47 protein-coding genes and 2 other annotated features are annotated in these 53,869 nt (G+C 34.5%); of the genes, 41 read left to right on the forward strand and 6 right to left on the reverse strand.

Going from position 1 to position 53,869, the window contains the following annotated elements; translation table 11 throughout:
* Positions 1–247: 247 nt before the first annotated feature.
* The gene (locus CWS01_RS21065) at positions 248–694 is read right to left on the reverse strand and encodes a hypothetical protein (protein WP_101179324.1); all 447 of its coding nucleotides are present in this window, start codon (positions 692–694) and stop codon (positions 248–250) included.
* Between the two features lies 1 nt (position 695).
* Complete coding sequence (locus CWS01_RS21070; protein WP_101179326.1) at positions 696–1,553, reverse strand: DUF3100 domain-containing protein; 858 nt, start codon at positions 1,551–1,553, stop codon at positions 696–698.
* Between the two features lie 539 nt (positions 1,554–2,092).
* On the opposite strand from CWS01_RS21070, the gene CWS01_RS21075 reads away from it, so the two are divergent.
* The 6 genes from CWS01_RS21075 (at position 2,093) to yihA (ending at position 11,486) form a co-directional block, all read left to right on the forward strand.
* On the forward strand, positions 2,093–3,127 hold the full coding sequence (locus tag CWS01_RS21075; protein ID WP_101179328.1) for a tetratricopeptide repeat protein: 1,035 nt from the start codon (positions 2,093–2,095) through the stop codon (positions 3,125–3,127).
* A 213-nt stretch (positions 3,128–3,340) separates the two neighbouring features.
* A complete protein-coding gene (tig, locus tag CWS01_RS21080; RefSeq protein WP_101179330.1) occupies positions 3,341–4,627 on the forward strand; it encodes a trigger factor in 1,287 nt (428 codons plus the stop codon).
* Positions 4,628–4,981: 354 nt separating this feature from the next.
* On the forward strand, positions 4,982–6,247 hold the full coding sequence (clpX, locus tag CWS01_RS21085; RefSeq protein WP_101179332.1) for an ATP-dependent protease ATP-binding subunit ClpX: 1,266 nt from the start codon (positions 4,982–4,984) through the stop codon (positions 6,245–6,247).
* A gap of 239 nt (positions 6,248–6,486) precedes the next feature.
* Positions 6,487–8,154: an ATP-dependent protease LonB gene (lonB, locus tag CWS01_RS21090; protein WP_101179334.1), complete on the forward strand. Its 1,668-nt coding sequence runs from the start codon at positions 6,487–6,489 to the stop codon at positions 8,152–8,154.
* 420 nt (positions 8,155–8,574) lie between these two features.
* Positions 8,575–10,902, forward strand: coding sequence for an endopeptidase La (gene lon / locus CWS01_RS21095; RefSeq protein ID WP_101179336.1), 2,328 nt, complete (start codon positions 8,575–8,577; stop codon positions 10,900–10,902).
* On the forward strand, positions 10,899–11,486 hold the full coding sequence (gene yihA / locus CWS01_RS21100; protein ID WP_101179338.1) for a ribosome biogenesis GTP-binding protein YihA/YsxC: 588 nt from the start codon (positions 10,899–10,901) through the stop codon (positions 11,484–11,486). Before lon ends, yihA begins: the two co-directional genes overlap by 4 nt.
* A gap of 29 nt (positions 11,487–11,515) precedes the next feature.
* Here yihA and CWS01_RS21105 read toward each other — a convergent pair whose 3' ends face one another.
* On the reverse strand, positions 11,516–12,001 hold the full coding sequence (locus tag CWS01_RS21105) for a LiaI-LiaF-like domain-containing protein (protein WP_101179340.1): 486 nt from the start codon (positions 11,999–12,001) through the stop codon (positions 11,516–11,518).
* A gap of 714 nt (positions 12,002–12,715) precedes the next feature.
* Between CWS01_RS21105 and hemA the strand changes: the two genes are divergently transcribed.
* The 11 genes from hemA to CWS01_RS21160 all read left to right on the forward strand — a co-directional run bounded on the left by hemA (position 12,716) and on the right by CWS01_RS21160 (position 28,394).
* Complete coding sequence (gene hemA, locus CWS01_RS21110) at positions 12,716–14,086, forward strand: glutamyl-tRNA reductase (protein ID WP_101179342.1); 1,371 nt, start codon at positions 12,716–12,718, stop codon at positions 14,084–14,086.
* 99 nt (positions 14,087–14,185) lie between these two features.
* Positions 14,186–15,010: a cytochrome c biogenesis protein gene (locus tag CWS01_RS21115; RefSeq protein ID WP_101179344.1), complete on the forward strand. Its 825-nt coding sequence runs from the start codon at positions 14,186–14,188 to the stop codon at positions 15,008–15,010.
* A gap of 66 nt (positions 15,011–15,076) precedes the next feature.
* The gene (gene hemC, locus CWS01_RS21120; RefSeq protein ID WP_101179346.1) at positions 15,077–16,015 is read left to right on the forward strand and encodes a hydroxymethylbilane synthase; all 939 of its coding nucleotides are present in this window, start codon (positions 15,077–15,079) and stop codon (positions 16,013–16,015) included.
* Complete coding sequence (locus CWS01_RS21125; protein WP_101179348.1) at positions 16,008–16,775, forward strand: uroporphyrinogen-III synthase; 768 nt, start codon at positions 16,008–16,010, stop codon at positions 16,773–16,775. Before hemC ends, CWS01_RS21125 begins: the two co-directional genes overlap by 8 nt.
* 19 nt (positions 16,776–16,794) lie before the next feature.
* Complete coding sequence (hemB, locus tag CWS01_RS21130; RefSeq protein WP_101179350.1) at positions 16,795–17,772, forward strand: porphobilinogen synthase; 978 nt, start codon at positions 16,795–16,797, stop codon at positions 17,770–17,772.
* A gap of 16 nt (positions 17,773–17,788) precedes the next feature.
* On the forward strand, positions 17,789–19,078 hold the full coding sequence (hemL, locus tag CWS01_RS21135) for a glutamate-1-semialdehyde 2,1-aminomutase (protein WP_101179352.1): 1,290 nt from the start codon (positions 17,789–17,791) through the stop codon (positions 19,076–19,078).
* Between the two features lie 319 nt (positions 19,079–19,397).
* Positions 19,398–20,591, forward strand: coding sequence for a stage VI sporulation protein D (spoVID, locus tag CWS01_RS21140; RefSeq protein ID WP_101179354.1), 1,194 nt, complete (start codon positions 19,398–19,400; stop codon positions 20,589–20,591).
* Positions 20,592–20,692: 101 nt separating this feature from the next.
* Positions 20,693–21,736 carry a spore coat protein YsxE gene (gene ysxE, locus CWS01_RS21145; RefSeq protein WP_101179356.1) on the forward strand — a complete coding sequence of 348 codons (1,044 nt, stop codon included), beginning with the start codon at positions 20,693–20,695 and terminating at the stop codon, positions 21,734–21,736.
* A gap of 262 nt (positions 21,737–21,998) precedes the next feature.
* Positions 21,999–22,230 (forward strand) — a binding site (T-box leader).
* Positions 22,231–22,303: 73 nt separating this feature from the next.
* Positions 22,304–24,952 carry a valine--tRNA ligase gene (locus CWS01_RS21150; RefSeq protein WP_101179358.1) on the forward strand — a complete coding sequence of 883 codons (2,649 nt, stop codon included), beginning with the start codon at positions 22,304–22,306 and terminating at the stop codon, positions 24,950–24,952.
* A gap of 93 nt (positions 24,953–25,045) precedes the next feature.
* Positions 25,046–26,359: a bifunctional folylpolyglutamate synthase/dihydrofolate synthase gene (locus tag CWS01_RS21155; RefSeq protein WP_101179361.1), complete on the forward strand. Its 1,314-nt coding sequence runs from the start codon at positions 25,046–25,048 to the stop codon at positions 26,357–26,359.
* 325 nt (positions 26,360–26,684) lie between these two features.
* Entirely contained in the window at positions 26,685–28,394 is a 1,710-nt protein-coding gene (locus tag CWS01_RS21160) for a sensor domain-containing diguanylate cyclase (protein ID WP_235852140.1), read from the forward strand.
* Positions 28,395–28,567: 173 nt separating this feature from the next.
* Here CWS01_RS21160 and CWS01_RS21165 read toward each other — a convergent pair whose 3' ends face one another.
* The 3 genes from CWS01_RS21165 to CWS01_RS21175 are packed head-to-tail and all read right to left on the reverse strand — an operon-like array spanning position 28,568 to position 31,351.
* A complete protein-coding gene (locus CWS01_RS21165; protein ID WP_101179363.1) occupies positions 28,568–30,373 on the reverse strand; it encodes a hypothetical protein in 1,806 nt (601 codons plus the stop codon).
* Positions 30,374–30,387: 14 nt separating this feature from the next.
* On the reverse strand, positions 30,388–30,843 hold the full coding sequence (locus tag CWS01_RS21170; protein ID WP_101179365.1) for a PilW family protein: 456 nt from the start codon (positions 30,841–30,843) through the stop codon (positions 30,388–30,390).
* 16 nt (positions 30,844–30,859) lie between these two features.
* Positions 30,860–31,351 carry a type IV pilus modification PilV family protein gene (locus CWS01_RS21175; protein WP_101179367.1) on the reverse strand — a complete coding sequence of 164 codons (492 nt, stop codon included), beginning with the start codon at positions 31,349–31,351 and terminating at the stop codon, positions 30,860–30,862.
* A gap of 248 nt (positions 31,352–31,599) precedes the next feature.
* On the opposite strand from CWS01_RS21175, the gene CWS01_RS21180 reads away from it, so the two are divergent.
* The 24 genes from CWS01_RS21180 (at position 31,600) to rpmA (ending at position 53,719) form a co-directional block, all read left to right on the forward strand.
* The gene (locus CWS01_RS21180) at positions 31,600–32,496 is read left to right on the forward strand and encodes a hypothetical protein (protein ID WP_168714439.1); all 897 of its coding nucleotides are present in this window, start codon (positions 31,600–31,602) and stop codon (positions 32,494–32,496) included.
* Positions 32,497–32,583: 87 nt separating this feature from the next.
* Complete coding sequence (locus CWS01_RS21185; protein ID WP_101179371.1) at positions 32,584–33,918, forward strand: G5 domain-containing protein; 1,335 nt, start codon at positions 32,584–32,586, stop codon at positions 33,916–33,918.
* Positions 33,919–34,016: 98 nt separating this feature from the next.
* On the forward strand, positions 34,017–35,675 hold the full coding sequence (locus CWS01_RS21190; protein WP_101179373.1) for a GspE/PulE family protein: 1,659 nt from the start codon (positions 34,017–34,019) through the stop codon (positions 35,673–35,675).
* Positions 35,676–35,686: 11 nt separating this feature from the next.
* Complete coding sequence (locus CWS01_RS21195) at positions 35,687–36,742, forward strand: type IV pilus twitching motility protein PilT (protein WP_101179376.1); 1,056 nt, start codon at positions 35,687–35,689, stop codon at positions 36,740–36,742.
* The gene (locus CWS01_RS21200; protein WP_101179377.1) at positions 36,729–37,940 is read left to right on the forward strand and encodes a type II secretion system F family protein; all 1,212 of its coding nucleotides are present in this window, start codon (positions 36,729–36,731) and stop codon (positions 37,938–37,940) included. Before CWS01_RS21195 ends, CWS01_RS21200 begins: the two co-directional genes overlap by 14 nt.
* Before the next feature lie 104 nt (positions 37,941–38,044).
* Positions 38,045–38,470, forward strand: a complete 426-nt coding sequence (locus CWS01_RS21205) for a type IV pilin protein (RefSeq protein WP_193603801.1) — start codon at positions 38,045–38,047, stop codon at positions 38,468–38,470.
* 1 nt (position 38,471) lies between these two features.
* The gene (locus CWS01_RS21210) at positions 38,472–39,224 is read left to right on the forward strand and encodes a prepilin peptidase (protein WP_101179381.1); all 753 of its coding nucleotides are present in this window, start codon (positions 38,472–38,474) and stop codon (positions 39,222–39,224) included.
* A gap of 25 nt (positions 39,225–39,249) precedes the next feature.
* Positions 39,250–40,236, forward strand: coding sequence for a type IV pilus biogenesis protein PilM (gene pilM, locus CWS01_RS21215; protein ID WP_101179383.1), 987 nt, complete (start codon positions 39,250–39,252; stop codon positions 40,234–40,236).
* The gene (locus CWS01_RS21220; protein ID WP_101179385.1) at positions 40,237–40,872 is read left to right on the forward strand and encodes a hypothetical protein; all 636 of its coding nucleotides are present in this window, start codon (positions 40,237–40,239) and stop codon (positions 40,870–40,872) included.
* Complete coding sequence (locus tag CWS01_RS21225; RefSeq protein ID WP_101179387.1) at positions 40,869–41,618, forward strand: hypothetical protein; 750 nt, start codon at positions 40,869–40,871, stop codon at positions 41,616–41,618. Before CWS01_RS21220 ends, CWS01_RS21225 begins: the two co-directional genes overlap by 4 nt.
* A 121-nt stretch (positions 41,619–41,739) precedes the next feature.
* A complete protein-coding gene (locus CWS01_RS21230) occupies positions 41,740–42,852 on the forward strand; it encodes an SPOR domain-containing protein (protein ID WP_101179389.1) in 1,113 nt (370 codons plus the stop codon).
* 236 nt (positions 42,853–43,088) lie between these two features.
* Positions 43,089–43,670, forward strand: a complete 582-nt coding sequence (locus CWS01_RS21235; RefSeq protein ID WP_101179391.1) for a Maf family protein — start codon at positions 43,089–43,091, stop codon at positions 43,668–43,670.
* A gap of 63 nt (positions 43,671–43,733) precedes the next feature.
* Entirely contained in the window at positions 43,734–44,417 is a 684-nt protein-coding gene (gene radC / locus CWS01_RS21240) for a RadC family protein (protein ID WP_101179393.1), read from the forward strand.
* A 162-nt stretch (positions 44,418–44,579) separates the two neighbouring features.
* Entirely contained in the window at positions 44,580–45,602 is a 1,023-nt protein-coding gene (locus CWS01_RS21245) for a rod shape-determining protein (protein WP_101179395.1), read from the forward strand.
* A gap of 25 nt (positions 45,603–45,627) precedes the next feature.
* Positions 45,628–46,518 (forward strand): rod shape-determining protein MreC, encoded by an 891-nt coding sequence (gene mreC, locus CWS01_RS21250; protein WP_101179397.1) that lies wholly within the window; start codon positions 45,628–45,630, stop codon positions 46,516–46,518.
* Positions 46,515–47,036 (forward strand): rod shape-determining protein MreD, encoded by a 522-nt coding sequence (gene mreD, locus CWS01_RS21255; protein ID WP_101179401.1) that lies wholly within the window; start codon positions 46,515–46,517, stop codon positions 47,034–47,036. Before mreC ends, mreD begins: the two co-directional genes overlap by 4 nt.
* Before the next feature lie 446 nt (positions 47,037–47,482).
* Positions 47,483–48,160 (forward strand): septum site-determining protein MinC, encoded by a 678-nt coding sequence (gene minC / locus CWS01_RS21260; RefSeq protein WP_101179406.1) that lies wholly within the window; start codon positions 47,483–47,485, stop codon positions 48,158–48,160.
* Between the two features lies 1 nt (position 48,161).
* Positions 48,162–48,965 (forward strand): septum site-determining protein MinD, encoded by an 804-nt coding sequence (minD, locus tag CWS01_RS21265; RefSeq protein ID WP_101179411.1) that lies wholly within the window; start codon positions 48,162–48,164, stop codon positions 48,963–48,965.
* A 162-nt stretch (positions 48,966–49,127) separates the two neighbouring features.
* Positions 49,128–49,907 (forward strand): M23 family metallopeptidase, encoded by a 780-nt coding sequence (locus tag CWS01_RS21270; protein WP_101179415.1) that lies wholly within the window; start codon positions 49,128–49,130, stop codon positions 49,905–49,907.
* Positions 49,900–50,766 (forward strand): M50 family metallopeptidase, encoded by an 867-nt coding sequence (locus CWS01_RS21275; protein ID WP_235852141.1) that lies wholly within the window; start codon positions 49,900–49,902, stop codon positions 50,764–50,766. The genes CWS01_RS21270 and CWS01_RS21275 overlap by 8 nt, the downstream gene beginning before the upstream one ends.
* 187 nt (positions 50,767–50,953) lie before the next feature.
* A complete protein-coding gene (locus CWS01_RS21280; protein WP_101179419.1) occupies positions 50,954–52,399 on the forward strand; it encodes an Rne/Rng family ribonuclease in 1,446 nt (481 codons plus the stop codon).
* Between the two features lie 264 nt (positions 52,400–52,663).
* Positions 52,664–52,746 (forward strand) — a sequence feature (ribosomal protein L21 leader region).
* 13 nt (positions 52,747–52,759) lie between these two features.
* Positions 52,760–53,068: a 50S ribosomal protein L21 gene (gene rplU, locus CWS01_RS21285; protein WP_101179424.1), complete on the forward strand. Its 309-nt coding sequence runs from the start codon at positions 52,760–52,762 to the stop codon at positions 53,066–53,068.
* Between the two features lie 12 nt (positions 53,069–53,080).
* Positions 53,081–53,413, forward strand: a complete 333-nt coding sequence (locus tag CWS01_RS21290) for a ribosomal-processing cysteine protease Prp (protein ID WP_101179428.1) — start codon at positions 53,081–53,083, stop codon at positions 53,411–53,413.
* A gap of 15 nt (positions 53,414–53,428) precedes the next feature.
* Positions 53,429–53,719: a 50S ribosomal protein L27 gene (rpmA, locus tag CWS01_RS21295; RefSeq protein WP_016201696.1), complete on the forward strand. Its 291-nt coding sequence runs from the start codon at positions 53,429–53,431 to the stop codon at positions 53,717–53,719.
* Positions 53,720–53,869: the final 150 nt, after the last annotated feature.

The following is a 53,869-nucleotide window of genomic DNA, read 5'->3' on the forward strand; positions in this document are numbered from 1 at the left end:
TCGTAAACTTTGTTGCTTTTAAAGGAGTAGGTTGATTTCCGTTCCAGGATGCTCGCTTTCCGTGGGGCCGGCAGTGAGCATCCTTGGCGGGGGTCTCAGCTATCCGGCTCATCCCACAGGATTCTCGCACCTTTTACTCCAATCAGCCTGTTTTAACCATGGATTAACTATCCGAAAAACAACAATCTTTTAGAAAACAGCCTAAAAATAAAAGGAGGGGAGGCAGCACTTGGATAGATATGTTTTTTTATCCGTTTGTTAATCTTAAAAATGTTTCTGCAAAAATTGCCTGAATTAAAAAGGCGCCTGTAAAAACTAGAATAGCAATGATAAACATCTTCCAGCTTTGTTTTCGGAAGCTTTTAAAATCTAAGCCGATTCCAGCTAATGTTCCTACAAGGGTAATAATTGCCATAGAGGAAATTTTCCCTGTTTGTTCCACTACAGTAGAGGAGATAGGAGAAATTGGGCAAGAAATCACTAAGCCGAATAACACGACATAAACAATTACAGGTATGTTTAAGGGAATTAATTTACCCAGACAAATGCCAATAAAAGCTATTCCGACTAGAATTAACACCCCAGGGATAGATTCAGTTATTGCTATATGGTAGCCAATCCAATTGGAAACAAGCATTGTAATAAAGGATGTAGCCAGTAAGGAAAGAAGAAGATTTCGATAACTTAAGCTCATTTTATTCAACCACCTTTGAAGAATGTATATTGGCACTTCGTGTATGTTTTGGGCTGATTTTTGGCTCTAGCCAGGCATATAGTTTTTTCGTAATTGGCAAAGAGAGAAAAAGTGTAAAATAAATGCCGATAATGGCAGATAATAGATCACTTGCACCAGCTAAAACCAAAATTTGGTCTGCGTAATGAGGATAAATGGTAGCAAGTGTATTGGAAGCTGCGGCCATCATCGCACCACTGCCGATGCCACAAGCCATTGCTAGAGCTAATGGATGAAAAATTCCTGTAGCAGCAACCATGCTTGCCAATAAACCAAGATACACTGTGCCAATTAGAAAGCCAATAACGTAAATGGAAAGTGTTCCTCTAGCTTCTGGTGAGTTAGCTCCATACAGGCTGACGATTAAACCATAGTCTTTGTCCCGGCAAGTAGAGCTAGTGGCGCCAATTGCTTCTTTTTTTATTCCCAACATAATAGCAACTGGCAGTGCTAAGAGAATGGTGCCGATATGTCCGATTTCTTGAAATGCTAAAGCGGGTCCCGCTTCTATTAAATGAGAAATGTTTGCACCTGCTAGTATGCCTATTTTCGCCATAAAAGGAGAGATGACAATAAGTACAAGGGAGGATGCTTTTTTTGCTTCTTTTTTCTTAAAAAATCCTAGAAGGTCAGGTCCCAGTAAGATGCCAAAAATAAGTCCAAAAAGCATGGGATAAATAACAACAATTCCAGATCCTATGTGAAATTGATGTGTGCCAATTAGCTCTGCAAGAATAACAATAAGTAGTGTCCCAAGGTAAATTCGATAGTTTTCCTTGAAATGGTTTTTAAGAGAGTGATGCTGCATAGTTTTATCCATAATTGCCTCCTAATAGAAAATATTTAACATGTAAACTTGTAATACAAGTTTACATGTTAAAAGATAGCTTAATAGTAAACATAGTTTTTTAATATGTCACTAGTTTTGTTAGAATTTTTAACAAAATATTTTTGAGGTGAAGTAGAAAGTAAAGACAAAGGGAGCGCGATACTAGTTAGCAAATAGCAAAATGCTAATTTATTCCGATAAAAAGCTCTTAGTTTTAGGCTGTTTTCTAAAAGATTGTTGTTTTTCGAATAGTTTCCATGAGTAAATTCATTATTAAAACAGGTCGATTGGAGTGAAAGGCGCGAGACTCCTGTGGGATTAGCGAGGCAGGTGAGACCCCGCAAGGCCACAGCCTGAGGAGACTCACCGCCCGCCCCACGGAAAGCGAGCATCCTGGAACGAAAATCACCCTACTCCTTTAAAAGCAACAAAGTTTACGAAAATAGCCTAGTTTTATGACTATCCCTTTGTTGCAACAGTGTATAAAAAAAGCTAAACTGTCTAAAAAGACATATTAGGGCGGGAAAAAAATGAGTGAGCGGGATAAAAAAAAGAAAGATAATATTGTACTTTTCCCCGATTTAGATCAACGATTTTTAGAAAAGGGTCTTCAATCTATACAAAAAAAAAGCTATTATGAAGCAATTTCTTTTTTTAAAGAGGCGCTTAGCTTAAATACAACAAATAGTGAGGTCCAAATTGGGTTAATTTTAGCTTATTACGAACTTGGGTCTTTGCATCAAGCGAAAGATATAGCAAAAAATATGCTTCAAAGCGGTTTAGGGGATTATATTCATGTGCTTGATCTATATTTGATGATTCTTGTTCAGCTCCATGAATATGAAGAAATTGTCGCCACGATAGAAGTGCTTTTAGAAGAACATCGAATTCCAGCTGAAAAGTTGGAGCACTTTTCTAAAATGCTGGATTTCAGCAGAAGGATGGCATTGTCTACAATAAAAAAAGAAGAAGTGGATGAAAATTATTACACAGAGGAGGAAAATAATTATCCAAAACTAAATCTTTATTCTTTGCAAAATTCAAACGAACAGATGAAATTTATTGCAAAGTTGCATCATCAAAATGTTCGTCCTTATGTAGAAGAAATAAAAGGATATCTAATAGATGAAAATGGAAGTCTGTTTTTAAAAACATTATTATTAAATATATTAAAAGAACAGGAATATGATAAGGAAATTGCAGTACATAAATTTAATCGTTCTCTAACGGTTCTACCCAATGAATTAGAAGAAATGGGAGCTCAATCCCAAAGGGAAGAAATATGGGCCGTTTTAATTGGCCAATTAGAACATGAGGATCCTGTTTTACTTGAACATATCATGGTGCTATTAGAACAGCAATTTTTTCTCCTTTACCCCTTTAAACTAGAACGTTATTCAAATACTACATGGGCAGCTGGCTATCATTATGTCATTAAATCATATTTTGATCCAGAAACAAAAATAGCCGATTATATCGAAGTGTATGAGGTGGATAAGGAGGATTTAATGGAGACAATACGCTTTATAAAAAGTTTAGAGGAAATTTCTTATTCTAATATTTAGGCTTCTATGTTGAAACAACTAGAACCTATGATATAATGGAATGGTTGCATTTAGAAAATGCTATAATTTTTTTGACGAATAGATCGACTGCTTAAAAGGTTCAATTTGTTTAAAATATTGTTGAAACATACTATTTTAAACAAGGAAGCAGTAAGATCTGAAAAAAATTAGAAGTAATGAAAAGTAGAATAGATTGTTGGAGGGAAATATAGTATGTCTGCTAAATGGGAAGTTTTAGAAGGAAACCGTGGTGTCCTTACAATTGAAGTAGATGCTGAAAAAGTAAACGAAGGTTTAGATTTAGCATTTAAAAAGGTAGTAAAACAAGTAAATATTCCTGGGTTCCGTAAAGGAAGAATCCCACGCGGAATGTTTGAACAACGTTTCGGTGTAGAATCTCTTTATCAAGATGCAATTGATATTTTATTGCCAGACGCTTATGCTAATGCAATTGAAGAAACAGGAATTGAGCCAGTTGATCGTCCTGAAATCGATGTAGAGCAAATTGAAAAAGGCAAATCATTAATCTTTAAAGCAACTGTTGTTGTAAAACCTGAAGTAACTTTAGGCGAGTACAAAGGTCTTGAAGTAGAAGCAGTAAACACAGAAGTAACAGCAGAAGATGTAGATGCTGAAATTAAAGCATTACAAGAAAAACAAGCTGAACTTGTTGTAAAAGAAGAAGGAGCTGCTGAATTAGGTAATACAGTAGTAATGGATTTTGAAGGATTCCAAGATGGAGTTGCTTTCGAAGGTGGAACTGCTGAAAACTTCTCTCTTGAATTAGGTTCTGGTCAATTTATTCCAGGATTTGAAGAGCAATTAGTTGGACTTGCTGTTGGAGAATCTAAAGAAGTAGAAGTTACTTTCCCAGAAGAGTACCATGCAGCTGAATTAGCTGGAAAACTTGCTACATTCAAAGTAGTAATCCATGAAATTAAAGCAAAAGAACTTCCTGAATTAGATGATGAATTTGCTAAAGATGTGGACGAAGAAGCAGAAACTTTAGAAGCTTTAAAAGAAAAAATTAAAACACGTTTAGAAAACGATAAAAAACATCAAGCGGAGCATGCAGTTCGTGATACAGTAGTAGAAAAAGCTGCTGAAAATGCAACAATTGATATTCCTTCTGCTATGGTGGATACTGAAATTGATCGTATGATGAATGAATTTGAACAACGTCTTCAAACGCAAGGCATGAACCTTGAATTATACTTCCAATTCTCAGGTCAAGATGAAGAAGCACTTAAAGCGCAAATGAAAGAAGATGCTGAGAAGCGTGTACGCGTTAACTTAACAATTGAAGCAATTGCTAATGCTGAAAACATTGAAGTGTCTGAAGAAGAAGTAACAGCTGAATTAGAAAAAATGTCTGCAATGTACAATATGCCTACAGATGCTATTACACAAGCACTTGGCGGTACAGAAAACTTGAAAATGGATATAAAAATGAGAAAAGCAATCGATTTTCTTGTGGAAAACAGCAAAACTGTTGCATAATAGAAGTAATTAAAAAACTAAGGCGCGAATCAATCGTGCCTTAGTTTTATATTCACACCATGTAACATATAATATATGTAACAGATTTAATGTTATGTACAGGAATATATACATACTTTGATTGCTGTTAATATTTCCAGATTTAAGTTTGTGAAAAATGGATATGCTTAAAAGAAGTACATAAGTTTTATTCCGCCGGATTAGTGTAGTTTAAACGAAGAGCGTATCGTTTCCTGTACATACGACCATATGTTACAATGCAATACATAACTGTTGTAAGATTTTTTTGAAAAAGAAGGTTCAAACAATAATCCGTGGGATAAACATATACAAAGAGTTTTAAGGGGTGAAGACATGTTTAAATTTAATGATGAAAAGGGACAACTAAAATGTTCTTTCTGTGGTAAAACACAAGATCAAGTGCGTAAGCTAGTTGCTGGGCCAGGTGTGTATATTTGTGATGAGTGCATTGAATTATGTACAGAAATCGTAGAAGAAGAGCTTGGAACAGAAGAAGAAGTAGAATTTAAAGACGTGCCAAAACCTTCTGAAATTCGCGATATTTTGGATGAATATGTGATAGGACAAGATCAAGCAAAGAAAGCACTTTCAGTTGCTGTTTATAATCATTACAAGCGGATTAATTCTAACAGTAAAATTGATGATGTAGAGCTTTCAAAAAGTAATATTGCAATGATTGGACCTACAGGAAGCGGGAAAACGCTTTTAGCTCAAACACTTGCAAGAATTTTAAATGTCCCATTTGCGATTGCTGATGCTACATCATTAACAGAAGCTGGATATGTTGGGGAAGATGTAGAAAATATCCTTCTAAAGCTTATTCAGTCTGCTGATTATGATGTAGAAAAAGCAGAAAAAGGGATTATCTATATTGATGAAATCGATAAAGTTGCCCGCAAATCAGAAAACCCTTCTATTACTAGAGATGTCTCTGGTGAAGGAGTGCAGCAAGCACTTCTAAAAATATTAGAAGGTACTGTGGCAAGTGTTCCTCCACAAGGTGGAAGAAAGCATCCACATCAAGAATTTATCCAAATTGATACGACTAATATTTTATTCATTTGCGGTGGTGCATTTGATGGAATTGAGCCGATTATTAAAAGACGTTTAGGGCAAAAAGTAATTGGATTTGGTTCAGAAACGAAACAAGCTGAAGTGGAAGATAAGGATTTACTGTCAAAAGTATTGCCTGAAGATCTTCTGCGTTTTGGATTAATTCCAGAATTTATTGGACGTCTTCCAGTAATTGCTAGTCTTGGTCAATTGGACGAAGAGGCCCTTGTTGAAATTTTGACGAAACCCAAAAATGCATTAGTAAAACAATACAAAAAAATGTTGGAATTAGATAATGTAGAATTGGATTTTGAAGACGGAGCATTAGTAGAAATCGCTAAGAAAGCAATTGAAAGAAAAACGGGTGCCCGCGGTCTGCGTTCTATCATTGAAGGCATTATGCTTGATGTAATGTTTGACTTACCTTCACGCGAAGATATTGTGAAATGCATCATTACAGAAGAAACAGTAACAGATAATGCATCGCCAAAGCTTGTTTTGGAAGATGGGACGATTATTGAAGAAGAAACAAAAACGTCTGCATAAATCAACAGTTAATAAAGTTTTAAGGCTTCCTATTTTATAAATAGGAAGTTTTTTTTGTTAAAACATATGTATTTAATATCTATAAACTAGTAAAAAAGATTTTGTCGGCATTAGGTGAAGGATTAAAAAAACTAATGATTGGAAAGTTCTATCATTTTTGTAAGAAAAATTGTTTATTCCTATCACTCAAAGGAGATACTACTGTTTATCAGCACGATTTATATTCAGGAGGTATTTATATGAGCTGGACGGAGATTGCTTTATTTGTACAATTGTTCTTTGGAATAATAATTGGTTTATACTTTTGGAATTTATTAAAAAGCCAAAGAACACAAAAAGTATCTATTGATCGGGAATCCAAAAAGGAAATGGATCAATTGCGTAAAATGCGGTCTATTTCTTTAACAGAACCTTTATCCGAGAAAGTGCGCCCGACAAGCTTTGAAGATATTGTAGGACAAGAGGATGGAATTAAAGCTTTAAAGGCAGCGCTCTGTGGGCCCAATCCTCAACATGTCATTATTTACGGACCGCCTGGAGTAGGTAAAACGGCTGCAGCAAGACTTGTTTTAGAAGAGGCAAAAAGAAATAAAAGATCACCTTTTAATCCAACTTCTGTGTTTGTGGAACTAGATGCTACTACAGCAAGGTTTGATGAACGGGGAATTGCAGATCCACTAATAGGCTCTGTTCATGATCCGATTTATCAAGGTGCAGGAGCCATGGGACAAGCAGGGATCCCTCAACCAAAGCAGGGGGCTGTTACAAACGCACATGGTGGTGTCTTATTTATTGATGAGATAGGAGAACTTCATCCGACACAAATGAATAAATTGTTAAAGGTGCTTGAAGATCGGAAAGTATTTTTAGAAAGTGCTTACTATAACGAAGAAAATACACAAATACCTACACATATACATGATATTTTTCAAAATGGGCTGCCAGCTGATTTTCGTTTAGTCGGTGCCACTACAAGAACACCAAATGAGATACCACCTGCTATCCGCTCGCGGTGCATGGAAGTATTTTTTAGAGAGTTGACAGCAGATGAAGTGGTGAAAATTGGGAAAAAGGCAGCTGATAAAGTAAATCTAGAAATCAGCAAAAAAAGTTTGGAAATATTATCTGAATATGCACGTAATGGAAGAGAAGCAGTGAATATTATTCAAATTTCTGCAGGCCTTGCTATAGGAGAAGATAGAAATCATATCAAAGAAGAAGAGTTGGAATGGGTAATCAATTCTAGTCAGTTATCTCCAAGAATGGAAAGAAAAATAAACAAAACATCTTCCATAGGTTCAGTAAACGGCCTTGCTGTATATGGCACAAATATTGGATCACTTTTGGAAATAGAGGTAACGGTGATTCCAGCAAAAGAAAAGGGCTCTATTAATATAACTGGTATTGTAGAAGAAGAGAGTATTGGTGGTCAAGGAAAGTCTATTCGCAGAAAAAGTATGGCAAGAGGTTCCATTGAAAATGTAATAACAGTGCTCAGGTCCATGAATGTTCCTGCAGATCAGTATGATATTCATGTGAATTTCCCAGGAGGTATTCCAATAGATGGACCATCTGCGGGCATTTCTATGGCTACAGGCATCTATTCCGCTATTTATAAATTTCCGGTAGAGCGTAAAGTGGCAATGACAGGTGAGATTAGCATACACGGAAAAGTAAAACCAGTCGGTGGTGTGTTAGCAAAGATAAAAGCAGCACAAAAGGCAGGAGTGCAAAAAGTTATTATTCCAAAAGAGAATATGCAAACAGTCTTACAAGAAGTGAAAGGTATTGAAATAGTGCCTGTCACAACTTTAAAAGAAGTATTAGAACATGCTTTAATAAAAGAACATGTCACGGAAGAACCAATATCTCCTGCAATCGATGTAACAAAGAAAAAAAGCATGTAAGAAAAAAGCTTTAATTTTCTGTGGGAAAATTAAAGCTTTTTTTTCTTCTATAGTCATCAACTGTTATAATAGCAAGATGGTACAGCTATTTTAATGAATATTGTTGGGAGAACAATTTTTTTCCTTCATTTTTGAAAAATGAATAAGTGTTTTAAGTCTAAATGAGCCCAAAAACAATAGGGTTTTTTAACAGAATATCTGAAATAAGCAGGATATTTTTTATTAAAAGGACATATTACGAGCGGTTTGTTAAAATACTAGGAGTATAAAGTTTTTCTTTTTATGACCTATACAAAACAGTTCTATTGTGTTCGAATCCGCAATAAATCTAGTTAATAGACACTTTTTCATAAATAAGATAGAATTGTACAAAGCATTAGATTTTGAAATGGAATTTTTTATAGCTGGAGGTGCAACATAATGGAAGAAATAAACAATAAAATTGTCCCCCTCCTGCCGCTTCGAGGTTTGCTTGTTTATCCGACAATGGTTTTACATTTAGATGTTGGTCGTGAAAAATCGGTACAGGCACTTGAAAAAGCAATGGTAGATGACCATTTAATCTTTTTAACGATGCAAAAGGATATGGATATAGATGATCCGACTGAGGAAGATTTATACAAAATAGGAACTTTAACAAAAGTGAAACAAATGTTAAAATTGCCTAATGGAACCATTCGGGTATTAGTAGAAGGTTTACAAAGAGCAGAAATTCTTGAAATAATCGAGGAAGAAGAGTATTTTTCTGCTAATTTGCATGTATTTGACGAGGATACTTCCAAAGATATAGAAGATGAAGCTTTGATGCGGACAATGTTGGAATATTTTGAACAATACATAAAAATTTCGAAGAAGATTTCAAATGAAACGTTATCCACTGTTTCTGATATGGAAGAGCCGGGTAGAATGGCAGATATTATCGCATCCCATTTACCAATTAAACTGAAAGAAAAGCAGCATATTTTAGAGACAATTGATAATAAAAAAAGAATGAATTATGTGATTGACATCATTCATAATGAAAAAGAAGTTCTTAACTTGGAAAAGAAAATTGGGCAGCGTGTCAAAAAATCCATGGAAAGAACGCAAAAAGAATATTATTTGCGTGAACAAATGAAAGCCATTCAAAAAGAACTTGGAGATAAAGATGGAAAAAGCGGTGAAGTCAGTTCTCTAATGGAGAAGATTGAAGCATGTGGAATGCCAGAACATGTAAAAGAAACTGCATTAAAAGAGTTGGACCGCTATGAAAAAATTCCATCTACATCTGCAGAAAGTTCAGTGATTCGCAACTATATTGAATGGCTAATTGCGCTGCCTTGGTCAAAAGCAACAGAGGATGATCTAGATGTTCTAAAAGCAGAAAAAATTCTAGATGAAGATCATTATGGTCTAGAAAAAGTGAAAGAAAGAGTATTAGAATATTTGGCTGTTCAAAAATTGACCAATTCTTTAAAAGGTCCTATCCTTTGTCTAGCAGGACCTCCAGGGGTAGGGAAAACTAGTTTAGCCCGTTCTATTTCAAGGTCATTAAACCGTCATTTTGTGCGTGTTTCTCTTGGCGGAGTGCGTGATGAATCGGAAATTAGGGGACATCGACGCACATATGTGGGAGCAATGCCTGGCAGAATTATTCAAGGAATGAAAAAAGCTGGAACGATAAATCCGGTATTTTTGCTTGATGAAATAGATAAAATGTCCAATGACTTCCGCGGGGATCCTTCTGCGGCAATGTTGGAAGTATTGGATCCGGAGCAAAACCATAACTTTAGCGATCATTATATTGAAGAAACATATGATCTTTCAAAGGTTATGTTTGTGGCAACAGCTAATAATTTAGCAACGATTCCAGCACCGTTAAGAGATAGAATGGAGATAATCTCGATTGCTGGATATACAGAACTAGAAAAAAATCATATTGTAAAAGATCATTTATTGGAAAAGCAAATAAAAGATCACGGATTAACAAAAGGGCAATTGCAAATCAGAGATGATGCTATTCAAAAAATTGTTCGTCTGTATACAAGAGAAGCAGGAGTTCGCAGCTTAGAAAGACAAATTGCTTCCATTTGCCGTAAAAGTGCAAAAATAATCGTGACAAGCGATAAGAAAAAAATTGTTGTAACAAGCAAAAATTTGGAAGAATTTCTTGGTAAACCGAAGTTTCGTTTTGGTCAAGCGGAAGAAATCGACCAAGTTGGAGTAGCAACAGGTCTTGCTTATACGACTGTCGGCGGGGATACATTGCAAATAGAAGTATCTTTAGCACCTGGAAAAGGCAAACTTGTATTAACAGGTAAACTCGGTGATGTTATGAGAGAATCTGCTCAAGCAGCATTCAGTTATATCCGCTCAAAATCTGAAGAGCTTGGCATTGATCCTAAATTTCATGAAAAACATGATATCCATATTCATGTTCCAGAAGGTGCTGTTCCAAAGGATGGGCCATCTGCCGGCATCACCATGGTAACAGCATTAGTTTCTGCTCTTTCTGGCAGAACGATCAAAAAGGAAGTAGGCATGACGGGGGAAGTGACATTACGAGGCAGAGTGCTTCCTATTGGCGGCTTAAAAGAAAAATCATTAGGTGCTCATCGAGCGGGACTAACCACTATTATCGCACCAAAAGATAATGAAAAAGATTTAGAAGATATCCCTGAAAGTGTACGGGAAGAGCTTGAATTTATTCTTGTTTCCCACGTAGACGAAGTATTAAAACATGCATTGAACGGAAGTGTAAATTCTTGAAAGTAACTAGTGCTGAAATAGTAATAAGTGCAGTAAAACCTAATCAATATCCAGAAAGTGATATTCCTGAATTTGCGTTGGCAGGAAGATCGAATGTAGGAAAATCGTCTTTTATTAATAAAATGCTTGGAAGAAAAGCGCTTGCCCGCATTTCTTCCAAACCAGGAAAAACGCAGACATTAAACTTTTATTTAATAAATGAAATCCTTCATTTTGTGGATGTCCCAGGATATGGATATGCGAAAGTTTCCAAAAAGGAAAGAGAAGCATGGGGCAAAATGCTTGAAACATATTTTACAACAAGAGATCAGTTAAGAGCAGTTATTTTAATTACTGATTTAAGGCATCCACCTACCAAGGATGATGTGCTAATGTATGAATTTTTAAAGCATTATAATATTCCATGTGTCATCATTGCAACAAAGGCAGATAAAATTTCCAAGTCGCAATGGCAAAAGCATTTAAAAGTAACAAAAGAAACATTTGATTTAAGCGATAAAGACTATCTTCTTCTTTTCTCTTCAGAAACAGGTGAAGGAAAGGATAAGGTTTGGTCATTATTGCAGCATTTGGCTAAAAAGTAAAACGCAAGCGGATATATTCCGCTTGCGTTTTATTTTTTTTGGATAAATAAATAATAGCTGCCAATAAGGATAAAGAGGATGGGAATGATCATGCTTATAGTACTTTCCTTTAATCTTAAAAATCCAAGTGATTGGATAATATCTTGAAAAAATAACAAGAGAATAGCTAATAAAAGAAATAGCATGCCATTTAACATTCCTTGACCCGATTTTTGGTTTTGCAGAATAAAACCTAATGCGATAATAAGAATAAAAGATCCTGTATGATCAGGCCAAATGGCTAATTTATTTATTAAATGAAAATGTAAGCCGAATCCAGCCAAAATAACCCCAGGCAAAATACTGCTATAATCATTTCCTCGATAACCTTGAATTAAAAAGGCGATGCCAACTATTAGTAAAAGAGTAGGCCATGTATAAAAATCTGCAAAAAGTGGAATGTTAAACTCTTTCAATAAAAAATATAATCCAAATCCTATTAAAATAATGCCTGAAAATAACTTTTGACTTTTCATTGTTTCCTCCGCTTCTACTTCCAATAACCTAAGCTTGAATTATAGGGAGATATTTGTTACTGTACATGAAGTAAGCAGTATCTTCCGAGCCATTCATTTTATTGTGGCTAAGTTTTTTACATGATGATTTTTTTGTTCCAGTGATTTTGGGAATAAAAAGAAAAATCCAAATATCAATTTTTCGTTAGCACTAATAAAGTAATTCGCATGAATAATAAAAATCCCCTGCTTTCATTATAAAACATTTAGAAATAATCAGCTTAAAGTTTTTTATATAGTATAATAATGGTTATAAATAAAAAACGGTTTTTATCTTTGATTTAATAAGCAGGGATTTTCTGCCTCAAAAGTGAAGAAGAAAAGAAACATTGAAATAGGGAATCACTTCTAAAAGCCTGATTGTTAGTTGCCCTTTATAAAAGGGTAAAATTTTTCTTCTAATTTAATCGATAAAAAAAGGAAAATAGGAATAAACTAAGATTAGTAATATTCGGAAACTAGTAAAGGGCCTTATTACTTTTCTTTTTAAGTAATGGTGGTAGGCATCAATTACCAATCTTAATTATTGTTAATTGAAGAATTCACAATATGTTCACAAATATAAAGCTATTTTTTATACATTTATGAAGAAAATTTGCTATAATTAATCCATGTTTAGAATTATTATAAATAAGTGAGCATTTAATTGAAATGGTTAGGGGTGTCATTTAACTGATGCATATCATAGTTGTTGGACTAAATTATAAAACGGCACCAGTCGAAATACGTGAACGTTTGACATTTGATTCATCGCAAATGGGAGAGGCAATGAATCAACTGCAATATAAAAAGAGCATATTAGAGAATGTGATTATATCCACATGTAATAGAACGGAAATATATGCTGTTGTCGATCAATTGCATACTGGCCGCTACTATATAAAAGAATTTTTGTCAGAATGGTTTGAGATGGAGCAGAATGAATTTGTTCCATATTTATTTGTTTATGAGCAAGAGGGTGCGATGAACCATTTATTTCAAGTGGCATGCGGGTTAAACTCTATGGTTGTAGGGGAAACGCAAATACTTGGGCAAGTTCGCACAAGCTTTTTAGAAGCGCAAAATAAAAATGTAGTTGGAACAGTATTTAATCAACTGTTTAAACAAGCTATTACTCTTGCCAAAAGAGCTCATACAGAAACGACTATTGGCGAAAATGCTGTTTCTGTTAGTTATGCTGCGGTTGAACTGGCAAGAAAAATTTTTGGAACACTAGAAAATAAAAATGTCTTGATATTAGGTGCGGGGAAAATGGGAGAGTTGGCCATTCAAAATTTATATAGTAATGGCGCAAAGAATGTAACAGTGATAAACCGCACATTTGAAAAAGCACAAGGCCTGGCAGAGCGTTTTGAAGGACAGGCAAAACACTTTAATGATTTACAATGTGCTTTAATTGATACAGATATTGTAATAAGCTCTACTGGAGCAACCTCTTATGTTATTACAAAAAACATGATGCAATCCGTAGAAAAAATTCGCAAAGGTAAACCGCTATTTATGGTGGATATTGCAGTGCCAAGAGATTTAGATCCAGAGATTACGGAGCTTGAAAGTGTTTTTCTTTATGATATAGATGATTTAGAGGGAGTTGTAGAAGCAAACATGCAAGAGCGCCAAAAAGAGGCGGCAAAAATTATGTTAATGATTGAAGAGGGAATAGTGGAATTTAACCAATGGATTCATTTGCTTGGTATCGTGCCAGTTATTTCTGAACTTCGAAACAAGGCTCTTACCATTCAATCAGAAACGATGAAGAGCATTGAAAGAAAGTTGCCTCATTTAAGCACAAGAGATAAAAAGGTCTTGAATAAACATACAAAAAGCATTATTAATCAATTGTTAAAAGATCCAATTCTTCAAGTAAAGGAGCTAGCTTCTACTGAAGATGCAGAAAAGTCATTGCATTTATTTAAACAAATTTTCCAATTAGAAGATGCTCTTGCGTTACATGATACAGAGGAAACAAAAAAAGAAGAGAGAAAACAACAAACAGATATAGCAACTCCTTCTTATTCTTATCAAGCTACTTTACAATCCTATTAAAAGAAAACTCTATGTAATCATTTGATTTCCATAAAATTTACGAGATAATATAAAAGGATCTAATTACTATTCTGTACCGGATTGTAGAGGAGTAACATTATGCAGGATGTTTACATGTCAAGACTTCATGAATTAACGATCATTCTTTATGCATTATCTGTTTTGTTTTATTTTTTTGATTTTATGCATAATAACCAGAGGGCCAATAAGACTGCTTTCTGGTTACTTTCATTTGTATGGGCGCTGCAAACATCCTTTCTTATCGTATATATGAAGGATACGGGGCGATTTCCAGTTTTAACGATAATGGAAGGTTTATATTTTTATACATGGGTATTAATATCTTTGTCTCTTGCGATAAATCGCTTATTAAAAGTAGATTTTATTGTTTTTTTTGCAAATATGCTAGGCTTTATTATTATGGCGATACATACATTTGCCCCCGTTCATGAGTCTAGCGGCAAAATAGCGGAAAAAGTGGTATCTGAACTATTATTTATTCATATTACTGCGGCGATTCTTTCCTATGGAGCTTTTTCTTTATCTTTTATTTTTTCCGTATTGTATTGTGTACAGTATAATCTTCTTAAGAAAAAACAATGGGGAAAAAGGTTAATAAGAATTCCTGACTTGGCTAAGCTAGAGTATGTATCCTATTTGCTTAATGTCATTAGTGTGCCGATTCTGTTAATCGCATTAATACTTGGAATCCAATGGGCAATTATCCAAAAGCCAGATTTTTTTTGGTATGATCCGAAAATAGTTGGTTCCTTTATTGTTTTATTGATCTATAGCATTTACTTATATTTGCGGGCTACCAATAAACTAAGGGGAAAAAATATTGCATTGCTTAATATTATGAATTTTTTGATGGTAATGATTAATTTTATTTTTATTGGAAAATTTTCTTCTTTTCATTTTTAACAATATACATGATATATTGTTAAAAATTTTATACAGCAAAAAGACAAAAGAACTTTGGAGGGTTTTATGAGAAAGATTATTGTTGGTTCACGAAAAAGCAAGTTAGCTATTACACAAACAAACTGGGTTATTGATCAGTTGAAGAAACTTGATTCCTCCTTTGAGTTTGAAGTAAAGGAAGTGGTCACAAAAGGGGATGTTATTTTAGACGTCACGCTTTCAAAAGTTGGAGGAAAAGGGCTTTTTGTAAAAGAGATAGAACAAGCTATGCTGGATAAAGAAATTGATATTGCTGTACATAGTATGAAAGATATGCCGGCTGTGCTGCCAAAAGGGCTGATTATTGGCTGTATTCCGCAAAGAGAAGATCATAGGGACGCATTAATCAGTAAAAACCATATTCCATTACAGGAGTTAAAGGAAGGGGCAATTGTTGGGACAAGCAGCTTAAGAAGAGGTTCACAGATTCTTAGCGTTAGACCAGATTTGCAAATTAAATGGATAAGAGGAAATATTGATACGCGATTAAAAAAATTAGAAACAAATGACTATGATGCCATTATTTTGGCGGCAGCTGGACTATCTAGAATGGGATGGACAAAGGATGTTGTAACAGAGTTTTTAGAACCAGAAGTTTGTTTGCCGGCTGTTGGTCAAGGAGCTTTGGCAATCGAGTGCAGAGAAGATGATAAAGAAATATTAGAGCTTCTTAGCAAATTTTCTAATGAAAAGACAACTCGAACAGTTTTTGCGGAAAGAGCGTTTTTAAATAAAATGGATGGCGGTTGTCAAGTGCCGATAGCGGGCTATGCAACAATACAAGAAAATAATGAAGTAAGCTTGACAGCACTTGTTGCATCACCAGACGGCAAAAAAATTTTTAAACAAGAAGTACGTGGAGGCAATCCTGTCGAAGTTGGAGAACAGGCTGCAGCTATCTTAACAGAAAAAGGCGCAAAAAAATTAATTGATGAGTTAAAAGAGGAGAATATTATTGATGGATGAGCCGCTTAAGGGAAAACGCATTCTCATTCCACGCTCTAAAAAGCAAGCAGCTTCTCTCGTGAAAAAAGTGGAGGCTTATGGGGGAATAGCAATAGAAATTCCACTATTGGCTTTTAAGGATGTAGCGATTCCGTTAGATGTGCAACGAAAATGCACAGAGGCATCCTATTATGAGTGGTTTGTTTTTACAAGCAGTAATGGAGTGAGAGCTTTTTTTCAACAGCTGCCGAATTTTCAGCAAAAAACGATTAAAATTGCTGCAATTGGAGAAAAAACAACAAAAGCATTAAGGGAGTATGGGATTTCTGTTCATTTTATACCAAGTGAATATGTAGCAGAAACATTTGTGGAAGAGTTTTTGCCTGTTTTAAAGAGCAACGATAAGGTGTTGATTGTAAAAGGAAATTTAGCTCGTGACTATTTATATACGACGCTGAAAACAACTCAATCACAAATAGAAGAAATTATTGTCTATAAAACATATTTCCCACAAGAGAGCGAGGAATTGCTTTCTAAAAAACTTGTAGCTCACAAGCTGGATGTTCTGATTTTTACAAGTGCATCGACAGTGGATCATTTTATGTTTGTTATAGATAAATATAAATTGCATCACCAGTTAAAAGATTGCACGATTGTTTCCATTGGTCCTGTTACAAAAGACAGGTTAAGCTATTACCAGCTAGAAGCAGATGTGATGCCTAACAACTATACTGTTGACAGCATGATAGAATCATTGGGCAGCTATTTTACGATGAAATAATAAAGGGAGAGATTAACAAATGTCAATTGAATTTAAACGTCATCGCAGATTAAGACAATCTGCAAATATGAGAGCATTAGTAAGAGAAAATTATTTACATATTGAAGACTTAATTTATCCAATCTTTGTTGCAGAAGGAGAAAATATAAAAAAAGAAATCTCTTCTATGCCTGGCATTTACAATTTTTCATTGGATCGATTAGGAGAAGAAATGGATGAAGTGCAAAGCTTAGGCATTAAATCTGTGTTATTATTTGGCTTGCCGTTAGAAAAAGATGAATGCGGCACGCAAGCATTTCATGATCATGGTATCGTGCAAGAGGGAATTCGTTTTATTAAAAAGAACTATCCTGACATGGTGGTTATTGCAGATACATGTTTATGCGAATATACAAGCCATGGACATTGCGGGGTAGTGGAAGAAGGAAAAGTATTAAATGATGAATCATTAGAATTATTGGTGAAAACAGCGGTAAGCCAAGCAGAAGCTGGTGCAGATATTATTGCACCATCCAATATGATGGATGGATTTGTGGCTGCCATTCGCAAGGGACTAGATGAAGCTGGCTTTTTGGAGACACCGATTATGTCATATGGCGTTAAATATTCTTCTGCTTTTTATGGACCATTCCGTGAAGCGGCAGACAGTACGCCGCAATTCGGGGATCGCAAAGCTTATCAAATGGATCCTGCCAATCGCCTAGAAGCATTAAGGGAAGCAGAATCAGATGTAGCGGAGGGAGCTGATTTTCTTATTGTCAAACCAGGCTTACCATATTTGGATATTGTTCGTGATATGAAAAATACAATTAAATTGCCAATTGTTATTTATAATGTAAGTGGAGAATACAGTATGGTCAAAGCAGCTGCACAAAATGGCTGGATTGATGAAGAAAAAATCGTCATGGAAATGCTTGTTGGCATGAAGAGAGCTGGTGCAGATTTAATCATGACCTATTTTGCAAAAGATGCAGCAAAAATGCTGAGAGAACAATAGAAACGGGGGAAAAAATATGCGCTCATATCAAAAATCAGAAGAGGCTTATAAAGAAGCTGTCGAGTTAATGCCTGGTGGCGTAAACAGTCCTGTACGTGCATTTAAATCAGTGAAACGCAATCCTGTATTTATGGAATCTGGAAAAGGATCGAAAATATATGATATTGACGGCAATGAATATATAGACTATGTGTTAAGCTGGGGACCATTAATTTTAGGACATGCTAATGAGCAAGTAGTCGAAGGCATAAAAAAAGTGGCAGAACGTGGTACAAGTTTTGGTGCGCCAACATTGATTGAAAATAAGCTGGCAGCTCTTGTAAAAGAAAGAGTTCCTTCTATTGAAATTATTCGCATGGTTTCTTCAGGTACAGAAGCAACGATGAGTGCAATTCGTTTAGCTCGAGGCTATACTGGCAGAAATAAAATCATTAAATTTGAAGGCTGCTACCATGGACATGGAGATTCTTTATTAATTAAAGCAGGATCAGGTGTAGCGACACTAGGCTTGCCAGACAGTCCTGGAGTACCTGAAGGAATAGCGGCTAATACGATAACAGTTGCATACAATGATTTACAAAGCATACAATATGCTTTTGAAAAGTTCGGAGAAGATATTGCTGGAATCATTGTTGAACCAGTAGCTGGAAATATGGGAGTTGTTCCACCTAAGGAAGGCTTCCTTCAAGGGCTTCGTGATATAACAACACAATATGGGGCACTTTTAATTTTTGATGAAGTAATGACTGGATTCCGAGTGGACTACGGTTGTGCACAATCATATTTTGGCATTACCCCAGATTTAACTTGTTTAGGCAAAGTAATTGGGGGAGGCTTGCCTGTAGGAGCGTATGGCGGCAAAGCAGAAATTATGAGCCAAATAGCTCCGAGTGGGCCTATTTACCAAGCAGGAACTCTTTCAGGGAATCCGTTGGCAATGACAGCAGGATATGAAACACTATCTCAACTTACAAAGGAAACATATGCTGACTTTATTCAAAAAGCAGATAAATTAGAAGCAGGTTTATATAAGCATGCGAAAAAGTATGATATCCCTCTTACAGTGAATCGTGCAGGTTCGATGATTGGCTTCTTCTTTACAAATGAAGATGTTAAAGATTATGAAAGTGCAAAAACATCTAATTTGGATTACTTTGCAGCATTTTATAATAGTATGTTAGAGCAAGGGATGTTTTTGCCTCCTTCCCAATTTGAAGGGCTTTTTCTTTCTACAACATTAACGGATGAAGATATTGAGAAGACGCTTCAGGCTACTGAAGTAGCATTTTCTCAGTTAAAAGGATAAGCTCCGTCTTTTAGATTTAGTAATAATTTGAAAAAATAAAGATTTCCTATTAAAACAATGTGATTTTCTTCGGAAGATTGCATTGTTTTTTTTTGCTTATGAATAAAGGTATAAATGAATCTAGTTGCTAAATTTGCTGTTTAATATGTAATTCTTTAAGAGAATAGCTTATTATTTTTGCCTAATGATATAGAGGCAAAAGTTTTACAAACGAAAAATATACTTGGTTTCTCCAGAATCTAATCATAAAAAAGAATTTTACTTCATAAGTTGTAATTGACATAGTGATTAACGTAAAGGAATGAAAGGAGGAGTCGCTTTGTCTTTAGAAAATGCGTCTAATTTACGGTTTTCATTGGAAGAGTCTGTTTGGTTTCAAAAAGGACAGGAAGTAGCAGACCTACTTTCGATATCACTTGATCCCAATATAACTATCCAAGAAAACGATCAGTATATTACTATTCAGGGATCTTTAGAATTAACTGGTGAATACATTAGGATTCAGGAAGAACAAGAAGAAGAAGAGGTATTTCAGACTCCTAAATTGGTTCATTCCGTTATGGAAAGAGAGGAAGGGATTTGCGAATTTCTTCATCATTTTCCTGTTGATATTACCATTCCCCGAACAAGAATTAGCAGTCTAGAGGAAATTGAAGTAGATATTGAAACATTTGATTATGTTTTTCCTGAAAGAAGCTGTTTAAATTTGACAGCAGATTTATCTATTTCCGGTTTAGCCAATTATGAAGAGCAAGAAGAAGAAGAAAAATTACAAGAAGTAGAGGAAGAAGAGGAGTTTGAGCTTGCTTTCAGAGGAACAGAAGAAGTAGAGCTGCCAGTTTGGGAAGTGGAAGAAGAACCTGTAGAGATAAAAGTAAGTCCATTACAAGGGATTAGTCCCCTTATAGAAGAAGAGGATCGGATTTCTGCTGAAGAGATAGATGATTTATATGCACCTTTTGAAACAGAAGTTAGAAAGTCGCCTGAAGAAGAACAAGAAGTTCAGGAGGAAGAGGACGTTATTATCCCATTTTTTGCACAACCTGAAGAGGAAGAAAACCCTGCTTCTAAAGCAAATGATGATGTTCCAGAAATGAAAGTTAGTATGTTTAGAAATGAAAAGGAAATCTATTCAGCAGAAGCAGTATTTCAAAAGCCACCACAAGAATCATCAGAATTAAAATTAGAAGAATCCTCTTATGAACAAGAAGAGAAAGAACCAATAATGGAAGAGGAATCATCTTCTTCAGATGAAAAAGAAGCTAAAAAGAAAAAAGGCATTTTTAATAAAACAAAATCATTAACATTCACAGAGTTTTTTGCAAGAAAAGAGGAAGAGACACATACAAAAATAAAAATTTGCATCGTTCAACATGGAGAAACACTAGAAAGCTTAAGCGACCGCTATAATGTGAATGCACTAAGCATTTTAAAGGAAAATCGCATGGAGGCAAATCAAGATATTTCTGAAGGACAGGTGTTATATATCCCTGTTAAATTTACACAAAAGTAAGGAGTAAGGAACAGATCAAGTATGGCGGTACCCCTGCTTGACTGTTTTCTTTTTTCCTTTTATTAAGAAGAATGTGTTTTTAATAAGAAAGAGTGGCGCGTATGAGTGAAAAAAATTTGCTGAAAAAATATACACCGATTTTAAAGCCTTACGCAGTGGAGCCGCATTTCATTGAGGAATTTAATCGCATTACGAAAATCTATTGCAGTAAGGGAACATTCGCATTAAAGTCTATTGATCCACACAAAGGATCTGATTTTACCAAGCATGTTAGAACGCTTTATCAAAAGGGCTATAATCGTATTGTGCCTATTTTTCCAACTGTTGATGGAAGATATGCAGTATTATATGAGCAAAGATTGTATTATTTAATGCCTTGGCTTCCAAATGATGAACGAGAAAACTACTATAAAAAGCATCAGCAAATGTTTCGGGAATTAGCAAGGCTTCATATCTTATCTTCTAAAGAAGTGACGGTTGAAAAAGAAGATCGAGAAGAGCATTATGAAAATACATTGCTTGAATTAGAAAAAGAGCAGGAACTATTAGAAGGTTTTATCGAACAATGTGAAAATAAAGAGTATATGTCTCCATTTGAGCTGATGTTTTGTATGTACTATCATGACACAAAACAAGCATTAACTTATTCAGAAAATAAATTAAAAGATTGGTTTGAAAAAACAAAAGAGGATGAGAAGGCAAGGGTATCCATTATTCATGGAAAAATCTCTCCAGAACATTTTCTTTATGATGAAAAAGGCTATGGATATTTTACAAACTTTGAGAATGCAAAATATGGTCCACCTAGCCATGATTTGCTGCCATTTTTAGCAAGATCATTAAAAACTGCACCAAAACAAAATGAAGATTGCATGGATTGGCTATACACTTATTTCAATTATTATCCTCTTAGAGAGGATGAAATGTTATTATTTTTAAGCTATTTAGCCCACCCTGGTCCTATTCTTCGAATCTGTGAAAAGTATTTAAAAGGGGAACAGGCAGCAAATGAAAGAAAATATGTGCAAAAATTGCTTAAGCACTACTGGCTGTTAAAAAACACCGAATATATTGTCATGAGAATAGAAGAAGTGGAAAAGCAAAAAAAAGCGCAGCAGGAAGCACAGCAAGAAACCCAAGATTAATCAAGTTTTGGGCTTCTTGCTGTGTTTTTAAGGCTGTTTTCGTTATTTACCCCTGCTCAGTAATTCTACAAGTGTTTTCACCTTATTCGACAAGCAACAAACTTTTAGAAAAACAGCCTTTTTTATATTAAGTTGGATAGTCAACGAAAAAATCTAACATACTATTATAGAAAAATAATAAGAAATGGTATAAATTAAAAAAATAACGGTTATCCTTATTGACGAAAATCCCTTTTTTTCGGTAGTATAGCTATATACATAAATAAAGGCAATGACAGGGAGTAGTACAATGTATAAGTTGAATTATAGAGAGGAAATCATTTGCTGAAAGATTTCTATTCAATCCATTGGAAGGTAGCCCTTGAGCTTCTTTTGCGAACGGTAGTTTCTTATTAGTGAAAGACGGATAGATTCCGATATCATCTATAAAGAGCCAATATACTTTATATTGGAAAAAAGGTGGTACCGCGAACAAAACTCCATTCGTCCTTTTATGACGATAGGGTTTTTTTTATTTGCCAAAATATTTTGAGTTGAATGGAATAAATAATTAGGAGGAAAAAATAAATGGAACCAAATGAAATTTCAATGCCTACAAAATATGATCCAAAAGAAATTGAAAAAGGCCGTTATGACTGGTGGATAAATAATAAGTTTTTTGAAGCGAAACCGAATGAAGGAAAAGAACCTTATACGATTGTAATTCCACCGCCAAATGTTACAGGTAAACTGCATTTAGGTCATGCTTGGGATACAACGCTGCAAGATATTTTGACAAGAATGAAAAGAATGCAAGGCTATGATGTATTATGGCTTCCTGGAATGGACCATGCAGGAATTGCAACACAAGCAAAAGTGGAAGAAAAGCTGCGCAGTCAAAATATAAGCAGGTATGATTTGGGAAGAGAGAAATTTGTGGAAGAAACATGGAAATGGAAGGAAGAATATGCAAGCCATATTCGGGAACAATGGGCTAAATTAGGACTTGGCTTAGATTATTCAAGAGAACGTTTTACGTTAGATGAAGGTTTATCTAAAGCGGTTCGTGACGTGTTTGTTTCCCTTTATAATAAAGGCTTGATATACCGAGGAGAATATATTATCAACTGGGATCCTTCTACAAAAACAGCGCTATCTGATATTGAAGTCATTTATAAAGATGTACAAGGTGCGTTTTATCATATGAAGTATCCATTGGCAGATGGATCTGGATATATTGAAGTGGCTACAACTCGTCCAGAAACAATGCTTGGTGATTCAGGTGTTGCTGTACACCCGAAAGACGAGCGCTACCAGCATTTAATTGGCAAAACAGTTATTCTGCCGATCGTTGGAAGAGAAATCCCGATTATAGCAGATGACTATGTAGAAATGGATTTTGGTTCTGGCGCAGTTAAAATGACACCTGCACATGATCCAAATGACTTTGAAGTAGGAAACCGTCATAACTTAGAAAGAATTCTTGTAATGAATGAAGACGGAACAATGAATGATCGTGCAGGCAAATATAAAGGCATGGATCGTTTCGAATGCCGTAAACAAATTGTAAAAGATTTACAAAAAGCAGGCGTTTTATTTAAAATCGAAGAGCATATGCATTCTGTTGGACACTCAGAACGAAGTGGAGCAGTTGTAGAACCATATCTTTCTACACAATGGTTTGTTAAAATGCAGCCACTTGCAGATGCAGCTGTAGCTTTGCAAAAAGAAGAAGAAAAAGTAAACTTTGTACCAGAACGTTTTGAAAACACGTACTTGCGTTGGATGGAAAATATTCGTGATTGGTGTATTTCCCGTCAGCTTTGGTGGGGACACAGAATTCCAGCATGGTATCATAAAGAAACTGGCGCAATTTATGTAAATCAAGAGGCCCCAGAAGATTTGGAAAACTGGGAGCAAGATACAGATGTTCTCGATACATGGTTCAGTTCCGCATTATGGCCATTTTCAACAATGGGCTGGCCTGAAAAGGAAGCAGAAGACTTTAAACGCTACTATCCGACAGCAGCGCTTGTAACTGGATATGATATTATTTTCTTCTGGGTATCTCGCATGATTTTCCAAGGGTTGGAATTCACAGGAGAACGTCCATTTAAAGATGTGTTAATACATGGTTTAGTGCGCGATGAACAAGGCCGAAAAATGAGTAAATCATTAGGAAATGGCGTAGATCCAATGGATGTTATTGCAAATTATGGGGCAGATTCTCTCCGTTATTTCTTATCTACTGGCAGTTCACCAGGTCAAGATTTGCGTTTTAGCATGGAAAAAGTAGAATCCACATGGAATTTTGCGAATAAAATTTGGAATGCTTCCCGTTTTGCATTAATGAATATGAATGGTTTAAAATACGAAGAAATTGATTTATCTGGAGAAAAATCTGTAGCAGATAAATGGATTTTAACAAGATTAAATGAAACAATTGAAAAGGTAACACGTCTTTCTGACCGCTATGAATTTGGAGAAGTTGGCCGTGTGCTTTATAACTTCATTTGGGACGATTTCTGTGATTGGTATATTGAAATGGCAAAACTTCCATTATACGGAGAAGATGAACAAGCAAAGTTAACGACTCGTTCCATTCTGGCATATGTTTTAGATAACACAATGCGTTTATTGCATCCGTTTATGCCATTTATTACAGAGGAAATCTGGCAGAACCTTCCTCATGCAGGTGAGACCATTACAACAGCAAAATGGCCAGAAGTGAATCCAGAATGGACAGATGAAAAAGCTGCAAATGATATGAAATTATTAGTAGAAATTATTCGATCTGTCCGCAACAGCCGTGCTGAAGTAAATACACCAATGAGCAAAAAAATCAGCATTTTATTAAAAGCAAAAGATGCAGACGTACAAAGTACATTAGAAGAAAATAAAGCGTATATAGAACGTTTCTGCAATCCTGAGAGCCTAGTGATCGCAACAGAAATTGCTACTCCTGACAAGGCGATGACTTCTGTTATTACAGGAGCAGAAATTATTCTTCCATTAGAAGGGTTAATTAATATGGAAGAAGAAATTGCCCGTTTAACAAAAGAGTTAGACAAATGGAACAAGGAAGTCGAACGTGTTCAGAAAAAATTAGGCAATGAAGGATTTGTGAAAAAAGCTCCTGAAAAAGTAATTAATGAAGAAAAAGAAAAAGAAAAAGATTACTTAGAAAAAAGAGCAACAGTTGAAGCGCGCATTAAAGAATTAAAAGGCGAAGCTTAAAAGCCAAAACAATAAGAAAAGAAACAAGACGAATCCTAACTTGGGTTCGTCTTGCTGTATAAGCCAATTTATGATAATAAAGCAGGTGTAGAAATGTTTCAAACATATGAAGATGCATTAGACTGGATCCATTCACGTCTAAGATTAGGAATAAAACCAGGATTAACAAGAATGAACATGATGATGGAAAAATTAAATTTTCCTGAAAGCCAATTAAAAACTGTACATATCGGGGGAACAAATGGAAAGGGATCTACTGTCACTTATCTTCGATGCATATTAGAAAGTGGAGGATTAACAGTTGGCACCTATACATCTCCTTATATTGAGCAGTTTAATGAGAGAATAAGTATTAATGGGGAACCGATAAGCGATGAAGAGATTATAAAACTATGCAATATTTTATATCCAATTGTTGCGGAAATGGATCAAATGGATATTGGCGGTCCAACTGAATTTGAAATCATCACAGCTATGTCCTTTTATTATTTTGCGTTTATTAAGCCCGTTGATATAGTTATTTATGAAGTTGGTCTTGGAGGACGTTTTGATTCAACGAATATTATCCACCCTATTTTATCCATTATCACAAGTATTGGCTTAGATCATACAGCTATATTAGGGGATACATATGAGGAAATTGCCAGGGAAAAAGCAGGGATTATTAAAAAGAATACGCCAATTATTGCCGCAATAAAACAAGAAGAAGCATTAGCAGAAATTATTAAAAAAGCAGAGAAAGAGAATGCTCCTATTTATTTTCTTAATAAACACTTTGTAATAGCTGATCCTATATCATGGAAACAAGGAGAAAGCTTTACGTTTCAAACGGCTGCAGAAAAACTTGAAAATTTGCAACTATCCATGATGGGGAAACATCAGATTGAAAATGCATCATTAGCGGTAATGGCAGCAATCCTATTAAAAAAAGAAATATTCCCTCAAATTTCACAAGAGCATATACGTATGGGGTTAAAAGAAGCAAAATGGCCAGGGCGTTTTGAAATGGTTTCAGAAAATCCTCTTGTCATTTTGGATGGAGCCCATAATGAAGAAGGGGTACAAGCTTTAACAACAGAGTTAACCAAACGATTTAAGGATAAAAACAAGACAATTATTTTTGCAGCACTTTCTGATAAAAAAACAGATAAAATGATCCATCAACTTGATGGGATTGCTGATAAAATTATTTTTGTATCTTTTGACTATCCACGTGCAGCAACATGCCAGGAATTATATAAAGAAAGCCATCATCAGCAAAAGGCTTATTCAACAGATTGGAAAAAATCAATTAATGAACAATTAGAGGAAATAGAAGATGATTCTATGCTTATCATCACAGGTTCGCTTTATTTTTTATCTGCTGTAAAAGCTTATTGGAAAGGGAAAAATGATAAGCATAAATAACAATAAACCATATTAAATATTTAAAAATTGGATGATTTTCCAAAAGGAAACTGAAAATATTTAAAAATAAATATACCTCTATAGAGAAGAGGCAACTAGTGTTAATTTGTTTGAAGATTGCTGTAATTGGCAATCTTTTTATTTTCAAAAATATAAAAGAAAATAATATTCTATAAAACCTATGGATAAATAATAGGAAAAGGTTTAGTATAATGGTATTGGGTGAATAGTATGAATATTATGGGAGTTTATTTGTTTTAGATAAATAAACTATTGCAATAAACACTATTTAGGCATATTAATGCTGAAACAAGAGGTGGAGTATTTGGTTAAGTCACCAATGAAAATATCAATCTGGGCAGTTTGGCTTATACTGCTGCCACTCGGATTATGGTTTCTTTATCAAACCTATCCTCCAAAGATTGATGGCAATACATCAGATATATTAGCATTTCTGCTTTTTATGTCGGTTGTTGCAAGTATGCCGATGATGATAAATGGCAGACCCGTATTTTTTCTGCAATGGGCCAGCCTTTCTGTATTTTTAATCTTTGGGCTATTTATCGAAACAGTGCTTGTGCAGCTGGCATTAATTCCAATTTTGCTGCAATTAAGATTATCGCAAGAAACAAGATTTCGTTTGCCATTGAATTCGAGCATGTTTTTTCTGGTTTCTATATCTAGCGGGCTTATTTATTATGGGCTGGGGGGAAAACATGCTGCAGATATTTTATGGTATCCAAATTCTCTTTTTTTGGTTATTTTATATCCTCTTATTTATTTTTTGTTAAATGCAATTCTAATCTTCTTCATTAGCCAAGTCGTATATCAGCGCAAAGAAAAATTTTTCACATTAGATTTAGGATGGGAATTTGTAACAACCCTTATTACTTACCCAGTAGGTATTGCTTTATATATTATGTATAAGCAAATTGGCTTAATCGCTCTTGTTTTAATTGGTATTCCCTTTATTTCTCTTTCTGTTATTTTGCGTTTATATCATTCCAGTAGAACAGTTAATGATTATTTGAAAGAGATTGCTGAATTAGGACATCAATTAACCCAAAATTTACAGGTGAAAGAGACGATTGCTTTTTTTACTAATAGTTTATACAAGTTATTTAAATTAGATTTTGTATTTATACATGAAGTTGATGAGTCAAATGCATTAACAATGATCGCAAGGGTAGAGAATAAAAGAGTTTTTCCTTCTTTTCCTGGTGTACTGCTTATAAATGAAGGGATCTGTGGAAATGTTTTCTCGACAAAGGAACCAGCTATCTATCATCAAAAAAGAGAATGGCTTCCTATAAATAAAGGCTATATGCCAATGGAGACAGAAAGCGTATTAGCTATTCCTCTATTAAAAAATGAGCAAGTAATTGGTATTTTAATAGTGGGGAGCAAAAAAAAGAGAGCATTTGTGCATGTGCCATTAATGGTTCTGCAGCTCCTTTGTTCCCAGTTTGCTGTCGCTTTTGAGAATGCTAAGTATTTTGAAAAAACAAAGGAATTCAGTGAAAGATGCGCTTTAACCAAATTATATAATTATTGTTTTTTTGAACAACTATTAACAAGTAAATTTCAAGAACTGAAAAGCAGCCAAATTAATCAGTTAGTTTTAATCATGCTAGATATTGACTATTTTAAAAGTATAAACGATACATATGGCCATCAGGCCGGGAACGAAGTGTTAGTGGAATTTGCAAAAAGAATTAAATATTTGGTTGGAAATAAAGGAATTGTTGCTCGTTATGGAGGGGAAGAATTTTCTATTTTATTAACCAATATAAATATACAGGAAGCTTCCGAACTGGCAGAATTTATTCGGAGAATGATTGAAATACATTCCTTTACAATCAAACAAAGCATGAAAAGTCAGCCAGCAAAAATAAAAATTACAGCATCAATTGGTTTGGCCAGTGCGCCACATGATGCGGATGAACCGCTAGCCTTAATAAAGCATGCAGATAGAGCACTTTATACAGGAGCAAAACAGGCAGGCAGAAATCGGGTAGCGAGATATGTAAAGTGATAGGCCATCTAAAATACTTAGTTGTGTATTGCTGTTGCTTAATAAGAAATAAAAAGCCTTTTATAATCGAGCTGATTTGAAAAGGAAAATCAAACATATATGCATTTAAACATAGATAATCATATAAAGAGAAAAAATAAATTGGTTTATAGCTAACCAATTTATTTTTTCATTTAATAGTCATATTCTGCGTCTAGTTCGCTTTTTTCCGACTCAATAGTAGAGTTAATAATTGGAAGATAAATCTGGTTATTTTCATTGCCGCTGTTTGAACCGTTATCTTCTGTATACCCATCTGTGCAATTTGTTTGGAAACTAGTTGAACTTGTGTCGATATACTGGCCATATTTGTTTTTTGTATTGGTTGTGACTTTTTTAGCAAATACTTTTCCATCACCATTTTTATTGAAATTGCCTGTAATATCAAGCGTTTCCCTCACACATATTTTGGCATTGCTGCCTAAGTTTAAATTGCCTATTGCTGCGTTTGATCCAATATAAATGGCCGAATTTGTTATATTATTAATTTTATTAATAGTCGCATTTCCCAAAATAAGCAATTTGCTATTATTGTTAGGATTATTTAGCCCCTGAATAGAGGCATCTCCATTAACAATTATTTTGGAGCTATTGAGTTGATTTATTTCAGAAAAAGTTGATGCACCGCCTATACGTATAGTTGAATTTGTTAGACTATTAAGATTTTGAAAAGTGCCGCTTCCTTTTATCATCATATTTGTATTAGTAAAAGTACTATTTAAATTTTTAAATGTAGCTGTTCCTGCTATTGATATAATGCTATCGGAAGTTTCACTCCAATTCTCTGTTTCAAGGTTTCCTTTTACTTCTAACTTTGAATTTTTAAAGCTGTTCAAATTGTTAATTTTGACTGTGCCGCCTATATAAATGGAACTATTAGCTGTCTTTAGATTTTGGAAAGTTCCATTTCCAGCACTTTCAATAATAGAATTGCTGACGGTATCGTTTAGTGAACTGAAACTTATGCTGCCGCCAGAATGGATTTTTATTGTTGAGTTGCCATTTAAATTACCATTAACAGTAAGGTCGCCTGTGCTATAAAGGGTTGACCGATTAAAACTATTGATATTGGATGAAAGAATGAGCGCGCCATTAACCTTTAGAATATAGTCATTTATATTGGTATTGGTTGTAATGGAAGTAGTGCCAGAATACTGGCACTTGGAATTACTAAAGGAATAATTATTTGGTATAGGATTTACACATGAATTTAGATTTCCTGGATTAGATATTTCATTTCCGGTCAAACCTGTTTGATAAATATCAGAATAATTGCCTGAATTACCAGTTCCTCCAGAATTTCCGCTGTCATTTTCCTCTTCTTCATTTGCAACTTCTAATATAATTGGATCCAGTGTAATCGGAATAGTTAAGCTGGAATTCAAAGTGACAGTTTTGTCCGCAGTTTTGCCAATACTGTCAAAACTGTAAATAATGCTATCTTTTGTATTTGATTGTTTAATATTAGCTATAGAAAATAATTGCTTAGAGCTATTATCAACAGATACGATTAGTGTTTTAAAAAAATTATTATTCCATTCTTCTAAATTACTTTGCAGTTTTTTTCTATATGCTGCAGCGGTGGCTTCTTTTAAATCGCTAAAATAATTGGTGCTATTCATTTCTTTTTCAATTGTTTCTTTATTAGCAGCAGTAATAGTTCCATATTTTGTATAAATAGTGGAGTCAATGAGTTGATTTATTGATTTTTTAAACGTTTCATCTTTTTCTAATGCAGCACTTTCATTAATAATAGCCGTTTTATAATAAGTGACACCCATTTCAGCAATGGACACAGCTTGCACTTTGTCTTCTGTTACCATTATTTGTTTTGAATTATTAAAGGTCATTCCCATAATGGAAATATAAAGAATAAAGAAAACAGTTACCATTATTAAAACAATAATCAGGGCATTCCCCTTTTCACTCTTGTACAGCACTAAAATCCTCCTTTCTATTTAATTCTAGATAAGATAGTTTTCGATGAATAAGAAAGCTTTGGATTTTTTTTATTGTAAATAGTAAGTTCAATTGAAACATCTGTTAGTTTTGGATAGAAGGTTTCCTTATTTTTTGTATATATTTTTGAATTATTGCTAGTGCTTGTTTTTAGTTCATAAAAAAAATGATCATTTTTAAAGGTTATGGTCTTTTTTCCTTCTACTTTAATGTAATTTGCATTTGGATTTTGATCAAAGGCTATTGTATAGGAATCGGAACTTTGATGAATTTTGGTTAAATTTACCATTATATAGTTAGCTTCTTGCTGAAGCAATGTTTTATCAGTTACTGTTTTTGAAAACTGAAATCCTTGAAACAAAAATTGATAGGCAAGCAAGAGTATGATAGCTGATAATGAGACTGCTGCAAGTAATTCAATCAATGTTAAGCCTTTTGAATTTTGAATCATTTTTTTAAATCCCCTATTAATTTAATGTTAAATATCCATATATATTGCTTTTTAAGTTATTTTTTTCATCATATATATGGACATGGATCTTATATAATCTTGTCTTTCCGATATTTTTTAAGTTTTCAGGTATAGAAGAAATTGTTAAATGGACGAAATAATTTTCTTCTTTAAGAACTAATTCTCCATATTGTGCATCATGATTAATGGAAACTAGTGGCAAACCTTGATAATCCGTATTAGTGATAGAATATACAATAGACGAATTAGGTTGATTGACCATATTGTTTAGAAACGATTTTACTTGGGTGCTATTTTGTGCTTGTACAAGCCACTCTTTTGCAATGTTGACACTTGTAAGCTTTTTATCGGTTTCATTCATTGATTGTGAAGCTTGGGGAAAAAAAGTAATTAAAGAAGCAATTAATATTCCCAGGATAACAATAGATAATAAAATTTCTATTAAAGAAATTCCTTTATTATTTTTTATATATTGAAGTAACAGCATTTGGCATCCTCCACAGCGATCTGAATAAAAAATAAAAGCAAATATTTTACTGGATATAAAACATTTTTCCTATTCTTTAAAAATGAATGTTTCTATTATACAATACAATTAAAAATAAAGAAGAATTTACTGGGTCTTATGATGTGCGTTTTATGGTGCAATGTAGATTTTGTTTAAAATAAGTTCTTTTTTCCTAGAGTTTGTCAACTAACAAGGTTTTTACTAAAAAGGATAAGTGGTGAATGATTGTGCAGACATTTATTATATCGTTTGTATGTTCTGTTTTGTTAACTATTGTTGCTTGTGTTGTGCCAACAAGGCTAAAAAATAGCGGCAAATTATTAATTATTGCAATAGCTTTTCTGTTAACAAATATTTTGTTTTTGCTCGAGTCATTAGAATTAGGAATGATAAAAAGCAGTGCTATTATAGTATTGCTCTTTTTACTGATAACTTTTCTGCTAAATAGAAAGTTTGCTAGCAGCTTTTATCATTCAAGGACTGAAGATAATGAATATATCTCTCAATTTAGTGCAAAAGATATGCAAAAAGAGCAAAATGAAATATTTGAAAATAAAAAGTATCGCAGTAATTATTTTAGAAATTTACAAAAAGACAATTTGATTGCATTAAACAAAGAAGGTCATACCAAAAAAGATGTCTTAAAAGAAGAAAGTATAGATTTGCAAACTAGCAGCATTAGTCCAGTAAATGAGCTTTTACTGGAAAAAAATGAAATTGTAACGGAATCAGTAAAGCAGGAGAAATGGAATGGGATAAATATCCAAGAAGAGAATGTGGAGGAAGATTTTCTGAACCTGGATATTCATAGTAAACATAAGGGAGAGAAAGAGTGGGCCAGCGAGATAGAATTTGCTTTTAATGATAAAAAAATCATTCAGAGAGAAAACTCGATAGAAACTTTATTAGAAGAGTCTTTTGATTACGATAGGAAAGAGGAAGATTCTGAAAAAGGGAGAATGAGTGATGCTGGCAATTCTCTTATCTCAACAATGGAGGAGAAGGAGATAGAGAAAAAAATAAATGATGCAAAAATTTGGCTTGGGGAAGAACCTGCTCATAACTTAGAGCTTTTTCTAGCGGATATGGAAGACCTGAATAGAAAAATAGAAAAAGAAAAGTAGAAGCTAAAACATACTAAAACAATATATTCCGTCCCTTTGTTTGCAATCACTACTTAAATAAAGCTTATTGGGAGGAGGGAGAAAAACGTGAAACTATTATCTGGAACAAAAATATTTATTGGGTTATTTTTGGCAACATTTATTATTTTTAGTTTTACCCATCTAGGAGCGTTGGCATACCAAAAGATAACAAAGGAAAAAACGTACAAAGCAAATACGATGGTTGCTGCTATCAATATAAGCGGATTAACGAAAAGGGCAGCAAAAGAACTAGTGGAAATGCGTTTTAAAGAATGGCAAACAAACAAAGAATTTTCACTTCAATATAAAGAAAAGACGGTGCAGTTTTCTCCAAGTTTACTGACCCTAAATGTTTCTAATACGCTAGATAATATTAAAGAAGGGCAAACAAATGACTTGCTCTTATCTATAAACAAAGTAGTTCTACAAACGGAGTTAGCAAAGTTTAAATCCCTTCCTATTACGAGTTTACAAGAAAATCAGCTGTTTGCTGATGTAGTGGAAGAAGGACAAACGCTTGATAAGAAAACAAGCTCCTACTCCCTTGTAGATTATTTGTCAGAAGGGGAACTTGGCAAGGAAGTATTAGCTAAAACAGAAATCCCTATTGCTTCAAACGAGCTAGAAGTAGAAAAAACATTAGCGGAAATGGGGAAAATAGACATTCTTCCTTCCTCCTCTTTTTCATTATTAAAGATGCTAGAAGATTTAGAGCAACAAAGCATTTCAGAAGATACTGCTAGTTTAATTGCAGCGGGAATTTATGGAGTGGTATTGCCGACAAACTTCGCTGTAACGGAACGTAATATTGGCAATGCACTGCCAACTAATGTAAAGCCTGGTTATGAAGCCAAAGCAAGTGTAGCAGAGAAAATGGATTTAAGTTTTACAAATTCTAATCAAAAAAGCTATCAAATTCAATTTAAAGTGAAAGACAACACCTTATATGTGGAGCTAAAAGGGGAAACATTTGCTTCCTTGTATAAGGTATATACCGAAAATAAAAAAGAACTCGAGCCAAAAACAGTAATACAATTTGATTCTTCCTTAAAAAAGGGGGAAGTGAAAGTGATCAATAAAGGAAAAAATGGCCTAACAATTGATGTGATAAAAGAAACATTAAGTTCAAAAGGTGAGGTTTTAAAAAGGGAAGTTGTCGCAAATGATTATTATCCCCCTGACTTTAGAATAGAAGCACAGTATTTACCTAACGAAGAAGATGAAGACAGTACAGACGAATCCTCTACACAAGTAAGTACAGAGGAGGAGGCCACAGCTGAAGAGCAAACAACAGAATTGGAGACAGAGGCTGAGCAAGCTGCTAAAACAGCAGAGGAAGATCAACATGATCTTTCAGAAGACGAAATAGTAAATGAGAATGAATTTATGGATGTAAAATAACCGGCAGAATGATGTTTTTTCTTATCTAGCCAGCACATTTGTTTAAAGGAATTGAAAAATCATTTCGCAATTTTATATTTATCTAAAGGATGATTAACATGAAAAGAACGCGCAAAAGACTTGGCGATCTATTAGTAGAAGCAAATTTAATCACCGAAAGCCAGCTTCAGTCCACATTAAAAGATAAAAGTGACAGTCAGAAGCTGGGAGATGCACTGCTCCAGCAAGGGCATATAACAGAACAGCAATTGATTGAAGTGTTAGAGTTTCAATTGGGAATACCTCATATTAGTTTATATAGGTACCCCTTTGATCAGCATCTTTTTACATTGGTGCCGAAAGAAAGAGCCAAAAGGCATATGCTTATTCCTTTAAAAAGGGAAGGAGAAAAATTATTTGTCGCAATGGCTGATCCAATGGATTATTTCGCCATTGATGATTTGCGGTTAACGACTGGATTTCAAATTGAGCCAGCAATTGCAACAAAAGATGATATTTTACGAGCGATTAATAAATATTATAATATGGACGATGAATTTAAAGATTTACTTATGTCTTCTGAAGAAGAAATAAAAGAAGAAGCGAATGGTGATATTCAAGATTCTCCGATTATTCGTTTAGTAAACCAAGTAATCTCCAATGCAGTAGTAGCTAAAGCTAGTGATATTCATTTTGATCCACAAGAAACAAAACTTATCATTCGATATCGTATTGACGGTTTGTTAAGAACAGAACGGATTTTGCCAAAACATATGCAAAGCATGATAACAGCACGGATTAAAATTCTCGCAAACTTGGATATTACAGAATATCGTGTACCACAAGACGGCAGGATGAAATACAGAGTCGATATTCAGCCGGTTGATTTGCGTGTTTCTACATTGCCGACTGTTTTTGGTGAAAAAATAGTAATGAGAATATTAGATTTAAGCAGTTCATTAAATGATATTAGTAAGCTTGGCTTTAATTCTTATCATCAAAAATTGTTTAACACAATGCTGCAAAAACCAAATGGTATAGTGCTCATTACTGGTCCAACAGGTTCAGGAAAATCTTCTACATTGTATGCAGCTTTAAATAAACTTAATAGTGAAAATGTTAATATTTTAACAATTGAGGATCCCGTTGAATATCAAATAGAAGGAATTAATCAAATCCAAGTAAATACACAGACTGGCATGGATTTTGCTGCTGGCCTGCGATCTATATTGCGCCAAGATCCCAATATTATCATGGTTGGTGAAATAAGGGATAAAGATACAGTGGAAGTCGCCATTCGAGCTTCTTTAACTGGACATCTTGTATTGAGCACGCTCCATACAAATGATTCTATCGGGACTATCACAAGATTAATGGATATGGGAGTAGAACCATTTTTAGTTGCATCTTCGCTTAATGGGATAGTATCTCAACGGTTGGTGAGGAAAGTATGCCGTGATTGTAAGGAAGAGCATGCAGCCACAAAACGGGAAGTTGAAATTTTTTCAAGAAGAGGAATAAAAATAGAGAAAATAGTTCGAGGAAAAGGCTGTTCTTCTTGTAATATGACTGGTTATAAAGGAAGAATTGCTATTCATGAAGTATTGGTAATGAATGATGAACTTCGTAAAGTAATCATGAATGGAGAATCATTTATGCGATTAAGAGAAATAGCGGAACAAAATAAAACTATTTTTTTATTAGATGATGGGTTATTAAAAGTAAAACAAGGAATAACAACGACAGAAGAAGTATTACGGGTAACTATACCTGAATAGAGGTGCAAGCAGTGTTAGAAACAATACAATATATACTAAAATCAGGATGTGAACTGAAGGCGTCTGATGTTCATTTAACAGTAGGAGTTCCTCCAATTATGAGAATTAATGGGGAGTTGAGAAAATTTGGCGAACAAGTTCTTCGACCTGCTGAAACAGAAAAAATGGCTCAGTCTATAGTTTTTTCCGAGAAGATGTGGAAGGAATTTAATGATAAAGGAGAACTTGATTTTTCGTATGAAATTCCTGGTGTATCACGGTTTCGCGTAAATGTTTTTAAGCAAAGAACAAATATTTCTTTAGCTATACGAATTATCTCTGCAACTATACCAAATATAGAAGAACTGCGGCTTCCGAATGTCATGAAAAGAATAGCAGAAAAACAACAAGGGTTAGTTTTAGTAACAGGACCTACAGGAAGTGGAAAGTCGACTACTTTAGCAGCGATGATTCGTTATATGAATGAAACAATGCGCAAACATATCATTACGTTAGAGGATCCAATTGAATATGTCCATTCCCATGGCACATCTATTATTGATCAGAGAGAAGTGGGCTTTGACACGCAAAACTTTGCCAATGGTTTGCGTGCAGCACTCAGACAAGATCCTGATGTCATTTTAGTAGGAGAAATGCGTGATTTAGAGACCATTCAAACAGCCATTACAGCAGCAGAAACAGGGCATTTAGTATTAGGAACATTGCATACGTCCAGTGCACCTGCAACGATTAATAGGGTAATTGATGTATTTCCCCCTGCACAGCAGCAGCAAATAAGAATTCAGCTTGCATCTGTCCTTGTATCCGTTATTTCTCAACGCCTTTTCCAAACAAGCAATAAAAGAGAGAGAAGAGTAGCATTGGAAATCCTTATCAATAATTCAGCAATAGCAAATTTAGTCCGTAATGATAAAGTCCACCAGATTGTTAATATTATGCAGACATCTAGAGCCCAAGGTATGATTACCCTCGATAATAGCATAAAACAACTTGTTCAAGAAGGAGCTATTGCCAAAGATATAGCTCTCCAGTATATGCAGGAGCTATCTGCACATGGCACGATTTAAATATGCAGGAAGAAGCAGACAGGGAAAAAAAGAGGGCATAATCAATGCGTCCACCAAAAGAGATGCAATGCTCCAGTTAAGAGAACAAGGCATTAAAGTGATCGAGATGGTAGAGGTGGAACAATCTTTTCTAACAAAAGATATAACGATAGGTTCGCCAGTGAAACTGCAGGACATGGTAATATATTTAAGGCAATTTTCTGTTTTATTATCTGCGGGTATATCAATAGTGGACGCTACAAAAATACTTGCTGAACAAACTACAAGCAAGGCATTAAAAAAAACGTTAACAGAAGTGGAGCAAGATTTAAGGGAAGGAAATCCCTTATCTGCTTCTGCTGAAAAACATAAAAAAATATTTTCCAAAATGTTTGTAAACATGATTCGAGCAGGTGAAGCAGGAGGGAATATGGACGAGGCTTTAGAACGATTAGCAGTCCATTATGAAAAACAACATCATACAAAGCAGAAAATTATTTCTGCTCTTGCTTATCCTCTTGTCGTTGGTTTTATTGCCATTGCAGTAGTAACTTTTTTATTAGTGTATGTAGTCCCGATATTTGTTGGGATGTTTGCTGATTTTGGCGGCCAACTGCCGCTAATCACAAGAAGTGTATTAAATATAAGCCAATTTATGCAAAGCTATTGGTGGCTGTTATTTGTATTAGCAATTATTATACTGCTCTTATACCTAGTCATCCGGAATAATGCAGAAACAAAATACTATTTAGATATGTTTATACTGAAAATCCCTGTATTTGGAATGATTTTGCAGAAAGCGGAATTAGCAAGAATGACAAGGACTTTAAGTTCTCTGTTTTCTAGTTCTGTTCCTATCCTTCAAGCATTGGCGATTGCCGAATCTATCGTAGAAAATCGTGTAATTGCAGGGGTAATAAATAAATCCATAACAGCATTAGAAGAAGGAAAATCATTAACAGAACCAATGCAAAAGCACTGGGCTTTTCCTCCTCTTGTTACACAAATGATTGCAATAGGAGAAGAAACTGGGTCATTAGATACCATGCTGGATCGAGTCGCAGATTTTTATGAGAAAGAAGTAGACATAAGTACAGATCGGCTAAAAGCCCTAATTGAACCATTGCTAATTGTTGTGCTTGCTGGACTGGTTGGGACGATTGTAACAGCTATTTTAGTACCAATGTTTGAAATATTTAACCAAATAGACAAGTATTAATTATTGTTATATGTTTCTAATTTTTAGTTCTTTCTTTTGGACTATAATTCTGTTAAAGTACAAATATATTAGATAGAAAATACTATAATACGAGGAGAATATATATGAAAAAAGTAATAAACACGCTAAAAAATCAGCGTGGCTTAACGCTGATTGAATTATTGGCAGTAGTCGTTATTTTAGGAATTATTGCAGCAATTGCTGTACCAAGCGTGGGGAAAATTATTAGCAATACAAAAGAAGATGCAAAAGTGGCAGAAGCGCTGCAAATTATCAATGCCGCAAAAATCGCCCAAGCAAATGATAGCACCAAAACATCATGGGTGTATGATGCAGAAGATACTGATAAAACGAACGGAGAATTAAAAGAGTATTTGAACAGCGTAAAAGATACGAGTTTTACAGTTACTTTTGATGCAACATCAGGTGATTATTCAATTAAAGGACATGATTCTGCGTCTATTGTAAAGTCCTCGTATACGGAGACAACAGTTGTTCCTGAATCAGAACTAACAGCTAAGGCTCAATAACATGCTTTTATTCCTATATGGCTATATTTTTGTAGTTGGTGCGGTGCTTGGATCCTTTTTTAATGTCGTTGGATTAAGAATTCCGTTAAAACAGTCCATTTCTGTGCCCAGATCAGCTTGTCCAAAATGCGGGCATACTTTAAAGCCTTGGGAGCTTATTCCAATAATATCTTTTCTTATACAAAAAGGGAAATGCGGCCGCTGTAAGGTTCGTATTTCCCCCCTTTATCCGATTGTCGAAATGATAACCGGTCTTTTGTTTATTATGGCTCCCATAAAACTTGGATGGACGTTTGAATTAGTAATTGCATGGACACTTATCTCTTTGCTTATGATTATATTTGTATCCGATATCGCCTATATGTTGATTCCTGATAAAGTGCTTCTCTTTTTCTCCGCTGTTTTTTTGGCGGAAAGAGTATATTTGCCCCTTTCGCCATGGTGGGATTCTTTTTTGGGTGCCGGCATAGCTTTTTTACTATTGCTTTTAATCGCTGTGATAAGCAAAGGAGGCATGGGGGGCGGAGATATTAAATTATTCGCTGTAATCGGTTTTGTAATGGGAACAAAATTAGTTTTGTTGTCTTTTTTTATATCTACGTTATTTGGAGCAATTATTGGTATAATTGGCATTGTATTTAAGGTGTTTAAAAGAGGGGAGCCGATCCCTTTTGGCCCCTTTATTGTCGCGGGTACATTAACTGTCTTTTTTTACGGGAAAGATATCATTCAGCTCTATTTGCAGCTTCTTTGATGAAACTTAAGTAAGGAGATTTAAGATGGCTTTTTTAGTAAAAAAAAGAGTGATTCATCTGGCATTAAATGATCACTCCATACGATATATGGAACTAAAACAACATAATCCCCCCCTTCCTTTAAAATGGGGAGAACGATTTCTTCCAGAAGGCATTATTAGAAATGGAAGAATTGTGGATCGAGAAACATTGGAAATAATCTTACAAGAATGTGTGGATACTTGGCAATTAAAAAACAGAGATATTCAATTTATTGTTCCAGACGCTTTTGTAGTTATTAGAAAAATATCTGTACCAAATGATGTGAAAGAGGATGAATTAAAGGGCTATATTTATTTAGAATTAGGAACCTCCATTCATTTGCCTTTTGATGAACCAGTATTTGATGCAGTTGTATTAAAGGAAGATGCAGAAAAAAAAGAAATACTCTTATTTGCTGCACAAGAAGAGATTGTAATGGAGTATGTAGATGTATTTACAAAAGTGAATTTGCATCCAAAAGTTGCGGATCTTTCCTCCTTATCCATTTATCGTTTGTACAGCCTGATGGGTGGCTCTAAACAGAATAGCCGATTACTCATGATACAAATGGATTTGGAAAGTGTTAATATTACGATATTTGAAGAAGAATTCCCAATCTTTGCTCATTATCTGCCTTTAAATTTTATAAGAGAAGATTGGGAGTTGAAAATTAATCGGTCTCAATTAGGGGAATGGACTTTTAACGGGAATTTAGAAGAACATTTATTAGAGTATGAAGATATTTTTCGTGAGGTAAGCAGGCTGCTGGACTTCTACCGTTACTCTATTCACCAAGGAAAAAAAGAAATTACAAAAATTGTACTTAATGGGGATTATCCTTTTTTAGTCAACATCCAAGATGAATTGATCAAAAGATATGAATTATCTGTGGAAATTCTCTCTGCCGATTCATTGTTGTCAAGTTTTAAAAGGTCATTTCCAAAAGCTTTTCACCTTTTATTGGGATTAGCGCTAAAAGAGGTGAAATAATTGACTGTAGAAATAAATTTATTGCCAGAAAAAGAACCCAAAAAGAAAAAATCTTTTTACTTTCTTTTTATCCTTTTTAGTATTACCATCCTTTTTCTTCTAGGCATGATTATAATGGGAGCTTCTTTGCAATCTAAAAATGTCGAATTAGAAAATAAAACAGCAAAAATAAAGAATTTAGTAGAAGCAGAACAAAAAATGCTAGCGGAATATCAGGCGTCTAATTCTGTTGTTGAATTGCAGAATGCAGTAGACTGGGCAAAAATATATCCTGTTAAAACAGTGCCGGTTATGAGGGAATTATCCGCTTTGCTGCCAGAAAGAGGATTTATTACTTCTTTTCATTACACTGAAGCTGGATTGGTAGAATTAAAAGTACAATTTGATACATCAAGAGAAGCAGCCTATTATTTAAAAAGTCTGCTCGATTCAGAATGGGTAGACAATGCGCTATTAAATGAATTATCTATGACAACACTCGATACTATAGAGGATACAGATGAGTCCGCTGCAAATAGTAAGGTGAAGAGGTATATTGGGTCTTTTGATATTACTTTAAACCAAACAAAAATTAAAGAAGATGAAAATGAAAAGGATGCCAAAAAGGATCAAAAATCAGGAGATACAGCTTCATGAATCTTTTACTTGTAAATAAAAATAAATTAGCAATTGTTTTTGGTATTGTAATTGCCATCAGCTTAATAGCTGGAACTTACTTTTTTTATTTGAATCCCAAAATAGCTAGAAATGAGCAGAATAAATTGAATCTTAAAGCTCAGCAAACATTGCTTTCTGCCATTGAAAATAATATTAATAAGCAAAATGATCTATCAAATGAAAATAGTACCACATTGCAAAAAATCATTCCTGTAAAACCATTAACGGAGCAATTATTATTTACAATTGAAAAAGCAGAAACCGTTTCAAGCTCAACTGTTCAAAATATGGTTTTTAGTGATGGAGTTTCTGATTTGTCATCTGAAACTGATTTATTAAATGAAAAAGTTGCAGAGAGCACTACATTAGAGAATGAAACAACAGATGAATCTGCGACTACAGAACAACAAGACAAAGATTATACGATTGACCTTCCAAGTGGAATGAAGCAACTGACTGTTGATTTAGAAATTGAAGCAAAAGATTACTTTTCCCTAGAGAAATTTATCCAAACGATGGAGAGCAATCAAAGAGCCTTGGTAATTCAAAATATCAATTATCTTACAACAGGAGAAAAAACGAAAATTGTTAAAACAAAAGAATTATTATCATTTCGAATAACATTTTCTGTTTTTTACATGCCTACTCTGACAGATTTACAAGAAAGTATACCAAAATTGGAAATTCCAGAACCAAGTAATAAGATAAATCCACTTAACAATTAATATAGCGATAAATGGAAAAAAATGACGAAATCATTCTATAACAAGACGACAAAAGTCTTGTTATTTTTTTTTGCTAGTATGATAGGATGAACAAAACTAGTGAAATGGGGGGGGAGGACGAGTGAATGAAAACCCAGGAAATCGTAAAACGATTACAATTAAAATCAATGGTAAAGAGCGTCCATTCCATGACAAGAAAAAGGGAAGCGTGGAGCTGGATTCTTCCACTTTAATAGAAGAAAAAAATGCTAAAAAATTTGGGGAAGAAGTGGCGGCAGGAAGTGAGACAATAGATGATGAGAGTTTTGATTGGATTCTACCTAATGAAGAAGAAATGGAAGAAGAACCGATAATTCTAGCAAATGATTCTTCCACTGGAGAAAAAAAGACGTTCTTGGAAAAAAAAATAAAAAAGGATAACGGAAATAAAAAATCAGTGAAGAAAGGAGTGGTTCCTTCCATATTTTTTACGGTGTTTTTTGCTGTTGTTTTGGGGACGGGATTTGGTTTTATCTTATTAAAAATGGTGAGTTCTGATCAACAAGTTACGTCTAAACAAAATGTTGCTGTATCACAAGGAGAGAGCGAAGCAAAATCAGCGGGAAAAACAAATGAGGAAGCAAAAGGAACAGGTAGTAGTACGGAAACTAGTGCTATAACTGCCACTAAAAAAGATATTTCGACATTTGTCATTCAACATATTATTTTATCTAATGAAAATGCAGTAAAGCAAGTGCAGTCACAATTAAAAAATGATGGATATATTAGTCAGGAGATTTCTGTAAATGGAAAGATGGCTGTATATTTAGGTGTGGCAGGTGATTTAGAGGAGGCAAAAACTTGGGCTAAAGCAATAAAAAAAGATAAAGTAGAAGCTTTTGCTAAGCCGATTACTTTTAACGGCGGCGGGGAAATCAAAAATGTAACAAAAGCAGAAAAAAGTTTTATTGAAAATTCTCCGGCAATATATGATGCGATTACTGTTTTTGTATCTTCCGCTCAATTTGGAGATTCTCCTTCAGCAGAGGTGAAAAAAGAACTAAAAAAACAACAAGCCGTTTTAGATGAAATGAAAATAAGCACTTTTAAAAATAAAGAAGTGAAAAATATGGCCCTGCAATTAAATGAAGGCATCACCAAAAGTATTGCTCTAGACAATAATGATAGAGAGGATACACAAGCTATTCAAAAGAATTTATTATCATTTTTAACAAAATATATTGAATTAAACTAAAAAAAATTGTCGGAAAAATTACCTAGGAAATAATGTCGATTTTGGGAGTGCTATTAGTATAATAGCCTCTCCTATTTTTATGTGGGAAAATTCTGTTAGATTTCATTAGGAGAGGGGATATTACATTTTAATTACTATTTAATAAAAAAATTATATTCCAAATTGTTTATCTAGGCATTCTTTGTTAACATTAGATTGTATCTCCCAATTAATGAAACTAGGCAGGTGGAAAAGCAATGAATCACACACAAACCCTCATATTAGCCTCATCTTCTCCTCGACGAAAAGAACTCCTTGAAGATCTTCGTATATCTTTTGAAGTTTCCAGTAGTAACGTGGATGAAAGTTTTGATGCATCCCTTTTTCCAGAAGAAATAGTAATGGATTTGGCGAAAAGAAAGGCAGAATCTATTGTCTCCGATAAAGAAAATTCTTATATTTTAGGAGCAGATACTATTGTCTACTATAAAGGGAATGTATTAGGAAAACCTCAATCAAAAGAACAGGCATATTCCATGCTGAAACAATTGTCAGGATCGACACATTCTGTTTATACAGGGGTAGCCATTGTTTTTAATGGACATTGTTCTATATTTTTTGAAAAAACAGATGTATTATTTTGGGATTTAACAGATGAAGAAATAAATAATTATGTAGATACGGGGGAACCATTTGATAAAGCGGGAGCTTATGGGATTCAAGGAGTTGGTAGAACTCTTGTAAAAAGGATTGCAGGAGACTATTATACTGTAGTAGGCCTTCCTGTCTCCCGGTTAATTCGAGAATTGAAGGCAGTAGGCTTTACCATTCCCTTTTAAAATCATATGACGTTCCCCCTCTTTTTTCTGAAAATATTATTTGTTATAAGAGAGGGGAAAAATATGGACTCCATATTAATTCGTGATTTTCCTAATGACGAGCGTCCGAGAGAACGGTTTATTAAGTATGGACCTGAAAGTTTATCTAATCATGAGCTTATTGCAATTATTATTCAGACAGGTTCTAAAAATGAATCGGTATTATCGCTAGCCAATAAACTATTGGCTCATTTTGATGGATTGCGGCTCTTAAAAGATGCTAGCCTCGATGAATTAAAGACAATAAAGGGAATCGGAACTGTTAAAGCGATACAGCTTCTAGCAAGCATAGAACTAGGTAGAAGAGTATCTAATTTAGTCTATAGTGATCGTTATTGTATTCGCTCACCTGAAGATGCAGCGAAATACATGATGAATGATATGCGTTTTTTAACACAAGAACATTTTGTTTGTTTGTATTTAAATACAAAAAATCAAGTAATGCACAAACAAACCATATTTATTGGAAGTTTAAATGCATCAATAGTACATCCAAGAGAGGTATACAAAGAAGCATTTAGGCGATCTGCAGCCTCTATTATCTGCCTTCATAACCACCCTTCAGGCGATCCGTCGCCAAGTAGGGAGGATATTGAGGTAACCAAAAGATTAGTGGAATGTGGAAAAATAATTGGCATTGATTTGCTAGATCATATAATAATTGGGGAAAATAAATTTGTCAGTTTAAAGGAAAAAGGATATGTATGATACTGTTCATTTTTTAGTAAATAGGATATAATAGTGCGTATGATTTTTTACCTAAATATGTCTTATTATGACACAAATTAAACACACTAATTATATATGAGGAAGAATCTATCAAGAAGAAAAAAATAAAAGCACTTAGTTTCGGAAAGGGAGATACAACTTATGTTTGGAATTGGAACAAGAGACTTAGGAATTGATTTAGGTACAGCAAATACACTCGTTTATGTAAAAGGAAAGGGGATTGTTGTTAGAGAACCTTCCGTTGTAGCCTTGCAGACAGATACAAAAAATATTGTTGCTGTTGGAAATGATGCAAAAAATATGATTGGTAGAACTCCTGGTAATGTAGTTGCACTCAGACCAATGAAAGATGGCGTTATTGCAGATTATGAAACAACCGCTATTATGATGAAATACTACATTAAACAAGCGATGAAAAATAAAAATTATTTTTCTGGAAAACCATATGTGATGGTATGTGTGCCATCTGGTATAACGGCAGTTGAAGAAAGAGCCGTTATTGATGCAACACGTCAAGCGGGTGCTCGTGATGCTTATACAATTGAAGAACCTTTTGCAGCTGCAATTGGTGCAAATCTGCCTGTTTGGGAACCGACTGGAAGCATGGTAGTGGATATCGGCGGCGGTACGACAGAAGTAGCAATCATCTCATTAGGCGGTATTGTGACAAGTCAGTCTATTCGTATTGCAGGTGATGAAATGGACGATGCAATTGTGAATTATATTCGCAAAACATATAATCTAATGATTGGGGAACGAACTTCTGAAATGATTAAAGTGGAAATTGGTTCCGCAGGAAATCCAGAAGGCATCGAAAATTTGGATATTCGTGGTAGAGATTTATTAACAGGTCTTCCAAAAACCATTAAAATTAGCGCAGATGAAATAGCAAAAGCATTAAAAGATACAGTTTCTGCTATTGTTGATGCAGTTAAAGTAACCCTTGAAAAAACTCCTCCAGAGCTTGCAGCAGATATTATGGATAGAGGAATTGTTTTAACTGGTGGTGGTGCGTTGCTTCGTAATCTTGATAAAGTTATTAGCGATGAAACAAAAATGCCTGTTGTGATTGCAGAAGATCCTCTAGATTGTGTAGCAACTGGAACAGGAAAAGCACTTGATCACATCCACTTATTTAAAAACAAAGCAAAAGATTCACGATAATATCTACTCCGAGGTGTAAAAAAGCATGCCACAGTTTTTTATGAATAAACGACTGATTATTTTGCTTGTAAGCATTATTATTCTCGTGGCATTAATAGGGTTTTCGATTAGAAGTCGTGATAAGTTAACTTGGCCGGAACAATTTATTAAAGATACATCCGGCTGGGTTCAAACCCTTGTTTCAAGACCTGCTCACTATGTAGCAGGCTTTATTGATAATGTGCGAGATTTACAAAGTACATACGAGGAAAATAAAAAATTAAAATCAAAATTAGAAGAATTAGGCAAATTGGAGTATCAAGTGCAAGGACTTCAAAAAGAAAATACAACTTTGCATGAAACATTAAAAGAAAAAGAAAGTTTAAGCAGCTATAACCCAATGAATGCTACAGTTATTAGAAGAAATCCTGATCGATGGAGAGAGCTTTTAACGATTAATAAAGGTTCAAGCAATGGAGTCGAAAAAAATATGGCAGTTATGACGGCATCAGGATTGATTGGAAAAGTAAAATCAGTGAGTACTGGTACAGCCACTGTCCAACTTTTAAGTTCAGAAGATCCAACCAATCGGATATCTGCGGTGATTCAGGCAGATTCAAAGAAAAAAGGGGATAAAGTCTTTGGTTTAATTGTAGACTATGATAAAGAGTCTAAATACCTTATTATGGAGTCGACGGAAGATTCGAAAAAGGCAAAAATTAAAAAAGGACAGCTTATTACAACATCTGGTCTTGGCGGTGTGTTTCCGGAAGGATTGCCTGTAGGAAAAGTAGTAAAGGTAGAACCGGATAAAGATGGATTAACCAATAATATCTTTATTCAGCCAGCTGCAGATTTTTATGATATAGAACATGTTATTATTATTAAAAGAACGGCAACACAACCAGACGATATTGAGGAAGAGAAAGGGTTATGAGAAAGTATTTAGTAGTTGCTTTACTTGTTGGCATTTTTGTTTTGGAAAGCATATTTGTCGAACTGCTTCCAGCGGAGATTTTTAATAGTAATCGCATCTTAATTCCCCACTTTCTCCTAATTGGGATTATTTTTCTCGCGGTTTTTGGCAACCGGAATATAGGCATTCTCTATGGATTTGTTTTTGGGATATTATTTGATATAATTTATACAGAAATATTAGGAATTTATTTTTTTATGTTCCCTTTTGTTGTGTATATTTGCAGCAAAATTATGAAAGTTTTTCATAATAATATTGTTGTTGTTTCGATTGTTTCTTTAATCGGCATTAGTATGCTTGAAATTATTGTATATGAAATGATTTTAATTATTCATTTAACAAGTATGGATTTTTCAAGTTTTCTTAATCTGCGACTTTTTCCTACCCTTATATTAAATGCGGCTTTTCTTGTTATTGTTGCTTATCCTTTCAAACGCTTTTTTGAAAAATATGCTGCTGAAAGGCGAGAACAGCCATAATAGCAATCATGATGGCAGATTAAAAACTTTGCTGACAGCTTAATATGATATACTTGCTGAAATAGCAGGGAGAATAGCCCTTTCTAAAAAAGTTGTTGCTTTTTGGAAAGGGATTTTCTAGTGATAAAACTTTACTTCTGATTTTGTTGGCGGATTGCCATTATAGGAAATGGGAAATATCAATATTTAAATCTAGTGTCTAACTAGAAAGGATTTTTCTTTTGTAATGTCGAATAAAATAAAGACCTAGTTTAAAAAAATATGTACAATATAATAAAAGGAGATTAGTCCTTAAGTATGTAGAAAAAGATATGTTTCCAAACTTTTTATGCTGTATGAAAACGATTGTCTTTTAAAACGATAATAGATTAGCTGTTTAAAAAGAGAACGGTATCAACAGACAGAGGAATGTATTCCTTTTTCCTAGCAGAGGTGAACATCTTGAAATGAAGAAAAAGCAATTAGTAACAATTAAAGGAACAAAAAGCGGCCTAAGCCTTCATTTAAATGATAATTGTTCCTATGATGAATTAAAAAAGGAACTGCAATCTAAGCTAAATGAAAGTTCAAATATGCATGAAGAAAAGCAAGATATTCATGTGAATGTAGAGCTTGGCAATAGATATGTAACGGATGATCAAAAGCAGGAGCTTATTGAACTGATACAGACCAAAAGAAATCTTTCTGTACATGCTATAAAAAGCAACATAATAACAAGAAAAGAAGCAGAAGAATGGGTTAAGGAAAAAGAAATTGTTTCTGTTACAAGCATTATCCGTTCGGGGCAAATACTAGAGGTGCCGGGAGATCTATTATTGATTGGAGATGTTAATCCAGGCGGGAAAGTCATTGCAGGGGGGAATATCTTTATTATGGGCAAACTAAAAGGAATTGCTCATGCGGGCTTTAATGGAAATGATAGGGCGATTGTAGCCGCATCTGTTATGAGACCAACTCAGCTTCGCATCAGCAGCTTGATTAATAGAGCTCCAGACCAATATCCAGATGCAGAAAAGCGTGAAATGGAATGTGCTTATGTCGATAATAGTGTTATTATGATTGATAGATTACAAGTTTTGGCACAAGTAAGGCCTAATTTAACAAATTTGGAAGGAGGACATTAAGATGGGAGAAGCGATTGTTGTAACGTCAGGTAAAGGTGGTGTTGGTAAAACGACCACTACTGCAAATATTGGTACTGCTCTTGCTTTGCAAGGGAAAAAAGTGTGCCTAATTGATACAGATATTGGCCTTCGAAATCTCGATGTCGTGATGGGACTAGAAAATAGAATTATTTATGATTTAGTTGACGTTGTAGAGGGAAGATGCAAAGTACATCAAGCGCTTGTTAAAGATAAGCGATTTGATGATTTATTATATTTATTGCCAGCTGCACAAACTAGCGATAAAACAGCTGTACATCCAAGTCAAATGAGAGAACTAGTACTTCGATTAAAGCAGGATTATGATTACGTATTGATTGATTGTCCTGCAGGTATTGAACAAGGCTATCAAAACGCGGTGGCTGGTGCTGATAAAGCAGTGGTTGTCACAACACCAGAAGTGTCGTCAGTAAGAGATGCGGATCGAGTGATTGGATTGTTAGAAAAAGAAGAAAATGTGGCATCTCCTATGCTTGTAATTAACCGTATACGCAATCATATGGTGAAAAATGGAGATATGTTGGATATAGATGAAGTAACTACGCATCTTTCCATCGATCTATTAGGCATTGTTGCAGATGATGATGAAGTAATTAAAGCATCTAATAATGGAGAGCCCATTGCATTGAATCCAAATAGCAAGTCTTCTTTGGCATATCGCAACATTGCCCGAAGAATACTTGGAGAATCAGTTCCTCTTCAACATTTAGAGGAAGAATCAAAAGGTGTATTTGCAAAAATTAAAATGTTTTTTGGAGCAAAGTAATTATCTATACATAGTTCCTTTTGATATTCACGGAATATATTATTCTAGAGCAGTTCCTTACAAAGGAGCTGCTTTTTATTTTTTTCTTCCGAGGACAATCTTGTCATACTCCTTCCTTTTTGTTCATAAACTTGTACAAATAAACAAAAGGGAGGGGTGTTTGTGAGCTCGAGAAAAGAGGAGATAAGAAGGCGCATTGAAAAAAGAAAAAAAGAACAATCCAAACTGAAAAAAAATATTGATAATAGAATTTTATGGACAGATGAGGATGATGATTTCAACGCTCGAGAAAAAAGGGAGATTTATTATGAAGAGGATGGAAATCAATTTCATCCACTATTCCGCAAAGAATTATTTTTATTAAAGATATTAGGCGCTGCTGTTCTTTTTTTAGCTGTTGCCATTATTGTTAAACAGCAAACCGCAACATTTGCCTCAGCAGAAAAAATCATTAGGCAATCTATGAATCAGGAGTTTAATTTTGCTGGTGTTTCTAACTGGTATGAAAAGCAATTTGGCAAACCGCTTGCCTTTTTGCCATTAGAAAAGAAAGAAGAAAAGAAAGAAGAAAAGAATTTACAGCAATATGCTCTTTCTGCATCAGGAAAAATTTTAGAAGATTTTAATGATAATGGGCAAAGAGTCGCGATTGAAACAGACAACGATACGACTGTACAAGCAATGAATGAAGGGTTTGTTAAATTTGCAGGGGAAAAAGAAGGTTTTGGCAATACAGTCATTATTCAACATAGTGATAAAAGTGAATCATGGTATGGAAATTTAAAAGAGATTGATGTGAAAATATATGAAAACTTAAAAAAGGGAGATAAGGTTGGGCTTGCCTCAAGTTATGAAAATGATGAGTCGCTAGGTCTGTTCTATTTTGCTATTAAAAAGGATAATGATTTTATTGATCCTATTCAGGTGATTGATTTTGAATAAATTTTTCCGTGTTTTTAAATATTTTCATATTCATCCATTATTATGGGTTGTCATGGCAATAGGTGTAATGACTGCCCATTTTTATGATTTATGCTTATTATTGTTTATTATTACCGTACATGAACTTGGGCATGCTGTGGCAGCTTCCTTTTTTTCCTGGCGCATTAAGCGCATTTCGTTGTTGCCCTTTGGAGGAGTAGCGGAGATGGATGAACATGGAAACCGGCCGTTAAAAGAAGAAGTCATTGTGCTTCTTTCAGGACCAGCACAACATATTTGGATGGTGATACTTGTATATGCTCTTTATGAAAATGGATATTTGTCTGCCTCCACATATGATGTGTTTATATCTTATAATATAGTCATTTTTTTATTTAATCTGTTGCCAATTTGGCCACTTGATGGAGGAAAGTTATTATTCCTTTATATATCGATGAAAAATTCCTTTCCAATAGCCCACAAAATGATGCTGTTAACGTCTATTGCGGGTGTCATATTATTTACTATATTCGTCATATTGTTTATGCCAATAAATCTTAATGCTTGGATTATTATTTGCTTTTTATTGTTCTCCATTTATTATGAATGGAAGCAAAGCAGGTATATATTTATGCGTTTTTTGTTAGAAAGATATTATGGAAAATCAAAAGAACTGAGGCAACTAAAGCCAATTGAAGTAGATGAAGGAGAAATGATTTTTCGTGTATTAGAACATTTCCATCGGGGCTGTAAACATCCGATTGTTATTACAACACAAGGAAAAGAAAAACAAGTGTTGGATGAGAATGAAGTGCTGCATGCCTATTTTACGGATAAATTAGTTTCCGTAAAAATAGGAGATCTAGTTTATCCTGTATAATACATATAAAAGAAGTGATATCATTTGATATGGCTTCTTTTATATTTTAGCTGTATGAAAGTAACCAGCATATTTAGAAAATGCTTTTGCTGGGTGTATGTTTTAAAATAACATAAGGCAAAATTTTAATGGAATAACTAAAAAACATGCTATAGCATTAGTTGAACGATTATAAAGGGTGGAAAAAATGAATAGAGTATTAGTGAATAGAAAAACAAGAGAAAAACGTTTTGCTTTTATAAAAGAAAATAAATTAGAGCGTTTATACATACAGCAGCCAGCGCAAAATTCATCGGTTGGCAATATATATTTAGGGCAAGCAACGAAGGTTGTTCCTGGAATGAATGCTGTTTTTATTGAAATTGGGGAAGGAAAGGCTGGATATTTGCCGAAAGAACAGCTGGCATCATTTATCAAGGATGCGCGGCCGTTGGAACAGAAAAAAAAGGTGAATATAACTTCCTTTGTTAAACAGGGAGAAAGAATACTTGTACAAGTTGTTAAAGATACTGCTGGAACAAAAGGTCCTAAACTGACTGGTCTGATTGAATTGGCAGGGGAAAATATTATTTATATTCCAACAGGCCGATATATTGCGGTATCAAAAAAAATTGCGGCAAAAGAACAAAGTGATTTTTTGCGAGCATTTGGAAGTGCGGCAACAACTGAGACAGAAGGGCTTATTTTTCGTACATCTGCAGCAAACTGTACAGAGCAGCAGCTAACGGAAGAGCTAGAGATGTTAAGAAAAAACTATCAGGAATTAAAAATAAATGCAGGACAATTTAAAAAAGTTGCTCTTTTAAAAGAAGAAGATGATTTTGATAAAGAGTTAATAAGTGTACTAGAGAAGTTGGAAACAGGGGAAGTCATTATCGATGATTTGCTAGAGAGCAAAAAATGGGCAAAGCGGTTTCCCGCTTTTGATGTAAAGTTTTATCAGCAAACAAAAGGTCTATTTACTTATTATGAAGTGGAAAATGATATAGAAAAAGCATTAAACCGAATTGTCTGGCTGAAAAATGGGGCATACATAATTATTGATGAAGCAGAAGCCTTTACGATGGTTGATGTGAATACAGGGAAGTTTGAAGGAAAACAAGAGAGAGAAGATACTGTTTTTCAAACCAATAAGCTTGCATGCGAAGAAGTAGCAAGACAGCTGAAAATCCGTGATATATCAGGGATTGTTCTTGTGGATTTTATTGATATGCCTGTAAAGAATCAACAAAAGATTCAATCACAGATGATAACGGAACTACAAAAAGACAGCAGACAAACAAAAGTGGTAGGCTTTACTTCGCTCGGAATTTTGCAAATAACAAGAAAAAAGACGGTAAACACGCTTAAAGAAGTGCGTCAATCTAAATGTATGGTTTGTAATGGGACAGGTTATGTTCTTAGTGCAGAAAGTGTCGCATTTCAACTAGAAAGGGAATTATGGGAATATAAAACGACTGACTGTGAGCTTGTTTTGATTGAAGCAACGCTAGATGTTACTCATATATTTTCAGGTGCAAATGAGGAGCATAAGAAACGATTTGAAGAACTATTATCATGTAAAATAAGGTTTACTGCAAGTGAACTTCCCAAACCTTACTACAGGATTTCTTATGTGGGTTCTTTAAATTAGGCCCTGTTAAACTTGTCTGTTGATTTTTACTTCAGGCGTTCGTTTTCCCCATTTGGAAAGTGGGGTCTCCCTTTGACTCTCTTTTCAAAGCAGGAGTCTTAAGCGCTTGCTCCAATCAATAAAGTGTCAAAATCAGCAATAAACTTTCATACAGTCTTAAATTAACATAGCAAAATAAAAAGGGAGAAATTGTTCTGCATACTAACTCTTCATATTGACAGGCATTAATAAACATGATAATATTTTAATGTTGTTTGTAGCACCCGTGCTCTACAACCGCTCGGAACAGGTTTTAAGTTTTTGCTCTTTTAGCAAGGCGCCTGTGATTGGCGAGTCTTAGTCTAACAAGGAGGTGCAGTTATGTACGCAATTATTGAAACAGGCGGAAAGCAAATTAAAGTTGAAGAGGGTCAAGCTATCTACATTGAAAAATTAAATGTTGAAGCTGGTGAGACAGTAACTTTTGACAAAGTTTTATTCGTTGGTGGAGAAAGTGTAAAAGTAGGAAGCCCAGTTGTTGAAGGAGCTACTGTTACAGCTAAAGTTGAAAAACAAGGACGTCAAAAGAAAATCATCGTTTTTAAATATAAAGCGAAGAAAAATTACCGTAAAAAACAAGGTCATCGTCAACCGTATACAAAAGTTGTTATTGAAAAAATCAACGCGTAAGGTTGCGTTTGTATGATCGATATTACGATTAACAAAGCAAATTCAGGTCTTATTGAGTCGTTTATAATTAGCGGTCATGCTTTATTTGCAAATAGTGGGAATGATATTGTGTGTGCAGGAGTATCGGCTGTCTCCATTGGAGCGATCAATGCTGTTATTTCTCTCACAGGCATTACACCTATTATTAAGCAAGGAAAAGACGGTGGTTTTTTAGAATGTCGAATTCCGGATACTATTTCGGAAGAAAACAAACAGAAAATACAGCTGCTTTTGGAAGGCATGGTTGTGTCATTAGAAACGATTGAAAGAGACTATGGAAAATATGTGGCTATCACTATAATTTAATAGGAGGTGGAACGAATGTTAAGATTAGATCTTCAGTTTTTCGCATCGAAAAAAGGGGTTGGTTCTACAAAGAACGGACGCGACTCTATTTCAAAACGTTTAGGTGCTAAACGTGCAGACGGTCAATTAGTAACTGGTGGAAGCATTCTTTACCGTCAACGCGGTACAAAAATCTATCCAGGAGTAAACGTTGGTCGTGGCGGTGATGATACACTATTCGCAAAAGTTGACGGGATTGTTAAATTTGAGCGTCTTGGTCGTGATCGCAAGCAAGTTAGCGTATACCCAGTAGCACAAGAAGCTTAAGCTTTTTGAATGATTGGCTGACTCAATAATATGAGTCAGCCTTTTATTTTCATTATGCAAGAAATAAAACGATAACGTGAAACTTTAATCAGTAGGATCAAAAGCCCGTTAATGCGTGATAAATAAATGCTCTTCAACTCTTAGACAGAA

It is taken from the genome of Niallia nealsonii, from assembly GCF_002835805.1.
Taxonomy (GTDB): Bacteria; Bacillota; Bacilli; order Bacillales; family Cytobacillaceae; genus Niallia; species Niallia nealsonii.

Coding starts and splice junctions, on each gene's coding strand:
- lonB (WP_101179334.1), top strand. CDS start 6,487: ATGAGCTGGACGGAGATTGCTTTATTTGTACAATTGTTCTTTGGAATA.
- CWS01_RS21070 (WP_101179326.1), bottom strand. CDS start 1,553: ATGGATAAAACTATGCAGCATCACTCTCTTAAAAACCATTTCAAGGAA.
- CWS01_RS21200 (WP_101179377.1), top strand. CDS start 36,729: ATGGCACGATTTAAATATGCAGGAAGAAGCAGACAGGGAAAAAAAGAG.
- rplU (WP_101179424.1), top strand. CDS start 52,760: ATGTACGCAATTATTGAAACAGGCGGAAAGCAAATTAAAGTTGAAGAG.
- mreC (WP_101179397.1), top strand. CDS start 45,628: ATGCCACAGTTTTTTATGAATAAACGACTGATTATTTTGCTTGTAAGC.
- CWS01_RS21280 (WP_101179419.1), top strand. CDS start 50,954: ATGAATAGAGTATTAGTGAATAGAAAAACAAGAGAAAAACGTTTTGCT.
- ysxE (WP_101179356.1), top strand. CDS start 20,693: ATGAGTGAAAAAAATTTGCTGAAAAAATATACACCGATTTTAAAGCCT.
- CWS01_RS21290 (WP_101179428.1), top strand. CDS start 53,081: ATGATCGATATTACGATTAACAAAGCAAATTCAGGTCTTATTGAGTCG.
- CWS01_RS21235 (WP_101179391.1), top strand. CDS start 43,089: ATGAATCACACACAAACCCTCATATTAGCCTCATCTTCTCCTCGACGA.
- CWS01_RS21170 (WP_101179365.1), bottom strand. CDS start 30,843: ATGATTCAAAATTCAAAAGGCTTAACATTGATTGAATTACTTGCAGCA.
- CWS01_RS21225 (WP_101179387.1), top strand. CDS start 40,869: ATGAATCTTTTACTTGTAAATAAAAATAAATTAGCAATTGTTTTTGGT.
- hemC (WP_101179346.1), top strand. CDS start 15,077: ATGAGAAAGATTATTGTTGGTTCACGAAAAAGCAAGTTAGCTATTACA.
- radC (WP_101179393.1), top strand. CDS start 43,734: ATGGACTCCATATTAATTCGTGATTTTCCTAATGACGAGCGTCCGAGA.
- CWS01_RS21245 (WP_101179395.1), top strand. CDS start 44,580: ATGTTTGGAATTGGAACAAGAGACTTAGGAATTGATTTAGGTACAGCA.
- clpX (WP_101179332.1), top strand. CDS start 4,982: ATGTTTAAATTTAATGATGAAAAGGGACAACTAAAATGTTCTTTCTGT.
- CWS01_RS21175 (WP_101179367.1), bottom strand. CDS start 31,351: ATGCTGTTACTTCAATATATAAAAAATAATAAAGGAATTTCTTTAATA.
- hemA (WP_101179342.1), top strand. CDS start 12,716: ATGCATATCATAGTTGTTGGACTAAATTATAAAACGGCACCAGTCGAA.
- hemL (WP_101179352.1), top strand. CDS start 17,789: ATGCGCTCATATCAAAAATCAGAAGAGGCTTATAAAGAAGCTGTCGAG.
- CWS01_RS21065 (WP_101179324.1), bottom strand. CDS start 694: ATGAGCTTAAGTTATCGAAATCTTCTTCTTTCCTTACTGGCTACATCC.
- CWS01_RS21150 (WP_101179358.1), top strand. CDS start 22,304: ATGGAACCAAATGAAATTTCAATGCCTACAAAATATGATCCAAAAGAA.
- minD (WP_101179411.1), top strand. CDS start 48,162: ATGGGAGAAGCGATTGTTGTAACGTCAGGTAAAGGTGGTGTTGGTAAA.
- CWS01_RS21155 (WP_101179361.1), top strand. CDS start 25,046: ATGTTTCAAACATATGAAGATGCATTAGACTGGATCCATTCACGTCTA.
- CWS01_RS21190 (WP_101179373.1), top strand. CDS start 34,017: ATGAAAAGAACGCGCAAAAGACTTGGCGATCTATTAGTAGAAGCAAAT.
- CWS01_RS21205 (WP_193603801.1), top strand. CDS start 38,045: ATGAAAAAAGTAATAAACACGCTAAAAAATCAGCGTGGCTTAACGCTG.
- CWS01_RS21105 (WP_101179340.1), bottom strand. CDS start 12,001: ATGAAAAGTCAAAAGTTATTTTCAGGCATTATTTTAATAGGATTTGGA.
- tig (WP_101179330.1), top strand. CDS start 3,341: ATGTCTGCTAAATGGGAAGTTTTAGAAGGAAACCGTGGTGTCCTTACA.
- minC (WP_101179406.1), top strand. CDS start 47,483: ATGAAGAAAAAGCAATTAGTAACAATTAAAGGAACAAAAAGCGGCCTA.
- pilM (WP_101179383.1), top strand. CDS start 39,250: ATGGCTTTTTTAGTAAAAAAAAGAGTGATTCATCTGGCATTAAATGAT.
- CWS01_RS21210 (WP_101179381.1), top strand. CDS start 38,472: ATGCTTTTATTCCTATATGGCTATATTTTTGTAGTTGGTGCGGTGCTT.
- rpmA (WP_016201696.1), top strand. CDS start 53,429: ATGTTAAGATTAGATCTTCAGTTTTTCGCATCGAAAAAAGGGGTTGGT.
- lon (WP_101179336.1), top strand. CDS start 8,575: ATGGAAGAAATAAACAATAAAATTGTCCCCCTCCTGCCGCTTCGAGGT.
- mreD (WP_101179401.1), top strand. CDS start 46,515: ATGAGAAAGTATTTAGTAGTTGCTTTACTTGTTGGCATTTTTGTTTTG.
- CWS01_RS21115 (WP_101179344.1), top strand. CDS start 14,186: ATGCAGGATGTTTACATGTCAAGACTTCATGAATTAACGATCATTCTT.
- hemB (WP_101179350.1), top strand. CDS start 16,795: ATGTCAATTGAATTTAAACGTCATCGCAGATTAAGACAATCTGCAAAT.
- CWS01_RS21125 (WP_101179348.1), top strand. CDS start 16,008: ATGGATGAGCCGCTTAAGGGAAAACGCATTCTCATTCCACGCTCTAAA.
- CWS01_RS21075 (WP_101179328.1), top strand. CDS start 2,093: ATGAGTGAGCGGGATAAAAAAAAGAAAGATAATATTGTACTTTTCCCC.